At 65.9% G+C, this 53,011-nt stretch carries 46 protein-coding genes (1 of these 46 cut by a window edge); 34 read left to right on the plus strand and 12 right to left on the minus strand.

The window, feature by feature from the left end; genetic code table 11:
- The 3 genes from AC3WL8_RS24695 to AC3WL8_RS24705 all read left to right on the plus strand — a co-directional run.
- A protein-coding gene (locus tag AC3WL8_RS24695; RefSeq protein ID WP_013957199.1) for a sterol desaturase family protein crosses the window boundary here: on the plus strand, positions 1–210 show its 3' portion. The gene continues 765 nt to the left of window position 1, outside the view; the window shows 210 of its 975 coding nt (coding positions 766–975); its start codon lies beyond the left edge, outside the window; the stop codon is at positions 208–210.
- A 129-nt stretch (positions 211–339) separates the two neighbouring features.
- A complete protein-coding gene (locus tag AC3WL8_RS24700) occupies positions 340–1,239 on the plus strand; it encodes an EI24 domain-containing protein (protein ID WP_013957198.1) in 900 nt (299 codons plus the stop codon).
- A gap of 12 nt (positions 1,240–1,251) precedes the next feature.
- The gene (locus AC3WL8_RS24705) at positions 1,252–2,076 is read left to right on the plus strand and encodes a competence/damage-inducible protein A (protein ID WP_013957197.1); all 825 of its coding nucleotides are present in this window, start codon (positions 1,252–1,254) and stop codon (positions 2,074–2,076) included.
- A 71-nt stretch (positions 2,077–2,147) separates the two neighbouring features.
- Here the strand turns inward: AC3WL8_RS24705 and AC3WL8_RS24710 are convergent, their stop codons facing one another.
- Positions 2,148–2,612, minus strand: a complete 465-nt coding sequence (locus tag AC3WL8_RS24710; RefSeq protein WP_010809453.1) for a rhodanese-like domain-containing protein — start codon at positions 2,610–2,612, stop codon at positions 2,148–2,150.
- A gap of 462 nt (positions 2,613–3,074) precedes the next feature.
- Between AC3WL8_RS24710 and AC3WL8_RS24715 the strand changes: the two genes are divergently transcribed.
- The 4 genes from AC3WL8_RS24715 to ntrC all read left to right on the plus strand — a co-directional run bounded on the left by AC3WL8_RS24715 (position 3,075) and on the right by ntrC (position 8,025).
- Positions 3,075–4,490: a 3-hydroxylaminophenol mutase gene (locus AC3WL8_RS24715; RefSeq protein ID WP_010809454.1), complete on the plus strand. Its 1,416-nt coding sequence runs from the start codon at positions 3,075–3,077 to the stop codon at positions 4,488–4,490.
- 141 nt (positions 4,491–4,631) lie between these two features.
- Positions 4,632–5,207 carry a DUF4124 domain-containing protein gene (locus AC3WL8_RS24720; RefSeq protein WP_211979872.1) on the plus strand — a complete coding sequence of 192 codons (576 nt, stop codon included), beginning with the start codon at positions 4,632–4,634 and terminating at the stop codon, positions 5,205–5,207.
- Positions 5,208–5,211: 4 nt separating this feature from the next.
- Positions 5,212–6,390 (plus strand): nitrogen regulation protein NR(II), encoded by a 1,179-nt coding sequence (gene glnL, locus AC3WL8_RS24725; RefSeq protein WP_013957195.1) that lies wholly within the window; start codon positions 5,212–5,214, stop codon positions 6,388–6,390.
- A gap of 87 nt (positions 6,391–6,477) precedes the next feature.
- Positions 6,478–8,025, plus strand: a complete 1,548-nt coding sequence (ntrC, locus tag AC3WL8_RS24730) for a nitrogen regulation protein NR(I) (RefSeq protein WP_041227992.1) — start codon at positions 6,478–6,480, stop codon at positions 8,023–8,025.
- Between the two features lie 72 nt (positions 8,026–8,097).
- Here ntrC and AC3WL8_RS24735 read toward each other — a convergent pair whose 3' ends face one another.
- A complete protein-coding gene (locus AC3WL8_RS24735; RefSeq protein ID WP_492379019.1) occupies positions 8,098–8,889 on the minus strand; it encodes an HAD-IIB family hydrolase in 792 nt (263 codons plus the stop codon).
- A 195-nt stretch (positions 8,890–9,084) separates the two neighbouring features.
- On the opposite strand from AC3WL8_RS24735, the gene ugpB reads away from it, so the two are divergent.
- The 18 genes from ugpB (at position 9,085) to AC3WL8_RS24825 (ending at position 29,671) form a co-directional block, all read left to right on the plus strand.
- Positions 9,085–10,401: a sn-glycerol-3-phosphate ABC transporter substrate-binding protein UgpB gene (gene ugpB, locus AC3WL8_RS24740; protein WP_013957192.1), complete on the plus strand. Its 1,317-nt coding sequence runs from the start codon at positions 9,085–9,087 to the stop codon at positions 10,399–10,401.
- 153 nt (positions 10,402–10,554) lie between these two features.
- Positions 10,555–11,436 (plus strand): sn-glycerol-3-phosphate ABC transporter permease UgpA, encoded by an 882-nt coding sequence (ugpA, locus tag AC3WL8_RS24745; protein WP_013957191.1) that lies wholly within the window; start codon positions 10,555–10,557, stop codon positions 11,434–11,436.
- 12 nt (positions 11,437–11,448) lie between these two features.
- Positions 11,449–12,297: a sn-glycerol-3-phosphate ABC transporter permease UgpE gene (gene ugpE / locus AC3WL8_RS24750; RefSeq protein ID WP_013957190.1), complete on the plus strand. Its 849-nt coding sequence runs from the start codon at positions 11,449–11,451 to the stop codon at positions 12,295–12,297.
- Between the two features lie 37 nt (positions 12,298–12,334).
- The gene (locus AC3WL8_RS24755) at positions 12,335–13,435 is read left to right on the plus strand and encodes a sn-glycerol-3-phosphate import ATP-binding protein UgpC (protein ID WP_013957189.1); all 1,101 of its coding nucleotides are present in this window, start codon (positions 12,335–12,337) and stop codon (positions 13,433–13,435) included.
- A gap of 2 nt (positions 13,436–13,437) precedes the next feature.
- Positions 13,438–14,208 carry a glycerophosphodiester phosphodiesterase gene (gene ugpQ, locus AC3WL8_RS24760; RefSeq protein ID WP_211979870.1) on the plus strand — a complete coding sequence of 257 codons (771 nt, stop codon included), beginning with the start codon at positions 13,438–13,440 and terminating at the stop codon, positions 14,206–14,208.
- A 329-nt stretch (positions 14,209–14,537) separates the two neighbouring features.
- Positions 14,538–17,390 carry a 2-oxoglutarate dehydrogenase E1 component gene (locus tag AC3WL8_RS24765; protein WP_211979869.1) on the plus strand — a complete coding sequence of 951 codons (2,853 nt, stop codon included), beginning with the start codon at positions 14,538–14,540 and terminating at the stop codon, positions 17,388–17,390.
- An 89-nt stretch (positions 17,391–17,479) separates the two neighbouring features.
- A complete protein-coding gene (odhB, locus tag AC3WL8_RS24770; protein ID WP_013957186.1) occupies positions 17,480–18,739 on the plus strand; it encodes a 2-oxoglutarate dehydrogenase complex dihydrolipoyllysine-residue succinyltransferase in 1,260 nt (419 codons plus the stop codon).
- Between the two features lie 102 nt (positions 18,740–18,841).
- Complete coding sequence (gene lpdA / locus AC3WL8_RS24775; RefSeq protein WP_153953623.1) at positions 18,842–20,266, plus strand: dihydrolipoyl dehydrogenase; 1,425 nt, start codon at positions 18,842–18,844, stop codon at positions 20,264–20,266.
- A gap of 90 nt (positions 20,267–20,356) precedes the next feature.
- Positions 20,357–21,454 (plus strand): cell division protein ZapE, encoded by a 1,098-nt coding sequence (gene zapE, locus AC3WL8_RS24780; RefSeq protein WP_013957184.1) that lies wholly within the window; start codon positions 20,357–20,359, stop codon positions 21,452–21,454.
- Positions 21,455–21,559: 105 nt separating this feature from the next.
- A complete protein-coding gene (locus AC3WL8_RS24785; RefSeq protein ID WP_492379020.1) occupies positions 21,560–24,130 on the plus strand; it encodes a heavy metal translocating P-type ATPase in 2,571 nt (856 codons plus the stop codon).
- A 3-nt stretch (positions 24,131–24,133) separates the two neighbouring features.
- On the plus strand, positions 24,134–24,280 hold the full coding sequence (gene ccoS / locus AC3WL8_RS24790) for a cbb3-type cytochrome oxidase assembly protein CcoS (RefSeq protein WP_010809469.1): 147 nt from the start codon (positions 24,134–24,136) through the stop codon (positions 24,278–24,280).
- 155 nt (positions 24,281–24,435) lie between these two features.
- Complete coding sequence (gene ccoN, locus AC3WL8_RS24795; RefSeq protein WP_013957182.1) at positions 24,436–25,884, plus strand: cytochrome-c oxidase, cbb3-type subunit I; 1,449 nt, start codon at positions 24,436–24,438, stop codon at positions 25,882–25,884.
- 18 nt (positions 25,885–25,902) lie between these two features.
- Positions 25,903–26,565: a cytochrome-c oxidase, cbb3-type subunit II gene (ccoO, locus tag AC3WL8_RS24800; RefSeq protein ID WP_013957181.1), complete on the plus strand. Its 663-nt coding sequence runs from the start codon at positions 25,903–25,905 to the stop codon at positions 26,563–26,565.
- A gap of 3 nt (positions 26,566–26,568) precedes the next feature.
- Positions 26,569–26,733, plus strand: a complete 165-nt coding sequence (locus tag AC3WL8_RS24805; protein ID WP_013957180.1) for a cbb3-type cytochrome oxidase subunit 3 — start codon at positions 26,569–26,571, stop codon at positions 26,731–26,733.
- Positions 26,734–26,735: 2 nt separating this feature from the next.
- Entirely contained in the window at positions 26,736–27,653 is a 918-nt protein-coding gene (gene ccoP, locus AC3WL8_RS24810; protein WP_211979868.1) for a cytochrome-c oxidase, cbb3-type subunit III, read from the plus strand.
- Positions 27,654–27,726: 73 nt separating this feature from the next.
- Complete coding sequence (ccoG, locus tag AC3WL8_RS24815; protein ID WP_436223091.1) at positions 27,727–29,175, plus strand: cytochrome c oxidase accessory protein CcoG; 1,449 nt, start codon at positions 27,727–27,729, stop codon at positions 29,173–29,175.
- A gap of 44 nt (positions 29,176–29,219) precedes the next feature.
- The gene (locus AC3WL8_RS24820) at positions 29,220–29,429 is read left to right on the plus strand and encodes a membrane protein (RefSeq protein WP_013957177.1); all 210 of its coding nucleotides are present in this window, start codon (positions 29,220–29,222) and stop codon (positions 29,427–29,429) included.
- Complete coding sequence (locus AC3WL8_RS24825; protein ID WP_013957176.1) at positions 29,426–29,671, plus strand: hypothetical protein; 246 nt, start codon at positions 29,426–29,428, stop codon at positions 29,669–29,671. Before AC3WL8_RS24820 ends, AC3WL8_RS24825 begins: the two co-directional genes overlap by 4 nt.
- Positions 29,672–29,732: 61 nt before the next feature.
- Here the strand turns inward: AC3WL8_RS24825 and fnr are convergent, their stop codons facing one another.
- Entirely contained in the window at positions 29,733–30,458 is a 726-nt protein-coding gene (fnr, locus tag AC3WL8_RS24830; RefSeq protein ID WP_013957175.1) for a fumarate/nitrate reduction transcriptional regulator Fnr, read from the minus strand.
- A gap of 78 nt (positions 30,459–30,536) precedes the next feature.
- Here fnr and AC3WL8_RS24835 point away from each other — a divergent pair, with 78 nt between their 5' ends.
- The 8 genes from AC3WL8_RS24835 to truB all read left to right on the plus strand — a co-directional run bounded on the left by AC3WL8_RS24835 (position 30,537) and on the right by truB (position 41,341).
- Positions 30,537–31,295 (plus strand): sulfite exporter TauE/SafE family protein, encoded by a 759-nt coding sequence (locus AC3WL8_RS24835; RefSeq protein ID WP_013957174.1) that lies wholly within the window; start codon positions 30,537–30,539, stop codon positions 31,293–31,295.
- Positions 31,296–31,864: 569 nt separating this feature from the next.
- Positions 31,865–32,719, plus strand: coding sequence for an SMC-Scp complex subunit ScpB (gene scpB, locus AC3WL8_RS24840; protein WP_211979866.1), 855 nt, complete (start codon positions 31,865–31,867; stop codon positions 32,717–32,719).
- A gap of 5 nt (positions 32,720–32,724) precedes the next feature.
- Complete coding sequence (gene rluB, locus AC3WL8_RS24845; protein ID WP_492379021.1) at positions 32,725–34,623, plus strand: 23S rRNA pseudouridine(2605) synthase RluB; 1,899 nt, start codon at positions 32,725–32,727, stop codon at positions 34,621–34,623.
- A gap of 301 nt (positions 34,624–34,924) precedes the next feature.
- Complete coding sequence (rimP, locus tag AC3WL8_RS24850) at positions 34,925–35,413, plus strand: ribosome maturation factor RimP (protein ID WP_013957170.1); 489 nt, start codon at positions 34,925–34,927, stop codon at positions 35,411–35,413.
- Positions 35,410–36,885: a transcription termination factor NusA gene (gene nusA, locus AC3WL8_RS24855; protein WP_013957169.1), complete on the plus strand. Its 1,476-nt coding sequence runs from the start codon at positions 35,410–35,412 to the stop codon at positions 36,883–36,885. Before rimP ends, nusA begins: the two co-directional genes overlap by 4 nt.
- 91 nt (positions 36,886–36,976) lie before the next feature.
- On the plus strand, positions 36,977–39,865 hold the full coding sequence (infB, locus tag AC3WL8_RS24860) for a translation initiation factor IF-2 (RefSeq protein WP_013957168.1): 2,889 nt from the start codon (positions 36,977–36,979) through the stop codon (positions 39,863–39,865).
- 60 nt (positions 39,866–39,925) lie between these two features.
- A complete protein-coding gene (gene rbfA / locus AC3WL8_RS24865; protein ID WP_010809484.1) occupies positions 39,926–40,294 on the plus strand; it encodes a 30S ribosome-binding factor RbfA in 369 nt (122 codons plus the stop codon).
- Between the two features lie 99 nt (positions 40,295–40,393).
- Complete coding sequence (gene truB, locus AC3WL8_RS24870) at positions 40,394–41,341, plus strand: tRNA pseudouridine(55) synthase TruB (RefSeq protein WP_153953618.1); 948 nt, start codon at positions 40,394–40,396, stop codon at positions 41,339–41,341.
- A 37-nt stretch (positions 41,342–41,378) separates the two neighbouring features.
- On the opposite strand, the gene AC3WL8_RS24875 is transcribed toward truB, so the two are convergent.
- The 9 genes from AC3WL8_RS24875 to AC3WL8_RS24915 form a co-directional block, all read right to left on the minus strand.
- Positions 41,379–42,371 (minus strand): Bug family tripartite tricarboxylate transporter substrate binding protein, encoded by a 993-nt coding sequence (locus AC3WL8_RS24875; protein WP_013957166.1) that lies wholly within the window; start codon positions 42,369–42,371, stop codon positions 41,379–41,381.
- 84 nt (positions 42,372–42,455) lie between these two features.
- The gene (locus AC3WL8_RS24880; protein WP_211979864.1) at positions 42,456–43,154 is read right to left on the minus strand and encodes an AroM family protein; all 699 of its coding nucleotides are present in this window, start codon (positions 43,152–43,154) and stop codon (positions 42,456–42,458) included.
- Positions 43,151–44,074 carry a DUF1177 domain-containing protein gene (locus tag AC3WL8_RS24885; RefSeq protein WP_211979863.1) on the minus strand — a complete coding sequence of 308 codons (924 nt, stop codon included), beginning with the start codon at positions 44,072–44,074 and terminating at the stop codon, positions 43,151–43,153. Before AC3WL8_RS24885 ends, AC3WL8_RS24880 begins: the two co-directional genes overlap by 4 nt.
- A 60-nt stretch (positions 44,075–44,134) precedes the next feature.
- The gene (gene pepE / locus AC3WL8_RS24890) at positions 44,135–44,839 is read right to left on the minus strand and encodes a dipeptidase PepE (RefSeq protein ID WP_211979862.1); all 705 of its coding nucleotides are present in this window, start codon (positions 44,837–44,839) and stop codon (positions 44,135–44,137) included.
- Between the two features lie 18 nt (positions 44,840–44,857).
- On the minus strand, positions 44,858–45,640 hold the full coding sequence (locus AC3WL8_RS24895) for an IclR family transcriptional regulator (RefSeq protein WP_013957162.1): 783 nt from the start codon (positions 45,638–45,640) through the stop codon (positions 44,858–44,860).
- Positions 45,641–45,838: 198 nt separating this feature from the next.
- Positions 45,839–47,452 carry a DHA2 family efflux MFS transporter permease subunit gene (locus tag AC3WL8_RS24900; protein ID WP_013957161.1) on the minus strand — a complete coding sequence of 538 codons (1,614 nt, stop codon included), beginning with the start codon at positions 47,450–47,452 and terminating at the stop codon, positions 45,839–45,841.
- Positions 47,453–47,454: 2 nt separating this feature from the next.
- The gene (locus AC3WL8_RS24905) at positions 47,455–48,711 is read right to left on the minus strand and encodes an HlyD family secretion protein (RefSeq protein WP_013957160.1); all 1,257 of its coding nucleotides are present in this window, start codon (positions 48,709–48,711) and stop codon (positions 47,455–47,457) included.
- Between the two features lie 44 nt (positions 48,712–48,755).
- Positions 48,756–50,300 carry an efflux transporter outer membrane subunit gene (locus tag AC3WL8_RS24910; protein ID WP_211979861.1) on the minus strand — a complete coding sequence of 515 codons (1,545 nt, stop codon included), beginning with the start codon at positions 50,298–50,300 and terminating at the stop codon, positions 48,756–48,758.
- 98 nt (positions 50,301–50,398) lie between these two features.
- Positions 50,399–50,887: a MarR family winged helix-turn-helix transcriptional regulator gene (locus tag AC3WL8_RS24915; protein ID WP_211979860.1), complete on the minus strand. Its 489-nt coding sequence runs from the start codon at positions 50,885–50,887 to the stop codon at positions 50,399–50,401.
- Positions 50,888–51,075: 188 nt separating this feature from the next.
- On the opposite strand from AC3WL8_RS24915, the gene typA reads away from it, so the two are divergent.
- Complete coding sequence (gene typA, locus AC3WL8_RS24920) at positions 51,076–52,896, plus strand: translational GTPase TypA (RefSeq protein WP_153953615.1); 1,821 nt, start codon at positions 51,076–51,078, stop codon at positions 52,894–52,896.
- Positions 52,897–53,011 lie beyond the last annotated feature (115 nt).

Consider the following 53,011-nt stretch of genomic DNA (forward strand, 5'->3'; position numbering starts at 1 on the left):
GGCGCACCGTCCAGGCTGGGCGGCTGCAACTACGGCGTGATCTTCCCGTGGTGGGACATGCTGTTCGGCACCGCGGTCTTCACCGAGACCTACCATCCGACCGGCATCCGCGACCAGCTGCCGCCGCCGCTGGGCAAGGGCCACGACTACGGTGCGGGCTTCCTGGCGCATCAGTGGTACGGCATCAAGCGGCTGCTGCGGCTGCGCTGAACCAGCGGGTCTGGAGGCAGTCCGCCGCGGCGGCAAGTGGCGTATGCTAGTGTTTCGGGTTGCCGCCGGTCCGGCCCAGTCGGACTTCTGCCGCGCCCGGCGCCTTTCCTCCTGTTTGCCTTCGACTGCATGAACGATATCTTCCGCTCGTTTGGCCGCGCGCTGGTCAGCCAGCTGCATCCCCGCATGCTGATGCTGACCGTGCTGCCTTTCGTCCTGGCCACGCTGCTGTGGGGCGGCCTGCTCTGGTGGGGCTGGGACCCCATCATGGGCGCCACGCGCAGCTTCCTGGAAACCTCCATCCTGACCAGCTGGATCTACAGCGCGCTCGACTGGTTCGGCCTGCAATCGATGCGCGCCATCGTGGCGCCGCTGTTCGTGGCGGCGTTGGCGATCCCGCTGGTGATTGCCTCGATGCTGATGTTTATCGGCGTGTTCTCGGTGCCGGCGGTGGTGCGCCACCTGGAGCGCAGCTACCCGGACCTGGCCAAGGCCCATGGCGGCAGCATCCTGGGCAGCGTGTTCCAGTCGCTGGGCAGCACGCTGGTGTTCCTGGTGCTGGTGCTGGTGACGCTGCCGCTGTGGCTGATCCCGCCGTTCTTTGCGCTGATCCCGCCGGTGCTGTGGGGCTGGCTGACCTACCGCGTGATGACGTATGACGCGCTCGCCGACCACGCCAGCGCCGAAGAGCGCAAGACGCTGGTGCGGCGTCATCGCACGCCGCTGCTGGTGATCGGGGTGGCGGTCGGGCTGCTGGGCTCGGCGCCGACGCTGCTGTGGGTGTCGTCGGCGGCAGTGATCTTCCTGTTCCCGTTCGTGCTGGCCGGCACGCTGTGGCTCTATGTGCTGATCTTTATCTTCTCGGCGCTGTGGTTCGGCCACTTCTGCCTGCGCGCGCTGGCGCAGCTGCGGGCCGAGCGCGCGGCGGTGCCGGCCCAGCCGCCGGCGCCTCAGCCGGGCAAGCCGGCGCCTGACGGCGACGTCATCGACCTGGCGCCGACCGACGTACGCCGCATCGAAAATTCCTGAAGCGAGGGCAATATGGGTTTTGGCCTGATCGTCATTGGCGACGAGATCCTGTCGGGGCGGCGTGAAGACAAGCATCTGCGCCGCACCATCGAACTGCTGGGCGCGCGCGGCCTGGCGCTGGACTGGGCCGAATACGTCGGCGACGACCGCGCCCGCATCACCGCCACGCTGCGGCGCACGCTGGCCGGCCCGGACGTGGTGTTCTGCACCGGCGGCATCGGCGCCACGCCGGACGATCACACCCGCCAGTGCGTGGCCGCGGCGCTGGGCGTGCCGCTGGTGCTGCATCCCGAGGCGCGCGAGCTGATCGCGCTGCGCATTGCCGAGACCGCCGGCGGAGACCCGGTCAAGGCCGACCTGAACCTGCCGGAAAACCAGCACCGCTTCAAGATGGGCGAGTTCCCCGAGGGCGCGCGCATCATCCCCAACAGCTACAACCGCATCCCGGGCTTTTCGGTCGGTCACCACCACTTCATGCCGGGATTTCCGGTGATGGCATGGCCTATGATGGAATGGGTGCTGGACCACGACTATGCGCACCTGTTCCACCAGGTGCAGCAGCAGGAGCGGGCCTTCTACGTGTTCGAAGCGCCGGAGTCCACGCTGACGCCGCTGATGGAGAAGGTCGAAGCGGCGCATCCGGGCATCCGCGTGTTCAGCCTGCCGTCGGTCGGCGACGTGCAGCGCGGCGACCGCTTCGCGCGCCGCCATATCGACCTGGGGGTCAAGGGCCCGGCCGATCTGCTGGCGCCGGCCTATGCGATGCTGCTCGAAGGCGTGCAGGCGATGGGGTTCGAGACCGTGGAGCAGCCGCCGCGCGAAGCGGCGCAGGCTTAAGGCGCCACGGGTCGCAAAAAGAAGAAGGGGCAGCCTTGGCTGCCCCTTCTCTCATTCTGGCCCGACCGCGATCAGGCGCCGTGCCACGGCAGTCCGCGCACGCACCAGCCTTCAACAGTCTTGCGGTGGTGGTGGTCATCGCGGTTGCCCTCGAAGCCTTCCAGCACATCCATGGCGAAGTGGTAGCCGGCTTCAGTGGCCACGCGCGCGGCGTGCTTGGAGCGCGCCGCGCTGCGGCACAGGAACAGCACCGGCACGTCGGCCGGCACGCGTGCCCTCAGCTCTTCGACAAAGCGGGCATTCTGCGCGCCGCCCGGATAGGACATCCATTCGACGTGGGCGAACTGCGCGTCGGGCACGTCTACGCCACCGACCCAATCCAGCTCGGCCTGGGTGCGCACGTCGACCAGCACGGCGGAAGGATCGTTCTGCAGCAGCGCAAAGGCTTCCTGCGGCGACAGCGCGCCGAAATACGGGAGCTGGTTCTGTTGCTGGCGCTGGCGGGCGGCCTGGAGGAGATCGTCTCGGGTGGTCATCTGCGTGACAAATTTGAGGAATGAAATGGAGGCGGCAAGACCGCAACACACTATTCTATAGCGCCGGGCCGGTTCGAAACCTGATTGCCGGCTGTCGGGGCGCCCGATGACTCTTTTTGGTGCGCACGCACTGTTACAGTGCGGCGTCTTGCTGAATGCACCATTATGGTGTTTCATTAGGAGGCGCTACACAAAAGTGCGTGTAACCGGTGCGCCACTCGGCAGCGGAGCAGCTGCTTGCACGACCGGACACTGACGCCGCCGCGGTGCGCGGTTCGCCGACGTTGCACATTTTTCGGGCTGCCGGTGGCAGTGGGGCGTTTGCATGGCACGCTTTCTGCTAACATTCCTCGTCCTTTCGTGGCTGGTCGGGACGGCGCGGCAGAGTATGCATCGGCGCCGGTGACGACAGGCCCAAGAATTGGCTTTCTCAGACTTCCGCCGAATATCCAGGAGATTGGCATGGCCCACAGCGTTGCAGACGTGATGAAGCTTGTGAAGGAAAACGACGTCAAGTTCGTCGATTTCCGTTTCACCGATACCAAAGGCAAGGAGCAACACGTGTCCGTGCCCGTGTCGCACTTCGATGAAGACAAGTTCGAAAGCGGCCACGCCTTCGATGGTTCGTCGATTGCCGGCTGGAAGGGTATCGAAGCTTCGGACATGCTGCTGATGCCCGATTCGAACACGGCCCACATCGACCCGTTCTACGAAGAGCCGACGCTGGTGCTGTCCTGCGACGTGGTCGAGCCGTCGGACGGCAAGGGCTATGACCGCGACCCGCGTTCCATCGCCAAGCGCGCCGAAGCCTACCTGAAGAGCACCGGCCTGGGCGACACCGCCTTCTTTGGCCCGGAACCCGAGTTCTTCATCTTCGACGGCGTGACCTGGAACGTCGACATGCAAGGCTGCTTCGTGAAGATCCACTCCGAAGAAGCCCCGTGGTCGTCGGCCAAGGAATTCGAGCACGGCAACAGCGGCCACCGTCCGGGCAAGAAGGGCGGCTACTTCCCGGTCGCCCCGATCGACACCTTCCAGGACATGCGTTCGGAAATGTGCCTGATCCTGGAATCGCTGGGCATCCCCGTTGAGGTCCACCACCACGAAGTGGCTGGCCAGGGCCAGAACGAAATCGGCACCCGTTTCAGCACGCTGGTGCAGCGCGCCGACTGGACCCAGATGCAGAAGTACGTGATCCAGAACGTCGCCCACACCTACGGCAAGACCGCCACCTTCATGCCGAAGCCGATCGTTGGCGACAACGGTTCGGGCATGCACGTGCACCAGTCCGTGTGGAAGGACGGCCAGAACCTGTTCGCGGGCAACGGCTACGCCGGCCTGTCGGAATTCGCGCTGTACTACATCGGCGGCATCATCAAGCACGCCCGCGCCCTGAACGCCATCACCAACCCGGGCACGAACTCGTACAAGCGCCTGGTGCCGGGCTTCGAGGCTCCGGTGAAGCTGGCCTACTCGGCCCGCAATCGCTCGGCTTCGATCCGCATCCCGTATGTCGCCAACCCGAAGGGCCGCCGCATCGAGACCCGCTTCCCGGATCCGCTGATGAACCCGTACCTGGGCTTCTCGGCGCTGCTGATGGCCGGCCTGGACGGCGTGATGAACAAGATCCACCCGGGCGAAGCTGCCGACAAGAACCTGTACGACCTGCCGCCGGAAGAGGATGCAAAGATCCCGACCGTGTGCTCGAGCCTGGACCAGGCGCTTGAGTACCTGGACAACGACCGCGAGTTCCTGACCCGCGGCGGCGTGTTCTCGAACTCGATGATCGATGCCTACATCGAACTGAAGATGGAAGAAGTCACGCGTTTCCGCATGACGACGCACCCGGTCGAGTTCGAGATGTACTACTCGCTGTAAGCGGCCCTTGCCCGGGAATGACGCAGGTTGTGACCGGGCAACAGTTGCACTAGAAAGGGGCGGCTTCGGCTGCCCCTTTCTGCTTTGCTCGCTAGAATGGGGAATCGTGTTCCACCCCCGTTCAAACCTAACGCCATGTTCATGGACGCCTCTTCACGCACGGCTCGCCGGACCCTGACCTTGCCCCGATCTCTGCACCAATTTCGTATCGGATTCCCTGTTCTGGTGAGTGCCGTGGCGCTGACGCTGGGCACATGGGCCGGGCAGTCTTCCGCGCAGTCCTCGGACGTCTATGTCTGCACCGGGCCCAATGGCGTGCCCGAGTATCGCAATGGCAACGCCGGCAAGGGCTGCAAGAAGCTGAACCTGCCGGAGGTGGTGACGGTCCCGGGCGGGCGCATCGCTGCGCCGGCCAAGGGCGCTGGCAGCGCGGCCGGCGCGGCGGCTGGTGGCACCAGCTTCCCGCGCGTGGACAGCGCCACGCAGAAGAGCCGCGACGGCGAGCGCCGCGCGGTGCTCGCGCAGGAGCTGCAGGCCGAAGAGGCCAAGCTGCAGGGGCTGCGCGCCGAGTACAACAACGGTCAGCCGGAGCGCCAGGGCAATGAGCGCAACTATCAGAAATACCTCGATCGCACGGCGGCGCTGCGCGACGACATCGCCCGCAGCGAGGCCAATGCGGCGTCGCTGCGACGCGAGCTTGGCAATTTGAAGGACTAGTCTTATGCGTCGCCTGATTCGCGGAGTGTCACGCAAGGTCAGCGGTGCCGACGGCGCCCGTGGCGAATCGCCAGCGGCCGACGCGGCACCGGCCGAAGGCAGCGCCCAGGTGCTGACCATGGGCGCCGTGGCGCTCCATGCCGGCCTGGACGTGGTGGCCAACCCGGTGCTGCTGGTGCGGCAGCCGGGGCTGCGCGTGGTCTTTGCGAACCCGGCGGCTGAAGCCACCTTCGGCGTGTCGCGCAAGGGCATGGTGGAGCTGACGCTGCCTGACCTGTTCGGGCGTTCCGATGAGCTGCACAGCATGATCGACACGGTGGTCACGCGGCAGTTCGACGTGCGCCGGCAGGACCTGATCCTGCACCCGCCGCTGCAGGAGCCGGCCCATGTGCACGTGGTGATCGCCGTGCTGGAAGCGGTGGGCGACACCGTGGTGGTGGAGATCCTGCCCAATGAACAGAAGGTGCGCAGCGAACGCGAAGAGCGCATCCTGGACCTGACCTCGGCCAACAAGGAACTGATCCGCAACCTAGCCCACGAGATCAAGAACCCGCTGGGCGGCATCCGCGGCGCGGCGCAGCTGCTGGAGTTCGAGCTGCCGGAGCGCTCGCTGCGCGAATACACGCAGGTCATCATCAAGGAATCGGACCGGCTGCAGACGCTGGTGGACCGGCTGCTGGAGCCGCACCGGCATCCGCATATCGTATCGAGCCTGAATATCCACGAAGTGCTGGAGCGCGTGCGCTCGGTGGTGCTGGCGGAGTTTCCCAACGGGCTGGAGATCGTGCGCGACTACGACGCCAGCCTGCCCGAGCTGCAGGGTGACATGGAGCAACTGATCCAGGCCGTGCTCAACATCGTGCACAACGCCGCGCAGGCGCTGGCCGACCGCATGGCGCGCGGCGATGCGCAGATCGTGCTGCGCACGCGCGTGGCGCGCCAGGTCACGATTGCCAAGCGTCTGTTCAAGCTGGCATTGGACTTGCATGTCATCGACAACGGCCCGGGAATCCCCGAAGACATCCGCGAACGCATCTTCTATCCGCTGGTATCGGGCAGGGATGGCGGCAGCGGACTCGGTCTCACACTCGCTCAAACCTTCGTGCAGCAGCACGAGGGCTTGATCGAATGCGAGAGCAGGCCGGGCTGTACCGACTTCCGCATCCTGCTGCCACTGCACTAGCTTTTGCTGGCGTCCGCGAGCGATGGTGCACCCGCCGTGGCCGGGCATGCGGAAGACCAAATGACACCGAGCAGACAAGCGACGCACATGAAGCCGATCTGGATAGTCGACGACGATCAATCAATCCGCTGGGTCCTGGAAAAGGCCCTTGCCCGTGAAAGCCTGCTCTCGCGCAGCTTCACCAATGTGCGGGATGCGCTGGCCGCGCTGGAAGACGACCAGCCGCAGGTGCTGATATCGGATATCCGCATGCCCGGAGGATCGGGCCTGGACCTGCTGCAGGCCATCAAGGCGCGGCATCCGGGCCTGCCGGTCATCGTGATGACGGCCTACTCGGACCTGGACAGCGCCGTGGCTGCGTTCCAGGGCGGCGCCTTCGAATACCTGGCCAAGCCTTTCGATGTCGACAAGGCGGTCGAGCTGATCCGCCGCGCGCTGGAAGAAAGTCTGCGCGAGGAAGAATTGGACGACCGCCTGGTCGATGCGCCCGAGATCCTCGGCCAGGCGCCGGCGATGCAGGACGTGTTCCGCGCCATCGGCCGGCTCTCGCAGTCCAACGTGACGGTGATGATCACCGGCGAGTCCGGCACCGGCAAGGAACTGGTCGCACGCGCGCTGCACAAGCACAGCCCGCGCGCCAACGGGCCCTTTATCGCGCTCAATACCGCAGCCATCCCCAAGGACCTGCTCGAATCCGAGCTGTTCGGCCATGAGCGCGGCGCGTTCACCGGCGCGCAGACCATGCGGCGCGGCCGCTTCGAGCAGGCCGAGGGCGGCACGCTGTTCCTGGATGAAATCGGCGACATGCCGTTCGACCTGCAGACGCGCCTGCTGCGCGTGCTGTCCGATGGCAATTTCTATCGCGTCGGCGGCCACAACCCCTTGCGCGCCAATGTGCGCGTGATTGCCGCCACGCACCAGAATCTGGAGCTGCGCGTCAAGGAAGGGCTGTTCCGCGAGGACTTGTTCCACCGCCTGAACGTGATCCGGCTGCGCCTGCCGCCGCTGCGCGAACGCCCGGAGGACATCACGCTGCTGGCGCGTCATTTCCTGCAGAAGAGCGCCAAGGAACTGGGCGTCGAGCCCAAGCGCATGTCTGACGAAGCGCTGGTCTATGTCAGCACGCTGCCGTTCCCCGGCAACGTGCGCCAGCTGGAAAACCTGTGCAACTGGCTGACCGTGATGGCGCCGGCGCAGACCATCGAGGTCAAGGACCTGCCGCGCGAGATGCTGGAGGCCGGCACCAGCGAGCCGGTCAATGCGGCGCGGCCTGAGCGCGTTGCCGAAGTGCGCGCGCCCGAGTATGAAAGCGCGCCTGACCTGGCCGACTACGGCGGGTACGCGGCGACGGTGGCAGAGGCCGACACGGCCACCGCGGTCCGGCCCGCGTCCGTGGCGACGGTGGTCCCGGCCCCGGCCTCGGCCGGCTGGGAAGGCCTGCTTGCTGGCGAGGCACGGGCGATGCTCGAAGCCGGCCAGCCGGAGGTCATGGATGTGCTGACGCGCCGCTTCGAGAAGGCGGTGCTGGAGGCCGCGCTGGGTGTCACGCGCGGGCGCCGCGTCGAGGCGGCGACCCGGCTCGGGATCGGGCGCAATACCATCACGCGCAAGCTGCAGGAGCTGGGGTTCGACTGAGCCAGGGCAGGGCAGGCGACAAAAAAACCGGCCGGGACTTTCCCGGCCGGTTTTTTGTTTTGCGTGACGTATTTAGCCGCGCGCTTCGACCAGCCGCTGCGCCATCTCGGCAAAGCCCTCGCCACCGGCCGCTGCGGTGATATAGGCCGGCGGCACCGGCAGCTGCGGCAGGATGTCGCGCACATTGGCCACGCCAACCGACAGCGGAAAGTGGGCGAACATGCTGGCATCGTTGGCCGAGTCGCCGATAAAAAGCCATTCGTCGCGGCGCGCGTCCACGTCTTCGCCCAGCAGTTCGGCCACGCACAGCTTGCTCATCGACAGCTTGTCGTGCAGGCCGAACCAGCCGTTGACATGGATCGAGCTGACGGTGGCGGTCATGCCGGCCTCGCACATGATGGCGGCGATGCGGGCCACGGCGTCTTCAGGCAACGGCGCGACATCCTCGGCATGGTCGATGGCCAGGTCGGCGGCATGCCAGGCCTGGTCCGAGGCCAGCGCGCAGCCCGGCACTTCGCGCACGATGCGCTGGCCCAGCGCGTGGATGCGCTCCAGGTTGCGTGCGCGCGTGGGGGCATCGTCCAGGAAACGGGTCTGCAGGCGGCCCTTGTGCAGGTGCGCGTAGAACGCACCGTTCTCGCCGATGATGGCGTCGACCGGCCAAAGCCGGGTCAGGATCTCGGCCCAGGCGATGCAGCGCCCGGTGACCGGGATCACGTGCAGGCCCGCGCGGTGCAGGCCGTCGAGCGCCAAGTAGGTCGAGGCCGGCAGGCGGCCGTCGGTGGTCAGGGTGCCGTCGATGTCGGTCAGCACGCCGCGCACGTTGCGCAACGCCGTTTTAGAGAGCTTGTTCAGGGATTGCATGGCGGGCCATTGTAACCGTGGATCTGGCGCTAATTGCTCTTATTGCACTGCAAAACTCACAGTACTGGCCATACTGGTGAATCTGCTGATTTGCTTGCGCAGGTGCGACAGGCGTAACATGCCGCTGTCATAAAAGAATCACATGCTGTCGGATTTTCGACCGACCGGAACAGACAGACCAAAGGAGAGCCACCGATGTCCTTTTCCCGTACCGTGCTCAAACTCGCAGCGCTGGCAGCCCTGACCGGGGCCGGCAGCGCCCACGCCGCCGTAGAAATCCAGTGGTGGCACGCCATGCAGGGCGCGCTGAACGACAAGGTGAACGAGATCGCCAACAAGTTCAACGCCAGCCAGTCCGACTACAAGATCGTGCCGGTCAACAAGGGCAACTACGACGAGACCATGGCCGCGGGCATCGCCGCGTTCCGCGCTGGTGGCGCGCCGGCGATCCTGCAAGTGTTCGAGGTCGGCACCGCTACCATGATGAGCGCGAAGGGTGCGATCAAGCCGGTCTCGGCGGTGATGAAGGACGCCGGCGAGAAGTTCGACCAGAAGGCCTATATCCCGGCGGTGGCGGGCTACTACACCTCGTCCAAGGGCGAGATGCTGTCGTTCCCGTTCAACAGCTCGACCACGGTGTTCTACTACAACAAGGACGCCTTCAAGAAGGCCGGCCTGGATCCGGAAAAGCCGCCCAAGACCTGGCCCGAGGTGATGCAGTACTCGGCCAAGCTCAAGGCCTCGGGCAGCAACTGCGCCTATACCACCGACTGGCAGGGCTGGGTCCACCTGGAGAGCTTCTCGGCCTGGCACAACACCCTGTACGCGACCAAGAACAACGGCTTCGGCGGCACCGATACGCGCCTGCTCTTCAACAGCCCGCTGCACGTCAAGCACATCACCAACCTGCAGGACATGGTGAAGAAGGGCTACTTCAGCTACGGCGGGCGCAAGGCCGAGTCGCAGGCCAAGTTCTACAACGGCGAGTGCGCGATGTTCACCGGCTCGTCGGCATCGCTGGCCAATATCCGCAAGAACGCCAAGTTCGCGTTCGCGGTGGCGCAACTGCCGTATTACCCGGAGGTGCAGGGTGCCCCGCAGAACACCATCATCGGCGGCGCTTCGCTGTGGGTGATGGGCGGCAAGAAGCCCGACGAGTACAAGGGCGTGGCCAAGTTCTTCAATTTCCTGTCGCGCCCCGAGATCCAGTCTGACTGGCACCAGGCCACCGGCTACCTGCCGGTGACGATGGCCGCCTACGAGATGACGAAGAAGTCGGGCTACTACGACAAGAACCCGGGTGCCGATGTGTCGGTGCAGCAGATGGTGGTCAAGACCACAGACAAGTCGCGCGGCGTGCGCCTGGGCAATATGGTGCAGATCCGCACCGTGGTGGACGAAGAGCTGGAAGCCGTCTGGGCCGGCAAGAAGGAGCCCAAGGCGGCGCTGGACTCGGCCGTGGCCCGCGGCAATGATCTGCTGGAGCGCTTCCAGAAGACAGCCCGCGAGTAAGCCGGTATTGCCAGCAAGCTGATGTGACAAGCGGGCGGTGGCGAAACCTCCGCCCGCTTGCATTGTGGACGGCCCCGTCGCACCGATCGGGACCGCCCGCAACTCCGTACCTAGTCCGATGCCGCGACCCGCAGCATTCGCCGGAATCCGTTTATGGAAAAACGCGTCGTTTTCCGTTCGCCGTGGCTGCCATATCTGCTGGTCTTGCCGCAGATCGCAATCACGCTGATCTTCTTCTTCCTGCCCGCCGGGCAGGCGTTGTACCAGTCGATGCTGCAGCAGGATGCCTTCGGCATCAACCTGGAGTTCGTCGGCCTGGACAACTTCCGCATGCTGTGGAACGACCCGCTGTACGTGGAGTCGTTCCAGACCACCGCCATCTTTGCCGTGGGCGTGACCGTGGTGGGCCTGACTACCGCGCTCCTGCTGGCCTATTTTGCCGACCGCATCATCCGCGGCGCCGTCGGCTACAAGACGCTGCTGATCTGGCCGTATGCGGTGGCGCCGGCCGTGGCCGGCGTGTTGTGGATGTTCATGTTCAACCCGACGCTGGGCGTGGTCTCCTTTGCGCTGCGCAAGCTCGGCGTGGAATGGAACTTCCTGCTCAACGGCGACCAGGCATTGCTGCTGGTGGTGCTGGCCGCCGCCTGGAAGCAGATCAGCTACAATTTCCTGTTCTTCCTGGCCGGGCTGCAGAGCATCCCGCGCTCGCTGATCGAGGCCGCCGCCATCGACGGCGCCGGCCCGTGGCGCCGATTCTGGTCGATCGTGTTCCCGCTGCTGTCGCCGACCACCTTCTTCCTGATGGTGATCAACGTGGTCTACGCGTTCTTCGATACCTTCGCGATCATCGACGCGGTCACCCACGGCGGCCCGTTCAATTCGACCAACACGCTGGTCTACAAGGTCTTCCATGACGGCTTCCGCGGCATGGACATCGGGGGCTCGGCCGCGCAGTCGGTGGTGCTGATGGTGATCGTGATTGCGCTGACCGTGGTGCAGTTCCGCTACGTGGAACGCAAGGTCCAGTACTGACGGAGACAGCACATGGTAGAACGTCGCCCCTTCCTTGATTTCCTGAGCCACGCCGTGCTGATCCTGGGCATCGTGATCGTGGTGTTCCCGGTGTACCTGACCTTCGTCGCGTCCACGCTGACCGCGGAAGAGGTGCTGGACGCACCGATGACGCTGATCCCCGGCAGCCACCTGATCGAGAACTATCGCACCGTGCTGTTCCAGGGCGTGGGCGAGGCCGCATCGCCGGTCTCGACCATGATGAAGAACAGCCTGATCATGGCGCTGGGCATTGCGCTCGGGAAGATCGCCATCTCGATCATCTCGGCCTTTGCCATCGTCTATTTCAAGTTCCCGCTGCGCAAGACCTTCTTCTGGCTGATCTTCATCACGCTGATGCTGCCGGTGGAGGTGCGGATCCTGCCGACCTACAAGGTGGTGTCGGACCTCGGCATGCTCGACAGCTACTTCGGCCTGACCATCCCGATCATCGCGTCGGCCACCGCCACCTTCCTGTTCCGCCAGTTCTTCCTGACCATTCCGGACGAACTGGCCGAGGCCGCGCGCATCGACGGCGCCGGGCCACTGCGCTTCTTCTGGGACGTGGTGCTGCCGCTGTCGCGCACCAGCATCGCCGCGCTCTTCGTGATCCAGTTCATCTACGGCTGGAACCAGTACCTGTGGCCGCTGCTGATCACCACGCAGAAGTCGATGACGCCGGTGGTGGTGGGCGTGACGCAGATGATCTCGCGCTCGGGCGATGCCGCCACTGACTGGAACCTGGTGATGGCCACGGTGATGCTGGCGATGATCCCGCCCGCAGTGGTGGTGGTGCTGATGCAGAAGTGGTTCGTCAAGGGCCTGGTCGAAACGGAAAAATAAGGCGTGGCGCGCCACGCGCGCACGCAGGACAACAGCAATGGCAAAACTGTCGCTACGCAACGTACAGAAAACCTACGCCGGCAACGTCAAGGTGGTGCACGGCATCGACATGGAGATCGCCGACGGCGAGTTCATCGTTATCGTCGGCCCCTCGGGCTGCGGCAAGTCCACGCTGCTGCGCATGGTGGCGGGGCTGGAAACCATCACCGGCGGCGAGATCCATATCGGCGACAAGGTCGTCAATAGTCTGGAGCCGGCCGAGCGGGACATCGCCATGGTGTTCCAGAACTACGCGCTCTATCCGCATATGAGCGTGTACGACAACATGGCCTACGGCCTGAAGATCCGCGGCATGGCCAAGGCCGAGATCGCGCAGCGGGTGAACCATGCCGCCGGCATCCTGGAGCTGGCGCCGCTGCTGGACCGCAAACCGCGCCAGCTGTCGGGCGGGCAGCGCCAGCGCGTGGCCATGGGCCGCGCCATCGTGCGCGAGCCGGCGGTGTTCCTGTTCGATGAGCCGTTGTCCAACCTGGACGCCAAGCTGCGCGTGCAGATGCGGCTGGAACTGAAGGAGCTGCACCGGCGCCTGGGCACCACCAGCCTGTACGTCACGCACGACCAGGTCGAGGCGATGACGCTGGCCGACCGCATGATGGTGCTCAACGCCGGACGCGTCGAGCAGATCGGCACGCCGCTGGACGTCTATTCGCGTCCGGCCAGCACCTTCGTGGCGGGCTTTATCGGCTCGCCGCCGATGAACCTGATCCCGGTGGCACGCAACGCCGGCGGCGACACCAGCGCGCAGATGCGCGTGGTGGCGAAGGAGGGCGAGGCCGCCAAGGCCACGCTGGGGCACCTGCCGATGGGGCTGCACCTGCCGGAGCAGGCACTGCTGGGACTGCGCCCGGAGCATATCGAGCCGTGCGCCGCGCATGAGGCCATCGCCGAAGTCGATGTGCGCGTGGTCGAGGCGCTCGGCGCGGATTCCTTCGCCTATGGTTCGCTCGGCGGACAGGCGGTGGTGGTGCGGCTGGACAGCCATGCGCACGTGCGCGCCGGCGACCGCCTGCCGGTGACGTCGTCGGCAGAGCACCTGCATTTCTTTGCGCCCGACACGGGCAAGCGCATCGAGGCCTGATCATGGCAGACGAACAGACAACCTGGCCAGGCGCGGTGACCACCGACAACTGGCCGTATCCGCGCCATATCGCGCACCGTGGCGCGGGCAAGCTGGCGCCGGAGAATACGCTGGCGGCCTTTCGCCACGGCGCGTCCTTCGGTTACCGGATGTTCGAATTCGACGTGAAGCTGACGGCTGACGGCAAGCCGGTGCTGATGCATGACGCCACGCTGGACCGCACCACCTCCGGCAGCGGTCGGGTGGACAGCCTGACCCTGGGCGAAGTGGCGCAGCTGGACGCCGGCAGCTGGCACAGCGCCACCTTTGCGGGCGAACCCGTGCCGACACTCAGGGCGATCGCACGCTACACCTGTGCCAACGGGTATTGCATCAATATCGAGATCAAGCCCGTTCCGGGCCGGGAGACGTTGACCGGCGCAGCCGTGGCGCTGGACGCACAGAGCCTGTGGCGCGGCGCGCCAGTGCCCCCGTTGCTGTCGTCCTTCTCCGAAGACTCGCTGGCGGCGGCGCGCCGGGTAGCGCCGGACCTGCCGAGGGCGCTGCTGCTCGACAAGCTGCCGGTGGACTGGCTGGACCGGCTGCGCGAGCTCGATTGCGTGGCGCTGGATGCCAACCACCGTGTGCTCAATGCCAAGGTGATTGCCGACGCGCATGCTGCCGGCTTCAAGGTCCTCAGCTACACGGTCAATGACCCGGAGCGTGCCGAGCAGTTGCTGGCCTGGGGCCTGGACGGGCTGATCACCGACGCCGTCGACCAGATCGCGCCTTGATGCAAATTGTTGTGCGGATGTTGTTAATTTGCTGATTGCGCATCGAATTGTCGCGGGTGGCTGTTTCGTATCGCGAAAAGTCCACATTGATCCAGGGCAATTCATGCTATTCTTACCGCCGTGAAGACTTTAGGTCCTTCCCCGCACAACTTGCCCTTTCGGGCCTTGTGAGAAAGCCATCACATGCGGCACCCGTGCGGTGCCGTTTGCGTAGGCGCCTCAGTTGGGCTCCCAAGAGTTGTTTGCGATCCGCTAACCGGTCAAGCCGTGTCGCGGAAGGTTGAATAACCCGCTGAACTCCGGCATTCCCGGAGAATAGTGAGCGTCCCATGATGCAGCAGTACCAGAGCAACTCGTACCTCTTCGGCGGTAACGCCCCGTATGTCGAAGAACTGTACGAAGCCTACCTCCAGAACCCCGCCTCGGTTCCCGACAATTGGCGCGCGTATTTCGACGCCATGCAGAATGTTCCTGCGGTCGACGGCACTAGCGCCCGGGATATCCCCCACGCCCCCATCGTTGCCTCGTTCGCCGAGCGCGCCAAGCAAGGCCCCATCAAGACCATCGTTGCCTCGGCCGATTCCGACATGGGCCGCAAGCGCGTCGCTGCCACCCAGCTGATCGCCGCCTACCGCAACATCGGTTCGCACTGGGCCGACCTGGATCCGCTCAAGCGCCAGGAGCGTCCGCCCCTGCCGGATCTGGACCCGGCGTTCTACGGTTTCTCCGAAGCCGACCTCGACATCGTCTTCAATGCCAGCAACACCTACTTTGGCAAGGAGTCGATGAGCCTGCGCGAGCTGCTCAACAACCTGCGCGAAACCTACTGCGGCACCATCGGTTTCGAATTCATGTACGTGAGCGACCAGGCGCAGAAGCGCTGGTGGCAGGAGCGCCTGGAAACCACGCGTTCCAAGCCGGTGTTCACGCTGGAAAAGAAGAAGCACATCCTGGACCGCCTGACCGCGGCTGAAGGCCTGGAGCGCTTCCTGCACACCAAGTACGTCGGCCAGAAGCGCTTCTCGCTCGAAGGCGGCGAAAGCTTCATCGCCGCCATGGACGAGCTGATCCAGCACGCCGGCAGCAAGGGCGTGCAGGAAATCGTGATCGGTATGGCCCACCGCGGCCGCCTAAACGTGCTGGTCAACACCCTGGGCAAGATGCCCGCCGACCTGTTCGCCGAATTCGAAGGCAAGCACGTCGACGACCTGCCGGCCGGTGACGTCAAGTACCACAAGGGCTTCTCGAGCGATGTCTCGACCGAAGGCGGCCCGGTCCACCTGTCGCTGGCGTTCAACCCGTCGCACCTCGAAATCGTCAACCCGGTGGTCGAAGGCTCGGCCAAGGCCCGCCAGGAACGCCGCGGCGAAGTCGGCCACAAGGAAGTGCTGCCGGTGCAGGTGCACGGCGACGCGGCCTTTGCCGGCCAGGGCGTGGTGATGGAGACGCTGAACCTCGCGCAGACCCGCGGCTACGGCACGGGCGGCTCGATGCACATCGTCATCAACAACCAGATCGGCTTCACCACCTCCGACCCGCGCGACGCGCGTTCGACGCTGTACTGCACGGACGTGGTCAAGATGATCGAGGCCCCGGTGCTGCACGTGAACGGCGACGATCCCGAAGCCGTGGTGTACGCCATGCAGCTGGCCGTGGACTTCCGCATGGAGTTCAAGAAGGATGTCGTGGTCGACATCATCTGCTTCCGCAAGCTGGGCCACAACGAGCAGGACACCCCGGCGGTCACGCAGCCGCTGATGTACAAGAAGATCGCCCAGCACCCCGGCACGCGCAGGCTGTACGCCGACAAGCTGGCCGCGCAGAACCTGGTCCCGGCCGAGTTCGGCGACGAGAAGGTCAAGGAATACCGCGCCGCGATGGACGCCGGCAAGCACACCGCCGACCCTGTCCTGTCGAACTTCAAGAACAAGTTCGCCGTGGACTGGATGCCGTTCCTGAACCGCAAGTGGACCGACGCCGCCGACACTGCCGTGCCGGTGACCGAACTGAAGCGCCTGGCCGAACGCATCACCACCACGCCTGAGACGCTGAAGCTGCACCCGCTGGTGGAAAAGGTCGTCAAGGACCGCGCCAACATGGGCCGCGGCGACCAGCCGCTGGACTGGGGCATGGGTGAGCACCTGGCCTTCGCCTCGCTGGTGTCGTCGGGCTATCCCGTGCGCATCACCGGTCAGGACGCCGGCCGCGGCACCTTCACCCACCGCCACGCCGTGCTGCACGACCAGGCCCGCGAGCGCTGGGATGCCGGCAGCTATGTGCCGCTGCAGAACGTGTCGGAAAACCAGGCACCGTTCACGGTGATCGACTCGGTGCTGTCCGAAGAAGCCGTGCTCGGCTTCGAATACGGCTACTCGGCCGCCGAACCGAACGCGCTGGTGATCTGGGAAGCCCAGTTCGGCGACTTCGTCAACGGCGCCCAGGTGGTGATCGACCAGTTCATCTCGTCGGGTGAAGTGAAGTGGGGCCGTGCCTCGGGCCTGACCCTGATGCTGCCGCACGGCTACGAAGGCCAGGGCCCGGAACACAGCTCGGCCCGTATCGAGCGCTTCCTGCAGCTTTGCGCGGACCACAACATGCAGGTCTGCCAGCCGACCACGCCGGCCCAGATCTTCCACCTGCTGCGCCGCCAGATGATCCGTCTGTTCCGCAAGCCGCTGGTGATCATGACGCCGAAGTCGCTGCTGCGTAACAAGGACGCCGTGTCGCCGCTGTCGGACCTGGCCAAGGGCCACTTCGAGACGGTCATCCCTGACCACGAAGAGCTCAACGCCAGTAAGGTCAAGCGCATCATCATGTGCTCGGGCAAGGTCTACTACGACCTGGTCAACACGCGCAAGGAACGCGAGGCCAACGATACGGCGGTCATCCGCCTGGAACAGCTGTATCCGTTCCCGCACAAGGCCGTGGCAGCAGAGCTCAAGAAGTATCCGAACGCCACCGAAATCGTGTGGTGCCAGGACGAGCCGCAGAACCAGGGTGCCTGGTTCTTCGTGCAGCACTACATCATGGAAAACATGACGGATGGCCAGAAGCTCGGTTATGCCGGTCGTCCCGCTTCGGCTTCGCCGGCAGTGGGCTACTACGCAAAGCACAACGAGCAACAGAAGGCGCTGCTGGATGCTGCCTTCGCCAAGCTCAAGGGCTTTGTTCTGACCAAGTAATCAAGCGGCAGCCACGGCGGCGCGCGCAGACGGCCGCCGTGGCATAGCCAGCATAAAGACAACACGCATAACACGAGGAATTCACAACCATGGCTATCGTTGACGTCAAGGTTCCGCAGCTCTCCGAATCGGTCGCCGAAGCGACCATGCTCAACTGGAAGAAGAAGCCGGGCGAGGCTGTTGCACAGGACGAAATCCTGATCGAGATCGAAACCGACAAGGTCGTGCTGGAAGTGCCGGCCCCGTCGGCAGGCGTCCTGTCGATTATCGTCAAGAACGACGGCGACACCGTCGTGGCCGATGAGATCATCGCGAAGATCGACACCGAAGCCACCGCTGGCGCCGCCGCACCGGCTGCTGCCGCTCCGGCACCTGCCGCCGCTGCCCCGGCACCGGCCGCTGCTGCCGCCGCTCCGGCAGCCGCAGGTGGTGTGGCGATGCCGTCGGCTGCCAAGCTGATGGCAGAAGCCGGCCTGTCGGCTGGCCAGGTTGCCGGCACCGGCAAGGACGGCCGCATCACCAAGGGTGACGCGCTGGCCGCTGCTGCTGCTCCGGCCGCCCCGGCCGCCAAGGCTGCTCCGGCTCCGGCCGCCGCCAAGCCGGCGCTGCAGCAGGTTTCGGCCCCGGTTGACTTCGCCGCGCTGGGCGACCGCCCGGAAGAGCGTGTGCCGATGAGCCGCCTGCGCGCCCGTATCGCCGAGCGCCTGCTGCAATCGCAATCGACCAACGCCATCCTCACCACCTTCAATGAAGTGAACATGAAGCCGGTGATGGACCTGCGCAACAAGTACAAGGACCGCTTCGAGAAGGAACACGGCGTCAAGCTGGGCTTCATGTCGTTCTTCGTCAAGGCCGCGGTGCACGCGCTGAAAAAGTTCCCGCTGATCAACGCTTCGATCGACGGCAACGACATCGTCTACCACGGCTACTTCGACATCGGCATCGCGGTGGGCTCGCCGCGCGGCCTGGTGGTGCCCATCCTGCGCAATGCCGACCAGATGAGCCTGGCCGACATCGAGAAGAAGATTGCCGAGTTCGGCGTCAAGGCCCGTGACGGCAAGCTGTCGCTGGAAGAACTGACCGGCGGTACGTTCTCGATCTCCAACGGCGGCGTGTTCGGCTCGATGCTGTCGACCCCGATCATCAACCCGCCGCAATCGGCCATCCTGGGCGTGCACGCCACCAAGGACCGCCCGGTGGTGGAAGACGGCCAGATCGTGATCCGCCCGATGAACTACCTGGCGATGTCGTATGACCACCGCATCATCGACGGCCGTGAAGCTGTCCTGGGCCTGGTCGCCATGAAGGACGCGCTGGAAGATCCGGCCCGCCTGCTGCTGGACCTGTAAAAAACGGTCCCCCCGCGCACGTCTGCCGTGCGCGGGGCGCGCTTCCCCCGTGATGAAGGCGCGCCGGCACAAGCTGTCGCCGGCGCCCACAAAGGAATTCCCATGAGCAAACAATTCGACGTGCTGGTGATCGGCGCCGGCCCCGGCGGCTACATTGCCGCCATCCGTGCCGGCCAGCTGGGCCTGAACGTGGCCTGCTGCGAAGGCAATCCGTATGACGATCCCAAGGGCGAAGCCCGCCTGGGCGGCACCTGCCTGAACGTGGGCTGCATCCCCTCCAAGGCGCTGCTGGCTTCCTCGGAAGAGTTCGAGAACGTCCAGCACCACCTGGGCGACCACGGCATCACCGTGGGCGACGTCAAGGTCGACGTGGCCAAGATGCTCAAGCGCAAGGACGACATCGTCGGCAAGATGACCAAGGGCATCGAGTTCCTGTTCCGCAAGAACAAGGTGACGCTGCTCAAGGGCTACGGCAAGTTCGTCGGCAAGACCGCCGAAGGCTTCCAGGTCGACGTTGCCGGTGAAGTCGTGACCGCCAAGCAGGTCATCATCGCCACTGGCTCGAAGGCTCGCCACCTGCCGGGCATCAAGGTCGACAACGACCTGGTCAGCGATAACGAGGGCGCGCTCAAGTTCCCCGCAGTGCCGAAGAAGCTGGGCGTGATCGGCGCCGGCGTGATCGGCCTGGAGCTGGGCTCGGTGTGGCGCCGCCTGGGTTCCGATGTGACCGTGCTGGAAGCGCTGCCCGCATTCCTGGGCGCCGCCGACGAAGGCGTGGCCAAGGAGGCGCAGAAGCAGCTGACCAAGCAGGGCCTGAAGTTCAGCCTCGGCGTGAACGTCAACGAAGTGACGACCAGCAAGAACGGCGTGACCGTCAAGTACACCGACAAAGACGGCAAGGCCCAGACCCTGGAAGTCGATCGCCTGATCGTGTCGGTCGGCCGCGTGCCCAATACCGACAACCTGGGCCTGGACGCCGTCGGCCTGGCCGCGGACCAGCGCGGCTTCATCGAGGTGGACGACCACTGCGCCACCAAGGTGCCGGGCCTGTGGGCCATCGGCGACGTGGTGCGCGGCCCGATGCTGGCGCACAAGGCCGAGGACGAAGGCGTGGCCGTGGCCGAGCGCATCGCCGGCCAGAAGCCGCACATCGACTACAACTGCGTTCCGTGGGTGATCTACACCTTCCCGGAAATCGCATGGGTAGGCAAGACCGAAGCCCAGCTCAAGGCCGAAGGCCGCGAGTACAAGGCCGGCCAGTTCCCGTTCATGGCCAACGGCCGTGCGCTGGGCATGGGCCACGCCGACGGCTTCGTCAAGATGCTGGCCGACGCCAAGACCGATGAGATCCTGGGCGTGCACATCGTCGCCGCCAACGCCTCGGACCTGATCGCCGAAGCCGTGGTGGCGATGGAGTTCAAGGCCGCCAGCGAGGATATCGGCCGCGTCTGCCATCCGCACCCGTCGATGTCGGAAGTCATGCGCGAAGCCGCGCTGGCCGTCGACAAGCGTCAGCTTAATATGTAAGGCGCATGCTTCGCATTGCCTGAGTACCGGCGCGCCGCATCCGCGGCGCGCCGTTTTCACTTGCGGCCCGTGCCGCAGGAACCCGTCAGCATGAACGTCACCGAGTACTACGAGAAGGAACTGAAGGAGCGCGGCTACCAGTCCGACGAAGCGCAATTGCGCGCCGTGGCCCGGCTGCAGCAGTGCTACGACGAATGGGTGGCCTACAAGAGCCGCCGCAACAATGCCCTGAAGAAGCTGCTGGTCCGTCCCGACGTGCCCAAGGGCGTCTACTTGTGGGGTGGGGTGGGGCGCGGCAAGTCCTTCCTGATGGACAGCTTCTATACCTGCGTGCCGGTGGTGCGCAAGACTCGGCTGCATTTCCACGAGTTCATGCGCGAGGTTCATCGCCAGCTCGAAGAGCTGCGCGGCCGTCCCGATCCGCTGGATGAGCTGGCCAAACGCATCGCGCGCCGCTTCCGGCTGATCTGCTTCGATGAGTTCCACGTCAGCGACGTCGCCGACGCGATGATCCTGCATCGCCTGCTGCAGCAGATGTTCGAGAACGGCGTGCAGTTCGTGATGACTTCCAACTACCGCCCGGACCTGCTGTATCCGGATGGCCTGCACCGAGACCGCGTGCTGCCGGCCATCGCGCTGCTGCAGCAGAAGCTCGACGTGCTCAACGTCGACGCTGGCATCGACTATCGCAAGCGCGCGCTGGAGCAGGTGCAGGCGTACCACACGCCGCTCGGCGCCAAGGCGAGTTCCGCGCTGCGCGACGCCTTCACCTCGATCGCTGGCGTGGCCGACGAGTCGCCGCTGCTGCATATCGAGCACCGCGAGCTGCGTGCGCTGCGCAAGGCCAACGGCGTGGTGTGGTTCGACTTTGCCACGCTGTGCGGCGGCCCGCGCTCGCAGAACGACTACCTGGAACTGGCGTCCCAGTTCCATACCGTGATCCTGTCCGACGTGCCGCGCATGACGCCGCGCATGTCGTCCGAGGCACGCCGCTTCACCTGGCTGATCGATGTCTTCTACGACCACAAGGTCAAGCTGCTGATGTCGGCGGAAGTGCCCGCGGACGAACTCTACACCGAAGGCCAGATGGCCAATGAGTTCCATCGGACCGTATCGCGCATCATCGAGATGCAATCGCGCGAATACCTGGAATCCGAGCGCCGCACCATGGATACCACGCTCACCTGAGCGTTGTTTTCCGGCCCGGCGCGACAATAGCCGGGCCGCATTGACCTATATCAAGGTCGATTCGAGGACCCGCATATACCCTCCATTGGGTAGAAAAAGGTCCCCATGTCGTCGCCCCCAGTCACCAGTCCTTCTGCCAGCTTGCTGGCACCGTACCCGCCGGCCGCGCTCCGTGACGCCGCGGGCCCGGGTGCGTCCGGCGCCGGTGCGCGGCTGGCCTGCTTCCATTGCGGCCTGCCTGTCACGGATACCGAGCCGCTTGCCGCCGAGCTGGACGGCAGCCGCCGGGTGTTCTGCTGCGGCGGTTGCCAGGCACTGGCGCAGACCCTCCATGCGGCCGGCTTTGCCCACCTGTATGGGGATGAAGCCCGCTTCGCCCGCCCCATCGACGACGACGCCCGGCGCGAGGCCGAGCCGATCTGGGCCGCCTACGACACTCCTGAGCTGCGCTCCCAGTTTGTCCGCCCGCTTGACGGCGGCCGCGCCGAGATCACGCTGGCGCCCGAGAACATCCGCTGCGCCGCCTGCGCGTGGCTGATCGAACAGCACCTGAGTCGCCAGCCGGGCGTGGAGTCCGCGGTCGCCAATGTCGCCACGCGGCGCGTGGTAGTGCGCTGGCGCGATGGCGCCCAGACGGTGGCGGGGTTGCTGGCCGCGCTGGCCGGCATCGGCTACATGGCCTGGCCGTTTGAGGTCTCGCGCACCGACCAGCAGGACCGCCGCGCGCGCCGCGGGCTGCTGATGCGCATGGCCGTGGCCATGCTGGGCATGATGCAGGTCATGATGTATGCGTGGCCGATCTACACCCATGAGGCCACCATCGACCCTGGCCAGCTTCAACTGATGCGCTGGGCCAGCTTCGCCCTGACGCTGCCGGTTGTGCTCTATGCCGCCTCGCCGATCTTTGCCGGTGCCTGGCGCAGCCTGCGCCAGCGCCATATGGGCATGGACGTGCCGGTGGCGATTGGCATCGGCGCCGGCTTCGCCGCCAGCGCGCTGGCCACGGTGCGCGGCGTGGGCGAGGTGTATTTCGATTCGGTGACGATGTTCGTCGCCTTCCTGCTGCTGGCCCGCTACCTGGAACTGCGCGTGCGCCAGGCCTCGCGCAGCGGCGCCGAGATGCTGGCGCGCCAGTTGCCGGCCACCTGCGAGCGGCTGGCCGCCACCGGTGCCGCCGGCGAGCGTGTCCCGGTCGCGCGCCTGCGCGCGGGCGATCTCATCCGCGTCAAGGCCGGCGAGATCGTTCCTGCCGATGGCGCGGTGGAGGCGGGCGCGAGCGAACTCGATGAATCCATGCTGACCGGCGAGAGCCGCCCGGTGCGCCGCGCCGCAGGCGAGACCGTGCTGGCCGGCAGCTTCAATACGGCAAGCCCGCTCGAACTGCGGATCACGCGCGTCGGCGCCGGCACCCGCCTGGCCGAGATCGTCGCCGTGCTGGACCGCGCGCTGGCTGAAAAGCCGCGCCTGGCCACGCTGGCCGACCGCGTCGCAGGCTGGTTCGTGGCGACGCTGCTGGTGCTGGCGGCGCTGACCGGGCTGGTGTGGGGCGTCTGGATTGATCCGTCGCGCGCCTTGCTGGTGACGATTGCAGTGTTGGTGGTCAGTTGCCCGTGCGCCTTGTCGCTGGCCACGCCGGCCGCACTGGCCGCGGCCGGTGCGGCGCTGTCGCGCCGCGGCGTGCTGCTGACACGCGGCCACGCGCTGGAGACGCTGGCGCGTGTCACCGACGTGGTACTCGACAAGACCGGCACGCTGACCGAAGGCCGCTTTGCCGTGGCCGCGGTCGAGCCGCTGGCTGACGCCGACCGGGTCCGATGCCTGGCACTGGCCGCCGCGATGGAGCGCGGTGGTGAACATCCGATCGCGCGCGCACTGGTGGCCGCGGCACAGGGCAGCGCCGGCATGCCGCTCCAGGTGTCCGACATGCGCAACATCCCGGGCCAGGGCCTCGAGGCGATCGTCGATGGCCGACGCCTGCGGCTTGGCCGCGCCGACTTTGTCGCGGCGCTGGGGCCCGACAGCGGCCAGGCGCCGGACACCGGGCGCAGCGACGCAGATCATCCTGGCGCCACCGTGGTGTGGCTGGGCGCGCCAGCGGGCCCGCTGGCGCGCTTCGTCCTGGCCGATGTCGAGCGGGCGCAGACGCCGCAGCTGCTCGCGCGGCTGCACGAACTGGGCGTGCGCTGCCACCTGGTATCGGGCGATCACGCCGATGCGGTCCACTGGTGGGCATCGCACTTCGGCATAGCTTGCGTGGCCGGCGCGGTCACCCCGGAAGGCAAGCGCGACTATGTAGCGCGGCTGCAGCAGGGCGGGGCGGTGGTGCTGGCCGTGGGCGATGGCATCAACGATGCGCCGGTGCTGGCGCAGGCCCAGGTGTCGATCGCCATCGGCAGCGGCGCGCCCCTGGCCCAGGCCGGCGCGGACGCGGTGCTGACGCACGGCGGCGTGGCCGAGATTGCCACCGCGTTGGCGGTGTCGCGCCAGACGCGCCGGGTGGTGCGCCAGAACCTGGGCTGGGCCTTCTTCTACAACGTGGTGGCCATCCCGCTCGCAGCGACGGGGCTGGTCACGGCCTGGATGGCCGGCGTCGGCATGTCGTTGTCGTCGTTGCTGGTGGTGGCCAATGCCTGGCGCCTGCTGAGCGCCGGCAAGCCGCGGCACAAGGGAGTCTGACTGATGGAAACGCTTTACCTGCTGGTGCCGATGAGCCTGGTGCTTGTCGTGGTCATCGCGGGCGCGCTGTGGTGGGCCCTACATGCCGGGCAGTACGACGACCTGGACCGGCCCGCCGAATCGATCCTGCTGGACAACGACAAGCCCTGAACCCGCCGGGCGACGCGCCCTCCGACCGGGGCCCCGCACGCAGGTTCCATGCATGCCCTGAGCGACTTGATAAAGATCAACGCACACGCAGCATGGTTTTTCTAAAGTCACACTGTCAGTAGGTTTTTTCTCTTCTCTAAGCTTTGGGGGTCTGAATGGATGTCACTGCCGCGTCTTCACGCGTCGACACCTTCAATTACGGCGTCGTAAGACAGTTCGCTGTCATGACGGTAGTCTGGGGGATCGTCGGCATGGCCGTCGGCGTGCTGCTGGCAGCACAGCTGATCTGGCCCGAACTCAACTTCAACACACCCTGGCTGTCGTTTGGCCGGCTGCGGCCGCTGCATACCAATGCGGTGATCTTCGCCTTCGGCGGCAGCGCGCTGTTCGCGACCTCGTACTACGTGGTCCAGCGCACCTGCCAGGCGCGCCTGTTCTGCGGCCCGCTGGCCGCGTTCACGTTCTGGGGCTGGCAACTGGTCATCGTCGCCGCCGCCATCACGCTGCCGCTGGGGATCACCAGCTCCAAGGAATACGCCGAACTGGAATGGCCGATCGACCTGCTGATCACCGCGGTCTGGGTGGCCTACGCGATCGTGTTCTTCGGCACCATCGTCAAGCGCAAGACCCGGCATATCTACGTCGCCAACTGGTTCTTCGGCGCCTACATCCTGACCATCGCGCTGCTGCATATCGTCAACAACATCGAGATGCCGGTGTCGCTGTGGAAGTCCTACTCGGCCTATGCCGGCGTGCAGGACGCGATGATCCAGTGGTGGTACGGCCATAACGCCGTGGGCTTCTTCCTGACCACCAGCTTCCTGGGGATGATGTACTACTTCATTCCCAAGCAGGCCGAGCGCCCGATCTACTCCTACCGCCTGTCCATCGTTCACTTCTGGGCGCTGAACTTCACCTACATGTGGGCCGGCCCGCACCACCTTCAGTACACCGCGCTGCCGGACTGGGCGCAGTCGCTGGGCATGGTGTTCTCGCTGATCCTGCTGGCGCCGTCGTGGGGCGGCATGATCAACGGCATCATGACCCTGTCGGGGGCCTGGCACAAGCTGCGCACCGACCCCATCCTGAAGTTCCTGGTGGTGGCGCTGTCGTTCTACGGCATGGCCACGTTCGAAGGCTCGATGATGTCGATCAAGACCGTCAACGCGCTCTCGCACTACACGGACTGGACCATCGGGCACGTGCACTCGGGCGCGCTGGGCTGGGTCGCGATGATCTCGATCGGCTCGCTCTACTACCTGATCCCGCGCCTGTTCGGCGAGAAGCAGATGTACAGCGTCCGGCTGATCGAGTGGCACTTCTGGATCGCGACCATCGGCGTGGTGCTGTATATCGCCTCGATGTGGATCGCCGGGGTGATGGAAGGCCTGATGTGGCGTGCCACGCAGCCTGACGGCACGCTGACCTATGCCTTCGTCGAAGCGGTCAAGGCCAAGTACCCGTTCTACCTGATTCGCTTGCTGGGTGGCCTGTGCTTCCTGTCCGGCATGCTGCTGATGGCCTACAACGTGCTCAAGACCATCGTCGGCAAGCCCGCCGTGGATGCGCCGATCCCGGCCAGCATCCCTGCCTCTGCCCACTGATCAATCCAGGATAGAAAGATGTCCGACAAACAACGCTTCTTTTCCCACGAAACGCTGGAGAAGAACATCGGCTGGCTGATCATCTGCACGATCCTCGTGGTCAGCATTGCGGGTCTGGTCCAGATCGTGCCGCTGTTCTTCCAGCACTCCACCACCGAGCCGGATCCGGGCATCACCCCGTATTCGCCGCTGCGGCTGATGGGCCGCGATATCTATATCCGTGAAGGCTGCGTCGGCTGCCACTCGCAGCAGGTCCGCACGCTGCAGGCCGAGACCGAGCGCTACGGCCACTTCTCCACGGCGGGCGAGTCGGTCTACGACCACCCGTTCCTGTGGGGCTCCAAACGCACCGGTCCTGACCTGGCGCGCGTGGGCGGGCGCTACTCGGATGACTGGCAGCGTATCCACCTGCGCAATCCGCGCGATGTGGTGCCGGAATCGGTGATGCCATCGTACCCGTGGCTGGAAAAGGCCGAGCTGCCCACCAACGATATCCAGGCCCGCATGCACGCGCTGGTGCGCCTGGGCGTGCCGTACACGGATGCCGAGATCGCCAAGGCACCGGACGAGCTCAAGGGCAAGACCGAAGAAGATGCGCTGGTTGCCTACCTGCAAGGCCTGGGCACCAACCGCCGCAACGTCCGCGTGGATTCCGCCGCGGCCGCGGCACCCAAGGAGTAAGCCATGGCCATGATCACTGCCTTTGCGACCGTCGTGTCGATGGTCGTCTTCCTGGGGATCTGCTGGTGGGCCTGGTCCGCCGGCCGGCAGGCCGCCAACCGGGAATCCGCCATGCTGCCGTTCGCGCTGCCTGACGAAACTACGACAACATCGAGCCGGAACACCTAGCCATGAGCGATTTCATTTCCGAATTCTGGAGTTATTACATTGCCGCCATCGCGCTCGTCGGCATCGTCTGGTGCGTGTGGCTGCTGTTCTCGCAACGCAAGGTCACCAAGACCGCCGGCGGCACTGAAGACACCGGCCATGTCTGGGACGGTGACCTGCGCGAGCTGAACAACCCGCTGCCGCGCTGGTGGATGTGGATGTTCCTGCTGGCCTGCATCTTCAGCCTGGCCTACCTGGTGCTGTACCCGGGGCTGGGTTCGTATGCCGGCGTGCTGAAGTTCTCCACGCAGGGCGAACTTGCCGCGCACCGCGCGGCGCAGGAGAAGATGCAGAACGAGATCTACGCCAAGTACCTGAAGATGGACGTCAAGCAGGTGGCGGCGGATCCGCAGGCGCGCGAGATCGGCCAGCGCCTGTTCCTGAACTACTGCGCACAGTGCCATGGTTCGGACGCGCGCGGCAGCCGCGGCTTCCCGAACCTGACGGACAACGACTGGCTCTATGGCGGCGAACCCGACACCATCCAGCAGACCATCACCAAGGGCCGCAATGGCGTGATGCCGCCGTTTGCCGCGACCATCGACGCCAAGCAGGCGGGCGACGTGGCGCAATACGTGCGCTCGCTGTCGGGGCTGTCGTCGGACCCGATCCGTGCGTCGCGTGGCGAGGGCACCTTCAAGACGACCTGCGTGGCATGCCACGGCGCCGGCGGCAAGGGCAACCAGGCGCTCGGTGCGCCCAACCTGTCGGACAACGTCTGGCTGTATGGCAGCTCGGAAGGCAGCATCGTCGACGCCATCCTGAAGGGCCACAACAACAAAATGCCCGCGCATGAGGAGATCCTGACGCCTGAACGCATCCGGATGCTGACGGCCTATATCTGGGGTTTGTCCAACATCGGGAGTGGAGCCGGGCAATGACCGACGACTCATGTGAGCGGGCGCTGGTGGCTCGCGGGAGAGCATGCCCATGAATGCACCCGGGACCGAAGAAATGGCCCGGGCGGCCGACCTGCAACGGTCGGCCGCTGCGCCGGGCGAGACCTCTGACGAAACGCTCTACGAGGTCCGCCGCAAAATCTACCCGCGCTCGGTGACGGGCGCCTTCTCCAGCTGGCGGGTCTGGCTGGTGATCCTGACCCAGCTGATCTACTACGGCACGCCCTGGCTCCAATGGAACGGCCGCCAGGCCGTGCTGTTCGACCTTGGCGCGCGCAAGTTCTACATCTTCGGGCTGGTGCTGTGGCCACAGGATGTGATCTACCTGGCGGTGCTGCTGGTGATCTCGGCGCTGGCGCTGTTCCTGTTCACGGCGATCGCGGGGCGGCTGTTCTGCGGCTATGCCTGTCCGCAGACGGTCTATACCGAGATCTTCATGTGGATCGAGCGGCGGGTCGAAGGCGACCGCATCGCCCGCATCCGGCTCGATGGCGATCCGTGGAGCCTGCGCAAGTTCCGTCTCAAGGCGACCAAGCACTTCCTGTGGGTGCTGATTGCGCTCTGGACCGGCTTTACCTTCATCGGCTATTTCGCGCCGATCCGCGGTCTGGGCGGCGAGGTGCTCAGCCTGTCGCTGGGGCCGTGGCAGTCGTTCTGGATGCTGTTTTACGCGTTCGCCACCTGGGGCAATGCGGGCTTCATGCGCGAGCAGGTGTGCAAGTACATGTGCCCGTATGCGCGCTTCCAGAGCGTGATGGTGGATCGCGATACCTATGTCGTGACCTACGACGTCGGCCGCGGCGAGCCGCGCGGCAGCCGGTCGCGCAAGACCGATCACTACAAGGCGGGGCTTGGCGACTGCGTCAACTGCAGCATCTGCGTACAGGTGTGCCCGACAGGCATCGATATCCGCGACGGCCTGCAGTACGAGTGCATCGGCTGCGGCGCCTGCATCGACGCCTGCAACCAGGTCATGGACAAGATGGACTATCCGCGCGGCCTGATCCGGTATACCTCGGAAAACGCGATGCGCAAGGCCTTGTCCGCAGCGGCATCGCGCAAGCGCCTGCTGCGTCCGCGCGTCATCATCTATTCCGTGATCTGGGTGGTGCTGCTGGGCGGCTTCATGGCGTCGATCGCGCTGCGCACGCCGCTGAAGGTCGACATCATCCGCGACCGTGGTGCGCTCGGCCGTGAAGTGGAAGGCCGCTGGATCGAGAACGTCTATCGCCTGCAGCTGATCAACACCACCGAAGCGCCGATGAAGATCAGCGTGCGCGCCGACAGCGACGAGCTGAAGAACCTGAAGGTGGAGTACGACAAGCAGGCCGAATCGTTGGCGCCGACGTCCAACCGGTTGCTGCCGATCCGGATCCGCGTGCCGATCGAGGCCGCGGCGCGGGGCACGCACAAGATCAACGTGACAGTGACGAGCGAAGGCACGGAGCGGGGGCAGGCCGAAATCCGGCAATCCACCAGTTTCATCGTGCCGCGCGATTTGTGAAGCTAGGCAGACGCGGACTTAGTCGTCAAGATGAAGGGGGCAAGATGAGTCAGCAAGGCAATCCGTGGTGGAAGGAGCCGTGGCCGTGGCTATTGATGAGCGGCCCGCTGGTGGCGATGGTGGCGTGCGGCGTGACGATCTGGCTGGCGTCCACGCATCCGGACATGCCGGTGCAGGGTGCAACGCGCCATGGCCTGGTGGTGGAGAAGGCCGATGCCGCGCCGCCCAAGGCTGCCGCAGCGAGGCAGCCATGAGGTTGCGCTGGCTGATGTGGGTACTCTGGCCGGCGTTCCTGATGGCTGGCTTTGCGACCGCGACGGTGTTTTCGGTGGTGGATCCCGGTGACCTGAACTTCTTCGGCCAGCCGATCGAAGCGTCCCGCGAATCGGTCTACACCATCGGCTTCCTGATGGCCTGGGTGTTCTGCGCGTTGTCCAGCGGACTGACGCTCTACACCATGCCGACGCGGCTCAGCGATACCGACGAACTGGAATGAGCGGACTGGCGTGAGGTCTGCGCTGCCATGGCCGGATGCGGCACTGGCAGCGCTTGGCCGCTTAGCAGGAGCGGCTGTAGAGTTGCTTGATGCCGTCGATGTCCACCAGCTTGACGTGGCGCTGGCGAATCTGGATCAGGCCGGCTTCGGCAAAGCGAGAGAACAGGCGGCTGACGGTTTCGAGCTTCAGGCCCAGGTAGCTGCCGATTTCTTCGCGGCTCATGCGCATCACGAACTCGGACGCCGAATAGCCGCGCGCCGACAGGCGCTCAGAGAGGTTGATCAGGAAGGCGGCAAGGCGTTCCTCGGCGCGCATCGAGCCCAGCGTGACCAGCATCAGCTGGTCGTGCGTGATTTCCTTGCCCATCAGGCGCAGGAACTGCTGCTGCAGCGATGGCAGGTCGACCGAGAGGGACTGCAGTTCGCTCATGCGGACCACGCAGACTTCGGTATCTTCCAGGGCGGCGGCATCGGAGGCATGCTGCATCTCGCCCAGCCCGTCGAGACCGACGATTTCGCCGGGCAGGTGGAAGCCGGTAATCTGCGAGCGGCCGTCTTCAGTGGTGACGTGGGTCTTGAGCGTGCCAAAGCGCACGGCGTAGACCGCGGTGAGCGGATCGCCCATGCGATACAAGGTTTCACCCTTGTGCACGCGGATGCGTTCCTGTACCAGCGTGTCCATCTTGGCGAGGTCTTGCTGCGACATGCCGACCGGAAGGCACAGCTGCCCCATTGCACAGGTGGAGCAGCGGGGCGACATCTCGGTAATGGGAATGGAGGTGAGCAATTGGAACCTGCTAGAAATGGCAGCGAGGGCGCGATTAGGACATTTTACCGTGCGATGTGATGCGGTAGGGAGTAAGAATTGACATTTGGCGTGCTGATCAGCGTTTTTCTGCTGGCTTTGCTGGGCGGAGTCCACTGCGCTGCCATGTGCGGCGGCGTGGCGCTGGCCGTGGAACAACGCCGCGGCGCGACGGTGACGATCAGTCTGGTGCCCAGCCGCGCCGCCTGGCTGGCCGAGTTGCTGACTATGCACTTGGGCCGGATCTCGACCTATATGCTTCTTGGTGCCGCGCTAGGCGCGCTCGGTGCCTCGGCATGGAAGCAGGATTACCTGCCGGTGCAGCGCTGGCTGTTCGGCGCGGGCAGCGTCATGCTGCTGTGGTCGGGCTGGCGGTTGCTGCGCGGCAACACTTTTACCGTCGACTGGCTGGAGCGGCTGGCGGCGCGCGCCGGCGCAACGGTGGCGCGGCGGCTGGGTGGCCTGGCAGGCGCCATGCCGGCGTTTGTGCGGGCGCGAAGCGGACTGGCGCGGCGTTATGGCGTGGGCCTGGCGTGGGGGCTGGTGCCGTGCGGCATGGTCTATGGGGCGCTTACGCTGGCGCTGCTGGCGGGCAACGCGGCGTCCGGCGCACTCGTGATGGGCGTGTTCGGGCTCGGCACATTGCCTAATCTGCTGGTGCTGTCCGGCCTCGCGGGCTACTTGCGTACGCTGTCGCGACGTCCCGGCGTGCGCCTGGGGGCCGGCCTGGCGGTGATGGCGTTCGGCGCCCTTGGCATTGCGCGAGCGGTGCTGCTGCCACATTCGCTGGCCGAGCATGGATTCTGCCTGGTGTTCTGAGGCGCCGGCGCCGCCCGGGCAACGGATGATGGTTGCAGGCGGGGGCGGGAATGCCATACAATCGCCAACATTGCGGTATCGCGCGGCATAGAATGAGCCGCGGTAAGCAGCGGGCGAGCAGCGCCAGGCGGCCTTCCTACCAGAAGGCGCGTTCAGGGCAGGGGAAGCGGAAGGTTTTCGATGCCCGTCCCGTCCCCGCAGTCCATCCGGTTCAAAAGATCTGGTTCAAAAGTCCGGCTGGCACTGCGGTGTTGGCGATGCCGGCCTTGCTCCCGATACCCGTTTTTCTTGCGTCCGAGGCCTTCAGTTCGCTGACAGCGACGTCCGATATGTGCGGGCGCGCTACGCAAGAGGTTTGCTGGCCGATCCATAACGGCACGCGAACGATCTCCTGCCGGAACGACCCGGCAACTCGATGCAAAGATAGGGAAGTGCACGGCTTGGATGCAGCAGGTATCCGGCTAGCTGCGCAATGAGATGGCGGTGGCTTTCGTACCGCTGTATCCAAAATCTCCGATGCCCCGGATCCGTCCGGGAGCAGGTGCAAAGACAGGCTGCACACCATCAACATGAATACCCAAGAGGCGAAGATCGTCCTCGAGACGGCGCTGATCTGCGCGCAGGAACCGTTGCGCGTCAATGACCTGCGGCGGCTGTTTGACGACGACGTCGGCGCAGACACCATCCGCGTGCTGCTTGAGGAACTGCGCCAGGACTGGCGGCCGCGCGGCGTGGAACTGGTGGCCCTGGCCAGCGGCTGGCGCTTCCAGAGCCGGCCGGAAATGCGTGAATACCTCGATCGGCTGAATCCCGAAAAGCCGCCAAAATATTCGCGCGCCGTGATGGAAACACTGGCGATCATTGCCTACCGGCAGCCGGTGACCCGCGGCGATATCGAGGAAATCCGCGGCGTAACGGTCAGCACGGAAGTGGTCAAGAAGCTTGAGGACCGCAGCTGGATCGAGGTGATCGGACACCGCGACGTGCCGGGCAGGCCGGCGCTGTATGCGACGACCAAGGCATTCCTGGACGATCTTGGGCTGCGTACGCTGGATGAGCTGCCGCCGCTGGAAGACGCCCAGGCGCAGGCGCAGGCAACCCTGCTGGAACAACAGGCCATCAATTTTGAAGATCTGGCTGCAAACAAGGCAGCCAGTGCCGACGAGGAAGCATTTGCCGACCCCGCCGCGCAGGCAGCGGATGTGGCCGAAGCATCCGTCGCGAACGAAGCCGAGACGACCGACCCGGTCGACCAAGGCGCCAATGGCTTTGACGTGCAACCGCTGCAAGCTGCAGCCGACGATGCCGCCGAGGCCGCTTCCACCGAACCAGCCGCACCCAATCCGGACGGGGCGCGGGGCGATTTGCCGGACAACGGCACCCCGCCGCACCCGAGCGAGCACGACGAGCGCGTGCCGAACTGAACAACATGCAACATCCGATAGTGAATATCTTGTCTGATTCCGTTGAGCAAGACACCCGCAATGCGGGCGCACCCGCCGACACCGGCGCCGCAGAACCCGGATCGGGCAGCGAAGCCGCGCCCCGCCGCAAGGGGCTGCGCCGCGGGCTGAGGAACCTGGTCGCATCGCGCCGCCAGGCAACGCAGGACCGCGGCGAGGGCGCCGAAGGCGCCAGCGCCGGCGGCCAGGCCGATGCCGGTGAAGCGGGCGCCGCCCAGGCGGCGGGCGGCGCGCGCGGTGGCCAGCGCGGCCGCGGCAAGCGCAAGACGGGGCAGGGCGAGGGCGGCCAGGGCAGCCAGGGCGGCCAGGGCACCAGCAAGGCAGACAAGGTGGACCGCGCGGCCAGGGCCGAAGGCACCGACAAGCCCGAGCAGCCCGGCCGCAAGCGCAAGCCGGTCCAGCGCTCAGGCAAGGCGGCGGCGCCGGGCGAGGCGCAGGGCGCCGGCGCGCGGCAGCAGGGCCGCCGCAAGGATGGCGGCAAGCCGCAGGCGCCCCGCAAGGGCCAGGGCGGCGGGGACAAGACCGCGGCGAGCAGCGAAGACCTGTTCCGCTTCGTGATCTCCGAGCAGTACGACACTGAAGACACCGTCATCCCGCGCACCAAGGCCAAGCCGGTGCGCGAGCTGTCGGCTGACGACGACGCGCCCAAGCTGCACAAGGTGCTGGCCGAGGGCGGGCTGGGCTCGCGCCGCGAGATGGAAGAACTGATCCTGCAGGGCCGCGTTTCGGTCAACGGCCTGCCGGCCCATATCGGCCAGCGCATCCTGCCGGCGGACCAGGTCCGCGTGAACGGCAAGCTGATCCACCGCAAGGTGTCGACCAAGCCGCCGCGCGTGCTGCTGTACCACAAGCCCGCCGGCGAGATCGTCAGCCAGTCCGATCCGGAAGGCCGTCCGACCGTGTTCGACAGCCTGCCGCGCATCAAGAGCGGCAAGTGGGTCGCGGTGGGCCGCCTGGACTTCAATACCGAAGGTCTGCTGATCTTCACCACGTCGGGTGACATTGCCAACCGCTTCATGCACCCGCGCTACGGCGTGGAGCGCGAGTACGCGGTGCGCACGCTGGGCGAGCTGGCCGAGGCCGACCGTCAGCGCCTGCTGCACGGCATCAAGCTCGATGACGGCGAAGCCAACTTCCTGCGCATTGCCGACGGCGGTGGCGAAGGTGTCAACCAGTGGTACCACGTGGCCCTGACCGAGGGCCGCAACCGTGAAGTGCGCCGCATGTTCGAGGCGGTCGGGCTGACCGTGTCGCGCCTGATCCGCACCCGCTACGGCCAGTTCCTGCTGCCGCGCGGCCTCAAGCGCGGCCGCTGGCAGGAAGTCGAGCCCAATGACGTCAAGGCGCTGATGGCCGGTGTCGGCCTGAAGGTGCCCGGCAAGGGCGAGCAGGCCCCCAAGGGCGCTACCAAGGTGGGCGGGCGCAAGCAGCGCACCGAAGCCGCGATTGCCGGCATGCCGATGCCCACGGGTATGGATGGCCTGCCGCGCTTCGACCAGGGCGGTGCCCGGGGCGGTGGCGGCGGCCGCAGCAGCCAGCCGGATCCGATGAAGACCTCGATGGGCTATATCAGCCACGGGCCCACGTTGCTGACCTCGCACGCGGCCAACCTGGGTGGCGGGCGCGGCACTGGCGCACGCCAGGGGCGCGGTGGCGCCGGCATGGGCGGCATGGGTGGCATGCGCGGTCAGGGTGGCCAGGGCGGTCTGGGCGGCCAGGGTCAGGGCAAGCCGCGTCGTGGCGGTGGCGAAGCCAACGGCAATGTGATGCCGAAGGCGTCGAAACCGGGCGGTAACCGTTCCCCGCGCGGAGGCAGTGGCGGTGGCGGCGGCAACCGTGGTGGCAACCGCGGCGGCAACCGATAAGCGCTGATTGCGGCGCATGGCGGGCTGAATGCCCGCCGGCGCCGGGTTCAGTGCGCGGAAATGTCTGGCTTTTGCCTTTTCGACATAATCCGCGTATAATTCAAGTCTATTCAAAAAGCCATCCTCGTCGAGGATGGGCGAATGATGGGCATTGCGCCCATTTTTTTTTGGTTCGCCCGTTTTTCGGTTCTCTCCGCTGGAGCGGGGGGATGGCGGACAGGCAGGGCTGCAGCAGGGTCGTCCCGGACGGCACCGGCGGGTTTGCCTGCCACGGTGTTGATGGCCATTACTCGGGATAACAGTGCATCTGGCAGATTTGATCGAAACCACCCTAAGCGGCATGGGATATGAGCTGGTCGAGCTCGAGCGTGCCCCGGCCGGATTGCTGCGTGTCTATATCGATCAGCCTGAAACCGGCATTGCCATCGAGGATTGTGAAAAGGTGAGCCGCCAGCTCACCCACGTGTTCACAGTCGAGAACGTCGACTATGAACGCCTCGAGGTTTCGTCGCCCGGACTGGACCGGCCGCTGAAGAAGCTGGCCGACTACGTTCGCTTTGCCGGCGAGGAGGTGCGCGTGACGCTGCGCCTGCCCGTCAACGGACAGAAGAACTTCACAGGCATCCTGCGCGAGCCCACCGGCGCGGCGGGCGAGGAGAAGATTGGCCTGGAGTTCGAGGGCAAAGATGGCCCGGCGCTGCTGGAATTTGCCGTATCCGATGTCGACAAGGCACGCCTGGTGCCGGTGATCGACTTCAAAGGAAATCAAAGAAAAGGGAACAAGCAATGAGCCGCGAAGTTCTGTTGCTCGTCGATGCGCTTGCGCGTGAGAAGAACGTCGACAAGGATGTGGTATTCGGTGCCCTGGAGGCGGCGCTCGCCTCGGCCACCAAGAAGCGTTTCGAGGAAGACGTGGATATCCGTGTCGCGATCGATCGCGAGTCGGGCGAGCATGAAACCTTCCGCCGCTGGCTGGTCGTTCCCGACGAGCTGGGCCTGCAAGAGCCGGACAAGCAGATCCTGCTGTTCGAAGCCCGCGATGAAACCCCCAGCATCGAGCTGGGTGATTTTATCGAGCAGCAGATCGAGTCGGTCGAGTTCGGCCGCATCGGTGCTCAGGCTGCCAAGCAGGTCATCCTGCAGCGCATCCGCGACGCCGAGCGCGAGCAGATCCTGAACGACTACCTGGATCGCGGCGAGAAGATCATGACCGGCACGGTCAAGCGCGCCGACAAGAAGGGCCTGATCGTCGAGTCCGGCCGCGTGGAAGCGCTGCTGGCCCGCGACCAGATCATCCCCAAGGAAAACCTGCGCACCGGTGACCGCGTGCGTGCGTATATCCTGAATGTGGACCGCGCCGCGCGCGGCCCGCAGATTGAACTGTCGCGCACCGCGCCCGAGTTCCTGATCAAGCTCTTCGAGAACGAAGTGCCGGAAATGGAAGAGGGCCTGCTGGAGATCAAGGCGGCTGCCCGTGATCCGGGCGTGCGCGCCAAGATCGCCGTGGTCGCGCATGACAAGCGCATCGACCCGATCGGCACCTGCGTGGGCGTGCGTGGCACGCGCGTCACCGCGGTGCGTAACGAGATCGGCGGCGAGGCCGTGGACATCGTGCTGTGGTCGGAAGACCCGGCGCAATTTGTGATCGGCGCGCTGGCGCCGGCGCAGGTGCAGTCGATCGTGGTGGATGAAGAGAAGCACAGCATGGACGTGGTGGTCGACGAGGAAAACCTCGCCGTCGCCATCGGCCGCAGTGGTCAGAACGTGCGCCTGGCGTCCGAGCTGACCGGCTGGCAGATCAACATCATGACGCAGGAAGAATCGGCGCAGAAGCAGGCCGAAGAGAGCGATGTCGTGCGCAAGCTGTTCATGGCCAAGTTGGACGTGGACGAGGAAGTTGCCGACATCCTGATCGAGGAAGGCTTCTCCACGCTGGAAGAAGTGGCTTATGTCCCCATCAGTGAAATGATGGAGATCGAGGCCTTTGACGAAGACACCGTCAACGAGCTGCGCAATCGCGCGCGTGATGCGCTCCTGACGATGGAACTGGCCCGGGAAGAAAAGGTGGAAGAGGTGTCGCAGGACCTGCGCTCGCTCGACGGCCTCAACCCGGAATTGATCGGCAAGCTGGCCGAAGGCGATATCCATACGCGTGACGACCTGGCCGAACTGGCCGTGGACGAGCTGGTCGAGATGACCGGTGTCAGCGAGGAAGAAGCCAAGTCGCTGATCATGAAAGCACGGGAACATTGGTTCAACTGAGGGACACGCCCGGGCCGGCCTACACTTGGCCCGGGCGCGCTTTCCGCAACGATTTGTCCCGACGTAGAAACCAAGCATTGAAAGGGTTTGAATGGCAAGCACAACAGTTGCCCAACTGGCCGCAGAACTGAGTCGCAGCGCAGCTGCCCTGCTGGAACAATTGCAGGCGGCTGGGGTGGGCAAAGCGACGCCAGAAGACATCATCACGGAATCGGATAAGACCAGGCTGCTGGACTATCTGAAGCGTTCGCACGGCCAGGCCGACGACAGCTCCCGCAAGAAGATCACACTGACCAAGCGCGAAACCTCCGAGATCCGCCAGTCGGATGGCACCGGCAAGACCCGCACGGTCCAGGTGGAAGTGCGCAAGAAGCGCGTGCTGATCAAGCGCGACGAAGCTGCGCCCGATACCCAGGCCGACGGGGCCGAAGCCCAGGCGCCTGTCGCCGATGCTGTCGAGGAAGCACGCCGCGACGAGGATGAACGCCAACAGGCTGAACTGCTGGCGCGCCAGGAAGCTGAAGCCAAGGCCGCCCGCGAGGCAGCCGAGCGTGAAGAAGCCGAGCGCCGCGCCCGCCAGGAAGCGCTGGAGGCTGAACAGCGCCGCCAGGCCGAACTCGCCGCCCGCAAGGCGGAGGAAGAGGCTGCCGCATCGCGCGCCGTGACCGAGGCCAACGAGGATTCCTCGCGCAAGAAGGCAGAGGACGAGAAGGCACGCGTAACCGCCGAACGCGCCGAGGCGCAGAAGGCTGCCGACGAGGCCAAGGCTGCTGCCGACAAGGCCCGCGCCGAGCAGGAAGTCGCTGCGCGCAAGCGCCGCGAGGCTGCCGAAGCCGAGGCCCGCGCGATCCAGCAGATGCTGAACGCCCCGCCGCGCGTGCTGAAGGCGCCGTCCGAGCGCAAGGCTGAAGAGAAGAAGGCCGAGCAGACCGGTACGCTGCACAAGCCGGTGAAGCCGGCCGGTGCGACCACGGAAGCGAAGAAGGACGAAAAGAAGCCGGTCACCACGACCACGACCACGGCAACCGCCGACAAGAAGGGCAAGGTCGTAAAGGCGGGCTGGCAGGACGACAGCAGCCGCAAGAAGGGCAGCGGCCTGAAGACCCGTGGCGATACGTCGGGTGGCGTGGGCGGCTGGCGCGGTGGCCCGCGTGGCCGCGGCGGCAGGCAGCAGCAGCATGACGACAGCCGCAGCAGCTTCCAGGCGCCGACCGAGCCGGTCGTGCGTGAAGTGCACGTGCCGGAAACCGTCTCCGTGGCCGACCTGGCGCACAAGATGGCCGTCAAGGCGTCCGAGGTCATCAAGCAGATGATGAAGCTCGGCCAGATGGTGACCATCAACCAGGTGCTGGACCAGGAAACCGCCATGATCGTGGTGGAAGAAATGGGCCACAAGGCGTATGCCGCCAAGCTGGACGATCCGGAAGCGCTGCTGGTGGTGGGTGGTGAGGAACACACCGACGCCGAGTTGCTGCCGCGTCCGCCGGTGGTGACCGTGATGGGTCACGTCGACCACGGCAAGACCTCGCTGCTGGACTACATCCGCCGCACCAAGGTGGCAGCGGGCGAAGCCGGCGGGATTACGCAGCACATCGGTGCCTACCATGTGGAAACCGACCGCGGCGTGATTACGTTCCTGGATACCCCGGGTCACGAGGCCTTCACGGCCATGCGTGCCCGCGGTGCCAAGGCGACCGATATCGTGATCCTGGTGGTGGCCGCCGACGACGGCGTGATGCCGCAGACCAAGGAAGCCATCGCGCATGCCAAGGCTGCCGGTGTGCCGATCGTCGTGGCGATCAACAAGATCGACAAGCCCGATGCCAACCCGGACCGCGTCAAGCAGGAACTGGTGGCCGAGCAGGTGGTGCCGGAAGAATACGGCGGCGATTCGCCGTTCGTGCCGGTTTCCGCCAAGATGGGTACCGGTGTGGAAGACCTGCTCGAGCAAGTGCTCCTGCAAGCCGAAGTGCTGGAACTGACGGCGCCGGTGGATGCCCCGGCCAAGGGCCTGGTGGTGGAAGCCCAGCTCGACAAGGGCAAGGGCCCGATCGCAACCATCCTGGTCAGCAGCGGCACGCTCAAGCGTGGCGATGTGGTCCTGGCTGGCAGCGCCTACGGCCGCGTGCGTGCCATGCTGGACGAGAACGGCAAGCCGACCAAGGAAGCCGGCCCGTCGATCCCGGTGGAAATCCAGGGTCTGTCGGAAGTGCCTGCCGCCGGTGAAGAAGTGCTGGTGCTGCCGGACGAGCGCAAGGCACGTGAAATCGCGCTGTTCCGCCAGGGCAAGTTCCGCGACGTGAAGCTGGCCAAGCAACAGGCCGCCAAGCTGGAGAACATGCTCGAGCAGATGGCCGAAGGCGAAGTGCAGACGCTGCCGTTGATCGTCAAGGCCGACGTGCAGGGTTCGCAGGAAGCGCTGGTGCAGTCGCTGCAGAAGCTGTCGACCGCCGAAGTGCGCGTGCAGATCGTGCATGGCGGCGTGGGTGGCATCTCCGAGTCCGACGTCAACCTGGCGACGGCTTCGAAGGCGGTCATCATCGGCTTCAACGTGCGTGCCGACGCTGGTGCGCGCAAGCTGGCCGAGCACAACGGCATCGATATCCGCTACTACAACATCATTTACGATGCGGTAGACGAGATCAAGGCGGCGATGTCGGGCATGCTGGCGCCGGAGAAGCGCGAGACCACCATCGGCCAGGTCGAGGTGCGCCAGGTGTTCCGCGTGCCGAAGATCGGTGCGGTGGCCGGCTGTATGGTTACCGACGGCCTGGTCAAGCGCAACTCGCTGGTGCGCGTGCTGCGCAACAACGTGGTCATCCACGACGGCGAGCTGGATTCGCTCAAGCGCTTCAAGGACGACGTCAAGGAAGTCAAGCAAGGCTTTGAGTGCGGTCTGTCGATCAAGAACTTCAATGATGTTCAGGAAGGCGACCAGCTCGAGGTGTACGAAATCACAGAGGTGGCGCGTACGCTGTAAGGCGTCGCAAGCAACGGCAGGCTTCGGCCTGCCGTTGTCATCTCGACTAGACAGTATTGAATGGCCAAGAAAGGCAGCATCTCCTCCCGCAATCTCCGCATCTCCGACCAGATCCAGAAGGACCTGGCCGAGATGATCCAGCGCGAACTGCGCGACCCGCGCCTCGGCCTGGTCACGCTGCAGTCGGTCGCGCTGACGCCTGACTATGCGCACGCCAAGGTGTACTTCACCGTGCTGGGCGCAGAAGCCGCAGAGGCGGAAGCCATCCTGAACGAAAAGGCCGGCTACCTGCACTCGCTGCTGTACAAGCGCCTGCACATCCATACCGTGCCGACGCTGCGCTTCTTCCACGATACCTCGGTCGAACATGCGATCGAGATGTCCAAGCTGATCAACGAAGCGAACGCCACGCGTTCGAAAGACGACTGAAGCCGGCGCCCATGCCTCCCTGGCATGGGTTTCGCGGCCGCACGATTTACATTGCCGCCATCCGCGCCGCATCGCCGTCCCGCCTCCCGCTTTCTCCCGATGACCGATTCCAACGCCAACCGTCCGCCGCGCCTGCCGCGCCGCGAGGTCCATGGTGTGCTGCTGCTCGACAAGCCGCTGGGCCTGTCGTCCAACGACGCGCTGGTGCGCGCCAAGCGCCTCTTGCGCGCGGCCAAGGCAGGCCATACCGGCACGCTGGACCCGCTTGCCACGGGGCTGCTGCCGCTGTGCTTCGGCGAGGCCACCAAGTTTTCGCAAGACCTGCTGGAAGCGGACAAGACCTATGACGCCGTAGTGCGGCTGGGCGCGCGCTCGAGCACGGGCGACGCCGAAGGCGAACTGCTCGACGTGCGCGAGGTCACCTGCGACCGCGCCGCGGTGGAGCAGGCGCTGGCAAGCTTCCTCGGCGAGATCGAACAGGTGCCGCCGATGCATTCGGCGCTGAAGAAGGACGGCCGCCCGCTGTATGAATACGCGCGCGCCGGCCAGACCGTGGAGCGCGCGGCGCGCCGCGTCACCATCCGTTCGATTGCGCTGCTGGACTGCGCCTTGCCCAATGCCCCGTCGTTCACGATGCGGGTGACGTGCAGCAAGGGCACCTATATCCGCACGCTGGCCGAGGACATCGGCGAAGCGCTGGGCTGTGGCGCGCACCTGACCGGACTGCGCCGCATCGCCGTGGGCGACCTGACGCTGGACGGCGCGGTGACGCTGGAACAGATCGAACAGCACGACGACGCGCAGCGCCCGACCATGCTGGCACCTGTGGACGCCTTGCTGCAGAAGTGTGCGCCGGTGCATCTGGACGAGGCCGCTGCAGCGCGCTTCCTGCAGGGCCAGCGCATTGCCCAGCGCGACCTGCCGGCCGGCACCGGGCTGGCCGAGGATGCGCTGGCGCGCGTCTATGCCGGCGAGCCGGCCCGGCTGCTGGGCGTGGCGCGCATGCGCGAAGGCGCGTTGCGGCCGGAGCGGCTGGTCAAGCTGTAAATTGCGTGAGGGGCGTAAGCGGCAGCCCCGTCAGCAATTACTCTAGCGTGATCCTGGCCGTCTTGATGACATCGGCCCACAGCTTGCGATCCTGGGTGAGGAAGCCGGCGAAATGCTCCGGTGTATCGCCCACGGGCTCGGAGCCGAATTCAGCCATTTTCTTCCTGACTTCCGGGTTCGCCAGGGCCTTGAGCAGCGCCTGGTTGTAGCGGACCACGATCGCCTTCGGCAGGTCCTTCGGCCCGAAGATGCCTTGCCAGGTGGGCATGTTGAAGTCCTTCAGGCCGCTCTCGGCAAGCGTCGGCACCTCCGGCAACAAGGGCGAGCGCTTGCTGCCGGTGACCGCCAGCGCCTTGACCTTGCCGGTCTTGGCCAGCGTCGCCGCGGTGGTGATGTTGTCGACCGTCATGGCGATATGCCCGCCCATCAGGTCGGTGATCACCGGGGTGGCACCCTTGTACGGCGCATGGACCATGTCGATGCCAAGGCGGTGCAGCATGGTTTCGGCAATCAGGTGATTCGACGTTCCGACGCCGGCTGTGCCGTAAGTGACCTGCGGCGTCTTTTTGACGTAGGCGACGAAGTCCGCCATGGTCTTGACCGGCAGGGCCGGATTGATGATCACGACATTCGGCTGGGTGGCCAGCATGGCGATGGGCGTGAAATCATCCGCCTTGTATGGCGTGCCCTTGGGGTTGAGCAGGTGGGTCACCGCCATCGCGCCGGCGGCGCCCATGCCAATGGTGTAGCCGTCGGCCGGGGCCTTGGCCAGCTTGTCGGCGGCGATATTGCCACCCGCACCCGGCACGTTCTCGACCACCACCGGCACCCCCAGGCTTTCCGACAGCGGGGCCTGCACCAGGCGCGCCAGCAGATCTGCCGAACCGCCGGGCGCAAAACCCACCAGCAGGCGCACCGGCTTGACCGGCTTCCACTCCTGCGCCTGCGCGCCCGGGATCACCGCCGCGCCCACGCTCATCCACATCATGCCGCGCACCAGCGGCCCCATCCACTTCGCCACCTTTTCCATTGTTACTTCCACTCCAGCAGTGTCATGGGCAATTTGTCAGCGGGCTCGCCCTTACCCGAAAATGCGTTCGCTTCCTGCCCTGATTCAGGCCGCGGCACCCGCCAGTACCTGCCCCAGCAGCCTTGCCACCATGCGGTTGGAGAGCAGCACCGGGGCGCCGGCATGGCGCGCCACCTCAGCCCGCATGGCTTCGGTGTAGCCCATGCAGTGCATCACCACCAGGTCGCAGCCGCGCAGTGTCTCGCCCGCCTGCGCGAAGCGGCCGGTGCTTGTGTCCGTATAAGGCGAGGCATGCGTGACGCGCAGTTCGCAGGACACCGGCTGGATCAGGTGGAAGCCGCTCACCTGGGCTTCCAGCGGCAACACGATGCCGAGCCGCTTGCAGCCCTGCGCCAGCGCCACGGTCAGGTGGTCCACCACCTGCTGCGGTTCGATGACCAGGGTCTGCATCGGCGGCAGGGCGGTGCCGGTGCACAGTGGCACCAGGGCGTCGAAGCGGCCGTCGTCCAGCGAGGTCATCAGCCGGGCCAGCATCGCCTCGGCCACCGGCTTGCCCATCACCGCCTGCGTGCCGTCACGCAGCCGGCTGGCAAAGCGGTACTCGCCGGGCGCGGGCGCCAGCGCGGCAATGTCCTGCGGGCCCAGCGCGTCCAGGATGCCGAACTCTTCCACCGTGGCCGGCAGGCCCAGGTCGGCAATCATCTGCGGGACCACATCTGTCCTGGGCGCCTGCCCGATGGTGACGAAGGCCACGCGTGGCTGGCGTGCGGCAGGCGTGTTCATGCCTCGGTGCCCACGGTCTGCAGATGGGCCAGCGAGCCATAGCGGCGCTGCAGCTCGGCCCACTCGGCCGCGTCGTAGAAGTCGCATTGGCCCTGGCCGAACTGCTTCGCCACCTCGATGCAGAAGCGCGTCGCCACGTCGATGTCGAAGGCGTTGGTGACGCCGGTCGCGCAGCCTGGCACAGTGGTCTGCGCGGTCAGCGCCACGCCCACGACCGGGGCAGGGGTCACGATGGCCGGCTGCATGATCGAGTTGACATGCCACAGGCCGTTTTCATACGGCGTGATGTCCTGGGTGGTCAACGGCAACACCATCGGCAGTTCGCCGCTGACCCATCCCATCAGGTCCAGCATCCGTTCCGGCAGGCGCAGCAGCCAGCCTTCCTTGGCCACGGGTGTCAGCGCCACGCCGCGGCGGTTGACGAAGCGGTTGCCGCGCGTGGTGTCGACCGACAGGATCGCCGCCATCCGCTGGTGCACCTCATGCGACATCATCGTGCGCATCGCAAAGGGCGATTTCATCATCGGCACCGGATGGTGCGGCCGCGTGGCGGCGTGCGGGCAGATATGGGTGTGGATGCGCACCGGCCCGGCCAGCACGTCGCCGGTGGCGGCCATGTCGGCCAGCTTCAGGGCGCTGGCGACGGCCACGATGGCGCCGTCGGCATCGGATACCAGGCCCGTCACGGCCGGGCGCGCGCCGACGCCGCCCAGCCGGCCCACTACGCCAAGCGCGGGTGCATCCGGGTTCTGTCCGGGTACCGTGCAGGCGAGGAAATCGGTGTAGAGGCCGTTCTTTTCCACGCGCGTGACGGTGACATCGTCCAGGCCGCGCGAGCGCAGCAGTGAGGCGACAGCTGCGCCGTCGACATTCGCTGCCGACAGCAGCTCGATCGATTCAATAACCTGCTTGATAGACATCTTGCTTGACTTCCTGGGGCTGGGGAGGGGTTCCGTACGCTTGGGCTCAGGCCAGCAAATTCAGCGCGGCAGTGAAAGCGCGCCGGGCTGCACGTCGGCAATCTCCGCGCCCCTGAACCATCGCGCGGCATGGGTGCCGCCCATTTCGAAGCGATCGTCCGAGACCCGTACCCAGTTGCCTTCGGGCAGGCCCAGCACCGGCATGTCGGGCTGCAGCACGGTGAATTCGGCCAGGCGCTGGTCGCGCGTTTCGCCGCGGAAGCCGGGCACGACCAGATTGAAGTAGTGCGGGTTGATCTGGAAGGGGACTAGCGCCAGGGCGTCCAGGCCGCCTGGATCAGCCACCGGCATGTCGTTGGTGGTGCGAATGGTCGGGCAGGCCAGGTTGGCGCCCGCGCTCCAGCCGATATAGCGCGCCGCACCGGATCGTACCTGCGCCGAGATCGGCGCCAGCAAGCCGCGCTCGCGCAGGCACTGCAGCAAGCGGAACGTGTTGCCGCCGCCAACGACGATCAGTTCGGCCGCCTCGATGGTGCGCACGGCTGCCGCCGGCTCGGCCAGACGGTGTAGTGATTGCACCGCGATGCCGACCGGCGCGAAGGCGTCGCGGACCAGCGTCTCGTAGGTGTCCCAGTCGCGCGTGACGCCGGCGAACGGGATAAAGCAGGCAGTCTTGCGGCTGGCGGCCAGGTCGCGGATCGCTTCCTGGGCGTGGACCAGGTAGCCGGCGTCGCTGCTGGAGTTGCTGAGTAACAGGAGTTCCATGGGTCGTTGCGGCAAAGTCTAGATAAGTGAGGCGGCGTCGAGCCACAGTGGGTCGCCGATGCGCTGTCCCACGGGTGCCACGGCCTGCACCAGCGTCGCGCGCAGCGCCTGGGCCTGGGCCTGGCTGACCTGCATCGCGGTGAAAGACAGGCACAGTCCGCGCACGTCGCCTGAGAGCGGGTCTGCCAGCGTGGTGGCCACGGCGCCGATGCCCGGCATGCCTTCGTTCACGGCGATGGCGCTGCGCTCGGCGCCGGCCGTCGCCACGCGTTCGCGCAGCTCGGCAACCGTGGCAGGACAGCCGGCGGGTGCATCCGGCAGCTTGCGGGCGCCGGCGGCGCCATAGCGCGCGCTGAATTCAGGCTCGGGCAGGCGCGACAGCAGCACCCGGCCCATCGCCGTGGTGAATGCCGGCCGGCGTGCGCCGGGCGGCGACAGCACCTGCACCGGGTTGCTGCCGTTCAGGCGTTGCAGCACGACGGTGTCGGTGCCGTCCAGCATCGACAGATAGGCGGTGAAGCCGGTGGCTTCGGACAGAGTGGCCAGGATCTCGCGGCATTGCTCGTCGAAGGGATGCGCCTGTGCAGCGGCCTGCGCTGCGCGGATCAGCAGCGCGCCAGGGCGGTAGCGCCGCGTGGACGGCTGCAGTTCCAGCAGGCGATAGCGCACCATCTGGGCGAGCAGGCGCGAGGCCGAACTCTTGGCAAGGCCCAGTTCGTCCAGGACATCGTTGAAAGTGATCTCGTGCCGGTGATGCCCGAACAGGTCCAGCACGCTTTCCACGCCTTCAAGAATGCTCACTCCGCCACTCCACGCTCCGTATCTCTATTACCTGTTTGGTTCCGGTTTTCGGAACGTAGGTTCCGTAATTCGGTTTACAAATAATAGAAGCACGAAGACAGGAACACAAGGGGGGCATTCCCGGCGCAGCAACCCGGCGGCGAAGCAAAAAAAATGGCCCCGATCAGGGGCCAAGTCTTGAAAACCGGAGAGGTCGGGTCAGTGCGCCGCCATCGCATCAGCCGACCCGCCACCGCCCTTGGCCGGCCGCGTCAGCCAGACAAAGCCGATCAGCACGAAGAACAGCATCCCCGAGATCCAGAAGATATCGTTGGCGCCGAGCATGGCAGCCTGCTGGGAGATGTTGCGCTCGATCACGCCCATTGCCTGGGCCTGGCTCATGCCCATCTGCATCAGGTGGCTGAGCTGGTCGTGGTAGGCCGAGTTGTACGGGTTGACCTGTTCCACCAGCTGCGCGTGGTGCAGGGCCGAGCGGTTTTCCCATACGGTGGTCGAGATCGAGGCGCCGATGCCGCCGAAGGTGATCCGCACGAAGTTCGACAGGCCCGAGGCCGCCGGGATCTTCTCGGGCGGCTGGCCCGACAGGATGATCGACGTCAGCGGGATGAAGAACATCGCCATCGCCGCGCCCTGGATCAGCGTGGGCACCATCAGCGTCCAGGTATCCACCTGCGTGGTGAAGCCCGAGCGCATCAGGCTGACGATGCCGAAGGTGATGAAGGCCGCGGTGGCGACCCAGCGCGCGTCCATCTTCGGCAGGTTGCGCCCGATCACCGGTGACAGCAGGATCGCGAAGATCCCGACCGGCGCCATCACGATGCCCGCATCCGTCGCGGTATAGCCGACGATGGTCTGCAGCCACAGCGGCAGGATCACCAGGTTGCCGAAGAACAGCCCGTACGCCACCGAGATCGCCACCACGCCGGAGCTGAAGTTGCGGCCCTTGAACAGGCTGATGTCGACGACGGGGTGCTTCTCATAGGTTTCCCATGCCAGGAAGAAGAGGAAGCCGACAATTGCCACCAGCGTCAGCACCACGATCTCGGTCGAGTGGAACCAGTCCAGCTCCTTGCCCTTGTCGAGCATCAGCTGCATCGAGCCGACCCAGATCACCAGCAGCGCCAGGCCGATGCGGTCGATCGGCAGTACCTTGGTCGGGGTCTCGCGGTCCTTGTAGATGGCCCAGGTGACATAGGCCGTGATGATGCCCACCGGCACGTTGATGTAGAAGATCCACGGCCAGGTCATGTTGTCGGAGATCCAGCCGCCCAGCAGCGGCCCCATGATCGGCGCCACCAGCGTGGTCATGCCCCACAGTGCCAGCGCCATGGTGCTCTTCTGCGGCGGATAGCTCGACAGCAGCAGCGACTGCGACAGCGGGATCATCGGCCCGGCCACCGCGCCCTGCAGGACCCGTGCGGCCAGCAGCGTCTCGAGGTTGGGCGCGACGCCGCACAGCCACGATGCCAGCACGAACAGCAGGATCGAGGTGATGAACAGCCGCACCGCGCCGAAGCGCGTGGTCAGCCAGCCGGTCAGCGGCACCGAGATCGCATTGGCCACCGCGAACGAGGTGATGACCCATGTGCCCTGGTTGGGCGCGACGCCCAGGTCGCCTGAAATCGCCGGGATCGACACGTTGGCGATCGACGAGTCCAGCACGTTCATGAACGTGGCCAGCGACAGCGCGATGGTGCCGACCACCAGCTTGCCGCCGGTCAGCGGCCGCGGCTGCTGCGACGCCAGTGGCGGGACCGGCCGCGCCGGCGCCTGGCTGCCGTCGGACTGCGCGGCGGTGGGGGAGTTGGCCATGATCAGGTGTTGGCGGGCTTGGCGTTGGCGGCGCTGGCCGAGGGCAGGCCGGTGCTGCGGCCGCCGTTGTTGGCGGCGATGATGTGCGCGATCAGCTGGTCGGCGTCCTGCGCTACCTTTTCATAGACATCGGTCTGCATCGGCTTGGCCGGCGCGGCGGCGGCCATGGCGGCGCCTTCCTCGCGGCGCACGTCGACCTTGACTGTCATCGACAGGCCCACGCGCAGCGGGTGGTCCTTGAGCTGCTGCGGGTCAAGCGCGATGCGCACCGGCAGGCGCTGCACCACCTTGATCCAGTTGCCGGTGGCGTTCTGCGCCGGCAGCAGCGAGAAAGCCGAGCCGGTGCCGGCCGAGAAGCCGGCGACCTTGCCCTGGTATTCCACCTTGGAGCCGTACACGTCGGCTTCCAGCGTCACGGGCTGGCCGATGCGCATATGCGTGATCTGCACTTCCTTGAAGTTGGCGTCGACCCAGACCTGGTCCAGCGGCACCACGGCCATCAGCGGCGCGCCGGCGGCCACGCGCTGGCCGACCTGAACCGAGCGCTTGGCAACATAGCCGGTCACCGGCGCCGGCATGGCCGAGCGCGCGAACGACAGGTAGGCCGAGCGCAGGTTGGCGGCGGCGCGCTGCACGTTGGGGTGCTTCTCCACCGTGGTTTGGTCGGTCAGCACCTTGTTCGACGCCAGTTGCTCGCGCGCGGCCAGCAGCGCCGACTCCGCACCCTTGAGCGCGGACTGCGCGTGCGAGATCTCTTCATTCGAGACCGCGCCCGAGCCGGCGATGGCCTGGCGGCGGCGCAGGTCGTCGCGGGCCTTGGCCACGTCGGCTTCGCGCAGCGCCACGTTGGCGGCGAGCGAGCCGTTGTTGACGTACAGCGTGCGCACTTCGCGCACGGCCTGGGCCAGCTGGGCTTCGGCCTGTTCCAGCGCCACTTGCGAATCGGCGCGGTCAAGCTGGATCAGCGGCTGGCCGGCGGTGACCAGTTGCGTGTCGTCGGCGGCGATCGACACCACGGTGCCGCCCACCAGCGGCGTGACCTGGACCACGTTGCCGGCGACATAGGCGTCGTCGGTGTTTTCAAAGTGGCGGGCGTACATGCCCCAGTAAACGCCATAGCCGATGCCGGCGACCACGATTGCCGCAGTCAGCGACAGCAGCATGCGCTTGCGCTTGCCGTTGTTGTTGGTGCTGGCCGGCGCTTGCTGGGCAGGGTGCTGGGGGGTGTTGGGGCCGGCCGCTTGCTGGTTGTTGCTCATGATGTCTTCTGAATAATCTTGTGTTCGATCACCGGGTGCGCGGATCAGCCGCGAGCGCCCGCCTGGGTGTTGTGCTGTTGCTGCGCCGGGTCGTGGCCGGCGCTCTCGTGGCCTTCCACAGGCTCCTGGTAGCCCCCGCCGAGCGCCTTCATCAGGCCCATCTGCAGGTCCAGCCGCCGTGCCTGCAGGTCGGTCGCCAGGCGGCGCTGCTGCAGCACGTTGCTTTCGGCGTTCAGCACGGTCAGTTGCGTGCCCAGGCCGGCCTTGTAGCGGGTGGTGGCCAGTGCATAGGCGTGCTCGGCCAGGTCCAGGGCTTCGCGCTGGGTCTGGATCTGCTTGTCGACGCTGCGGATGCTGGTCATGGTGTCGGCGGTCTCGCGCAGCGCATCGACCAGGGCCTGGTTGTAGTTGGCCACGGCGATGTCGTAGCCGGCGTACTTGCCCTTCAGGTTGGCGCGCAGCTTGCCGCCTTCGAAGATCGGCAGGCGGATAGTCGGGCCGATGCCGAAGGTGCGGCTGACGCTCATCAGCAGGTTGGACGGATCCAGCGCGGCAAGCCCGGCAAAGGCGGTCAGGCTGACGTCAGGCAGGAACTCCTTCTTGGCGACATTGATGTCCTTGGACGCCGCCTCCACGCGCCAGCGTGCCGCCACCAGGTCCGGCCGGCGGCCCAGCAGGCCGATGGTCAGGTTGTCGGGCAGCGTCGGCGTGGCCTGCGCCAGCAGCACCGGCGGCTGGATCTGCAGCCCCCGGTCCGGGCCCTTGCCCAGCAGCGCTGCAAGCTGGTTGCGCGCCAGGGCGATTTCCTCGTCCACGCGCTGCAGGTCGGTGCGCGAAGCAGCCACCGTGCCGCGCGCCTGCGTGGTCTCGACCTGGGTGTCGAGGCCGGCGGCCAGGCGCTGGCGTGACAGCTCGGTCAGGTCGCCGCGCTGGGCGATGGCGCGCTCGGCCACGTCGCGCTGGGCGTACAGCGCCGCCAGGCGGGCGTAGTTGCGGGCGATCGAGGTGGCCAGGATCAGGCGCGAGGCCTGGCTTTCAGCCTCGGCGGCGCGGTCGTCGGAGAGCGCCGCTTCCAGCGCATCGCGGTTCTTGCCCCAGAAATCGAAGTCATAGGACAGGCCCACCTGCAGGCGCGACTGGTTCTGCCACGATCCCGCCAGCGGGGTGCCTTCGAACAGGTCTTTCTCGGAGATGCGCTGGCGGAGCAGGCTGCCTTCGAACTCCAGGTGCGGATAGAGCGCGCTGCGGGTGGCATCGGCCATGGCGCGCGAAGCTTCCACGCGGGCGAACGCGGCCTGCAGGCTCGGGTTGTCCTTGACCGCCTCATCGACCAGGGCGCTCAGCTGGGGGTCCTTGAACTGCGCGACCCAGTCCTGCGAGGGCCATTGGCCGTGTTCGTCGGGCAGGGTCTGCGAGGTTGCCATCGTGGCCGGGTCGGCCACGGTCTGGGTGCTGTGCGAATTGCCGAGTGCCGCGCAACCGGCCAGCACCGCCGCGGCCATGGCAGTCAGCGCAAGCACGCTGGCACGGCGCGCCAGCGTGCGTGGGGTGGCGCGCCGGGGGGATTGGGGGGAGAGAGCTTGTTTCATGGTGTTGCTCCGCTGCCGGAGCCTTACGGTTTCTACGGGCTGATACGGTGTCCGGTTGATCGGACGATCTGGTGTGCCGGAGGCCGGCGTACAGCCCGCTACCCGCTGTTGTTATCGATGATCCGCCGCAGCATGCTGCGCAGCAGTTGGATCTCATCCTCGGAAAAACCGCGGAAGTGGTGGGCAAGTACCTTGCAGAAGATGGCGGGCAGCCGTTCCACCAGTTCCTGGCCCTGTGGCGTGACCGACAGGTCGACCACGCGGCGGTCGGCGTCGCGGCGCCGGCGTTCGATCAGCCCGCGCTTTTCCATGCGGCTGAGCAGGCGCGTGACCGAGCCCATGTCGGTATTCAGTTCGCGGCCCAGGTCAGTTACGGTCGCGGCGCGGCCGGTGGCCAGCATCATCAGGCAACTGGCTTGGGCCTGTGTGATGTCCAGACTGCTCACTTCCTGCTCGACCCCATGCGCCAGCATGTTCTTGGCGCGTTGCATGAGGTAGCCGACGCTATCGCACATCTGGTACTCGGTGGGGTCGAACGGGCCGGCCGTGGATTCGGCTGGCTGATCGGTGGAAGGGAGCCGTGACATCTTTGCCTTTGCAATCTTTGCTGTGACAAATATATGTTCACGTTTAATGATGCGCAAGAACGGAAATTGGTTATTCCACTTTTCGCAATGATATTCATTCGGTAAGTGGCGGTTCCGATCAACGCGTCTTGCGCTGCAACATGCTAGAATGTTGGGTTACCTCAGATTCTCCAAAGCGAGACGCAGCAATGACCCGCGCCATCCGAAATATCGCCATCATCGCCCACGTCGATCATGGCAAGACCACCCTGGTCGACCAGCTCCTGCGCCAGGCAGGCACCTTCCGCGACAACCAGCAAGTCGCCGAACGGGTGATGGACTCGAACGACCTGGAAAAGGAACGCGGGATCACGATTCTCGCGAAGAACTGTGCCGTCGAATACAACGGCACCCATATCAATATCGTCGACACCCCGGGCCACGCCGACTTCGGCGGTGAAGTGGAGCGCGTGCTGTCGATGGTCGACGGCGTGCTGCTGCTGGTCGACGCAGTCGAGGGCCCGATGCCCCAGACCCGCTTCGTCACGCGCAAGGCGCTGGCGCTGGGCCTGAAGCCGATCGTGGTGGTCAACAAGATCGACCGCCCGGGCGCGCGCCCGGAATGGGTGATCAACCAGACCTTCGACCTGTTCGACAAGCTGGGCGCCTCCGACGAGCAGCTCGACTTCCCGGTGATCTACGCCTCGGGCCTGAACGGCTTTGCCGGCCTGACCGAAGACGTGCGCGGCGGCGACATGAAGCCGCTGTTCGAAACCGTGCTGGACAAGGTGCCGGTGCGTGACGACGATCGGGACGGCCCCCTGCAGCTGCAGATCATCTCGCTGGACTACTCCAGCTACGTCGGCAAGATCGGCGTGGGCCGCATCTCGCGTGGCCGCGCCCGTCCGCTGCAGGACGTGGTGGTCAAGTTCGGCCCGGAAGGCAACCCGATCAAGGGCCGCATCAACCAGGTGCTGAAGTTCCAGGGCCTGGAGCGCGAGATCGTGCAGGAAGCCGAAGCCGGCGACATCGTGCTGATCAACGGCATCGAAGAACTGGGTATCGGCTGCACCGTGTGCGCGCCGGACGCCCAGGACGCGCTGCCGATGCTGAAGGTGGACGAGCCGACGCTGACCATGAATTTCTGCGTCAACACCTCGCCGCTGGCCGGCCGTGAAGGCAAGTTCGTGACCAGCCGCCAGCTGCGCGAGCGCCTGGACCGCGAACTGAAGTCCAACGTGGCGCTGCGCGTGGCCGATACCGGCGACGACACCATCTTCGAAGTGTCTGGCCGCGGCGAACTGCACCTGACCATCCTGCTGGAAAACATGCGCCGCGAAGGCTACGAGCTGGCCGTGTCGCGTCCGCGCGTGGTGTTCAAGGAAATCGACGGCGTCAAGAACGAGCCGTACGAACTGCTGACCGTGGACGTCGAAGACAGCCACCAGGGCGGCGTGATGGAAGAGCTGGGCCGCCGCAAGGGCGAGCTGCTCGACATGGCCTCGGACGGCAAGGGCCGCACGCGTCTGGAATACCGCATCCCGGCCCGCGGCCTGATCGGCTTCCAGGGCGAATTCCTGACGCTGACGCGCGGCACCGGCCTGATCAGCCATATCTTCGACGACTACGCACCGGTGCGCGAAGGCGGCCTGGGCGAGCGCCACAACGGCGTGCTGATCTCGCAGGACGACGGCGACGCCGTGGCCTACGCGCTGTGGAAGCTGCAGGACCGCGGCCGCATGTTCGTCAAGCCGGGCGATGCGCTGTACGAAGGCATGATCATCGGCATCCACAGCCGCGACAACGACCTGGTGGTCAACCCGATCAAGGGCAAGCAGCTGACCAACGTGCGCGCTTCGGGTACCGATGAAGCGGTGCGCCTGGTGCCGCCGATCCAGATGTCGCTCGAGTATGCGGTGGAATTCATCGCCGACGACGAGCTGGTCGAGCTCACGCCCAAGAGCATCCGCCTGCGCAAGCGCCACCTGAAGGAGCACGAGCGCAAGCGCGCTTCGCGCGAAGGCGCATAAGCGCTGGCTGTGCCAACAAAAAACCGCGCCCGTGAGCGCTAATGCCGTTCAGTTAAGGTCCTTTCTGAGGAACCGGACGGTGTAGCGCTTAGGCAGGGCTTTGACCACGCGGGGG

The organism is Cupriavidus sp. FW305-F7 (genome assembly GCF_058782875.1).

Excerpts from the sequence above, each read along its gene's own strand:
- AC3WL8_RS24700 (WP_013957198.1), top strand. The coding sequence starts at position 340 with ATGAACGATATCTTCCGCTCGTTTGGCCGCGCGCTGGTCAGCCAGCTG.
- AC3WL8_RS24705 (WP_013957197.1), top strand. The coding sequence starts at position 1,252 with ATGGGTTTTGGCCTGATCGTCATTGGCGACGAGATCCTGTCGGGGCGG.
- AC3WL8_RS24710 (WP_010809453.1), bottom strand. The coding sequence starts at position 2,612 with ATGACCACCCGAGACGATCTCCTCCAGGCCGCCCGCCAGCGCCAGCAA.
- AC3WL8_RS24715 (WP_010809454.1), top strand. The coding sequence starts at position 3,075 with ATGGCCCACAGCGTTGCAGACGTGATGAAGCTTGTGAAGGAAAACGAC.
- AC3WL8_RS24720 (WP_211979872.1), top strand. The coding sequence starts at position 4,632 with ATGGACGCCTCTTCACGCACGGCTCGCCGGACCCTGACCTTGCCCCGA.
- glnL (WP_013957195.1), top strand. The coding sequence starts at position 5,212 with ATGCGTCGCCTGATTCGCGGAGTGTCACGCAAGGTCAGCGGTGCCGAC.
- ntrC (WP_041227992.1), top strand. The coding sequence starts at position 6,478 with ATGAAGCCGATCTGGATAGTCGACGACGATCAATCAATCCGCTGGGTC.
- AC3WL8_RS24735 (WP_492379019.1), bottom strand. The coding sequence starts at position 8,889 with ATGCAATCCCTGAACAAGCTCTCTAAAACGGCGTTGCGCAACGTGCGC.
- ugpB (WP_013957192.1), top strand. The coding sequence starts at position 9,085 with ATGTCCTTTTCCCGTACCGTGCTCAAACTCGCAGCGCTGGCAGCCCTG.
- ugpA (WP_013957191.1), top strand. The coding sequence starts at position 10,555 with ATGGAAAAACGCGTCGTTTTCCGTTCGCCGTGGCTGCCATATCTGCTG.
- ugpE (WP_013957190.1), top strand. The coding sequence starts at position 11,449 with ATGGTAGAACGTCGCCCCTTCCTTGATTTCCTGAGCCACGCCGTGCTG.
- AC3WL8_RS24755 (WP_013957189.1), top strand. The coding sequence starts at position 12,335 with ATGGCAAAACTGTCGCTACGCAACGTACAGAAAACCTACGCCGGCAAC.
- ugpQ (WP_211979870.1), top strand. The coding sequence starts at position 13,438 with ATGGCAGACGAACAGACAACCTGGCCAGGCGCGGTGACCACCGACAAC.
- AC3WL8_RS24765 (WP_211979869.1), top strand. The coding sequence starts at position 14,538 with ATGATGCAGCAGTACCAGAGCAACTCGTACCTCTTCGGCGGTAACGCC.
- odhB (WP_013957186.1), top strand. The coding sequence starts at position 17,480 with ATGGCTATCGTTGACGTCAAGGTTCCGCAGCTCTCCGAATCGGTCGCC.
- lpdA (WP_153953623.1), top strand. The coding sequence starts at position 18,842 with ATGAGCAAACAATTCGACGTGCTGGTGATCGGCGCCGGCCCCGGCGGC.
- zapE (WP_013957184.1), top strand. The coding sequence starts at position 20,357 with ATGAACGTCACCGAGTACTACGAGAAGGAACTGAAGGAGCGCGGCTAC.
- AC3WL8_RS24785 (WP_492379020.1), top strand. The coding sequence starts at position 21,560 with ATGTCGTCGCCCCCAGTCACCAGTCCTTCTGCCAGCTTGCTGGCACCG.
- ccoS (WP_010809469.1), top strand. The coding sequence starts at position 24,134 with ATGGAAACGCTTTACCTGCTGGTGCCGATGAGCCTGGTGCTTGTCGTG.
- ccoN (WP_013957182.1), top strand. The coding sequence starts at position 24,436 with ATGGATGTCACTGCCGCGTCTTCACGCGTCGACACCTTCAATTACGGC.
- ccoO (WP_013957181.1), top strand. The coding sequence starts at position 25,903 with ATGTCCGACAAACAACGCTTCTTTTCCCACGAAACGCTGGAGAAGAAC.
- AC3WL8_RS24805 (WP_013957180.1), top strand. The coding sequence starts at position 26,569 with ATGGCCATGATCACTGCCTTTGCGACCGTCGTGTCGATGGTCGTCTTC.
- ccoP (WP_211979868.1), top strand. The coding sequence starts at position 26,736 with ATGAGCGATTTCATTTCCGAATTCTGGAGTTATTACATTGCCGCCATC.
- ccoG (WP_436223091.1), top strand. The coding sequence starts at position 27,727 with ATGGCCCGGGCGGCCGACCTGCAACGGTCGGCCGCTGCGCCGGGCGAG.
- AC3WL8_RS24820 (WP_013957177.1), top strand. The coding sequence starts at position 29,220 with ATGAGTCAGCAAGGCAATCCGTGGTGGAAGGAGCCGTGGCCGTGGCTA.
- AC3WL8_RS24825 (WP_013957176.1), top strand. The coding sequence starts at position 29,426 with ATGAGGTTGCGCTGGCTGATGTGGGTACTCTGGCCGGCGTTCCTGATG.
- scpB (WP_211979866.1), top strand. The coding sequence starts at position 31,865 with ATGAATACCCAAGAGGCGAAGATCGTCCTCGAGACGGCGCTGATCTGC.
- rluB (WP_492379021.1), top strand. The coding sequence starts at position 32,725 with ATGCAACATCCGATAGTGAATATCTTGTCTGATTCCGTTGAGCAAGAC.
- nusA (WP_013957169.1), top strand. The coding sequence starts at position 35,410 with ATGAGCCGCGAAGTTCTGTTGCTCGTCGATGCGCTTGCGCGTGAGAAG.
- infB (WP_013957168.1), top strand. The coding sequence starts at position 36,977 with ATGGCAAGCACAACAGTTGCCCAACTGGCCGCAGAACTGAGTCGCAGC.
- rbfA (WP_010809484.1), top strand. The coding sequence starts at position 39,926 with ATGGCCAAGAAAGGCAGCATCTCCTCCCGCAATCTCCGCATCTCCGAC.
- truB (WP_153953618.1), top strand. The coding sequence starts at position 40,394 with ATGACCGATTCCAACGCCAACCGTCCGCCGCGCCTGCCGCGCCGCGAG.
- AC3WL8_RS24875 (WP_013957166.1), bottom strand. The coding sequence starts at position 42,371 with ATGGAAAAGGTGGCGAAGTGGATGGGGCCGCTGGTGCGCGGCATGATG.
- AC3WL8_RS24880 (WP_211979864.1), bottom strand. The coding sequence starts at position 43,154 with ATGAACACGCCTGCCGCACGCCAGCCACGCGTGGCCTTCGTCACCATC.
- AC3WL8_RS24885 (WP_211979863.1), bottom strand. The coding sequence starts at position 44,074 with ATGTCTATCAAGCAGGTTATTGAATCGATCGAGCTGCTGTCGGCAGCG.
- pepE (WP_211979862.1), bottom strand. The coding sequence starts at position 44,839 with ATGGAACTCCTGTTACTCAGCAACTCCAGCAGCGACGCCGGCTACCTG.
- AC3WL8_RS24900 (WP_013957161.1), bottom strand. The coding sequence starts at position 47,452 with ATGGCCAACTCCCCCACCGCCGCGCAGTCCGACGGCAGCCAGGCGCCG.
- AC3WL8_RS24905 (WP_013957160.1), bottom strand. The coding sequence starts at position 48,711 with ATGAGCAACAACCAGCAAGCGGCCGGCCCCAACACCCCCCAGCACCCT.
- AC3WL8_RS24910 (WP_211979861.1), bottom strand. The coding sequence starts at position 50,300 with ATGAAACAAGCTCTCTCCCCCCAATCCCCCCGGCGCGCCACCCCACGC.
- AC3WL8_RS24915 (WP_211979860.1), bottom strand. The coding sequence starts at position 50,887 with ATGTCACGGCTCCCTTCCACCGATCAGCCAGCCGAATCCACGGCCGGC.
- typA (WP_153953615.1), top strand. The coding sequence starts at position 51,076 with ATGACCCGCGCCATCCGAAATATCGCCATCATCGCCCACGTCGATCAT.